The organism is Litoreibacter roseus (assembly GCF_009811795.1).
Lineage (GTDB): Bacteria > Pseudomonadota > Alphaproteobacteria > Rhodobacterales > Rhodobacteraceae > Litoreibacter > Litoreibacter roseus.
In genome coordinates, this window is the sequence record NZ_BLJE01000002.1 from 1 (window position 1) to 56,234 (window position 56,234).

General features: G+C 57.0%; 58 protein-coding genes, 1 tRNA gene and 1 riboswitch (1 of these 60 running past the window's edge). Of the genes, 22 read left to right on the forward strand and 37 right to left on the reverse strand.

All coding sequences use genetic code 11. The annotated features are described in order from the left end of the window. Positions 1-134: 134 nt before the first annotated feature. Both KIN_RS06960 and KIN_RS06965 read right to left on the reverse strand, forming a co-directional pair. Complete coding sequence (locus tag KIN_RS06960; RefSeq protein ID WP_243144848.1) at positions 135-752, reverse strand: metallophosphoesterase; 618 nt, start codon at positions 750-752, stop codon at positions 135-137. Positions 753-861: 109 nt separating this feature from the next. After that, positions 862-937: transfer RNA gene (locus KIN_RS06965), tRNA-Lys, on the reverse strand. A gap of 140 nt (positions 938-1,077) precedes the next feature. Between KIN_RS06965 and dapF the strand changes: the two genes are divergently transcribed. Genes dapF through KIN_RS06995 form a run of 6 tightly spaced genes read left to right on the forward strand, consistent with a single transcriptional unit; the run spans position 1,078 to position 5,443 of the window. Continuing rightward, entirely contained in the window at positions 1,078-1,860 is a 783-nt protein-coding gene (gene dapF, locus KIN_RS06970; RefSeq protein ID WP_243144849.1) for a diaminopimelate epimerase, read from the forward strand. 2 nt (positions 1,861-1,862) lie between these two features. Next, positions 1,863-3,122: a tRNA (N(6)-L-threonylcarbamoyladenosine(37)-C(2))-methylthiotransferase MtaB gene (gene mtaB, locus KIN_RS06975; RefSeq protein WP_159805449.1), complete on the forward strand. Its 1,260-nt coding sequence runs from the start codon at positions 1,863-1,865 to the stop codon at positions 3,120-3,122. Positions 3,123-3,177: 55 nt separating this feature from the next. Further along, positions 3,178-3,810, forward strand: a complete 633-nt coding sequence (locus KIN_RS06980) for an FMN-binding negative transcriptional regulator (protein WP_159805451.1) — start codon at positions 3,178-3,180, stop codon at positions 3,808-3,810. Next, positions 3,807-4,415, forward strand: a complete 609-nt coding sequence (locus tag KIN_RS06985) for a glutathione S-transferase (protein ID WP_159805453.1) — start codon at positions 3,807-3,809, stop codon at positions 4,413-4,415. The genes KIN_RS06980 and KIN_RS06985 overlap by 4 nt, the downstream gene beginning before the upstream one ends. Positions 4,416-4,418: 3 nt before the next feature. After that, entirely contained in the window at positions 4,419-5,012 is a 594-nt protein-coding gene (locus KIN_RS06990; protein ID WP_159805455.1) for a glutathione S-transferase N-terminal domain-containing protein, read from the forward strand. Next, positions 5,009-5,443 (forward strand): GNAT family N-acetyltransferase, encoded by a 435-nt coding sequence (locus KIN_RS06995; protein WP_243144850.1) that lies wholly within the window; start codon positions 5,009-5,011, stop codon positions 5,441-5,443. Before KIN_RS06990 ends, KIN_RS06995 begins: the two co-directional genes overlap by 4 nt. On the opposite strand, the gene KIN_RS07000 is transcribed toward KIN_RS06995, so the two are convergent. After that, complete coding sequence (locus KIN_RS07000) at positions 5,426-5,875, reverse strand: TrmH family RNA methyltransferase (RefSeq protein ID WP_243144851.1); 450 nt, start codon at positions 5,873-5,875, stop codon at positions 5,426-5,428. The two genes, KIN_RS06995 and KIN_RS07000, sit on opposite strands and share 18 nt — an antisense overlap. 133 nt (positions 5,876-6,008) lie before the next feature. Between KIN_RS07000 and petA the strand changes: the two genes are divergently transcribed. From petA to KIN_RS07015, 3 genes are read left to right on the forward strand one after another with little or no spacing between them, the layout of a single operon-like run. After that, a complete protein-coding gene (gene petA, locus KIN_RS07005) occupies positions 6,009-6,572 on the forward strand; it encodes a ubiquinol-cytochrome c reductase iron-sulfur subunit (RefSeq protein WP_159805459.1) in 564 nt (187 codons plus the stop codon). A 15-nt stretch (positions 6,573-6,587) separates the two neighbouring features. Next, the gene (petB, locus tag KIN_RS07010) at positions 6,588-7,943 is read left to right on the forward strand and encodes a cytochrome b (protein WP_159805461.1); all 1,356 of its coding nucleotides are present in this window, start codon (positions 6,588-6,590) and stop codon (positions 7,941-7,943) included. Positions 7,944-7,957: 14 nt separating this feature from the next. Continuing rightward, entirely contained in the window at positions 7,958-8,725 is a 768-nt protein-coding gene (locus KIN_RS07015; protein WP_159805463.1) for a cytochrome c1, read from the forward strand. A gap of 52 nt (positions 8,726-8,777) precedes the next feature. Here KIN_RS07015 and thiQ read toward each other — a convergent pair whose 3' ends face one another. The 3 genes from thiQ to KIN_RS07030 are packed head-to-tail and all read right to left on the reverse strand — an operon-like array spanning position 8,778 to position 11,972. Next, entirely contained in the window at positions 8,778-9,470 is a 693-nt protein-coding gene (thiQ, locus tag KIN_RS07020; protein WP_159805465.1) for a thiamine ABC transporter ATP-binding protein, read from the reverse strand. Further along, positions 9,463-11,013: an ABC transporter permease subunit gene (locus KIN_RS07025; protein ID WP_159805467.1), complete on the reverse strand. Its 1,551-nt coding sequence runs from the start codon at positions 11,011-11,013 to the stop codon at positions 9,463-9,465. Before KIN_RS07025 ends, thiQ begins: the two co-directional genes overlap by 8 nt. Then, on the reverse strand, positions 10,989-11,972 hold the full coding sequence (locus tag KIN_RS07030; protein ID WP_159805469.1) for a thiamine ABC transporter substrate-binding protein: 984 nt from the start codon (positions 11,970-11,972) through the stop codon (positions 10,989-10,991). The genes KIN_RS07025 and KIN_RS07030 overlap by 25 nt, the downstream gene beginning before the upstream one ends. A 34-nt stretch (positions 11,973-12,006) precedes the next feature. Next, positions 12,007-12,107: riboswitch (TPP riboswitch) on the reverse strand. Positions 12,108-12,198: 91 nt separating this feature from the next. Here KIN_RS07030 and aroC point away from each other — a divergent pair. Then, positions 12,199-13,299 (forward strand): chorismate synthase, encoded by a 1,101-nt coding sequence (gene aroC, locus KIN_RS07035; protein ID WP_159805471.1) that lies wholly within the window; start codon positions 12,199-12,201, stop codon positions 13,297-13,299. On the opposite strand, the gene KIN_RS07040 is transcribed toward aroC, so the two are convergent. The 6 genes from KIN_RS07040 to KIN_RS07065 form a co-directional block, all read right to left on the reverse strand. Further along, positions 13,296-14,174: a DMT family transporter gene (locus KIN_RS07040; RefSeq protein WP_159805473.1), complete on the reverse strand. Its 879-nt coding sequence runs from the start codon at positions 14,172-14,174 to the stop codon at positions 13,296-13,298. The genes aroC and KIN_RS07040 overlap by 4 nt on opposite strands. A gap of 83 nt (positions 14,175-14,257) precedes the next feature. Next, positions 14,258-14,548 carry an HU family DNA-binding protein gene (locus KIN_RS07045; RefSeq protein ID WP_159805475.1) on the reverse strand — a complete coding sequence of 97 codons (291 nt, stop codon included), beginning with the start codon at positions 14,546-14,548 and terminating at the stop codon, positions 14,258-14,260. Positions 14,549-14,681: 133 nt separating this feature from the next. Continuing rightward, on the reverse strand, positions 14,682-16,166 hold the full coding sequence (locus tag KIN_RS07050) for an AMP nucleosidase (RefSeq protein WP_159805477.1): 1,485 nt from the start codon (positions 16,164-16,166) through the stop codon (positions 14,682-14,684). A gap of 3 nt (positions 16,167-16,169) precedes the next feature. Continuing rightward, positions 16,170-17,966, reverse strand: coding sequence for an adenine deaminase (locus KIN_RS07055; protein ID WP_159805479.1), 1,797 nt, complete (start codon positions 17,964-17,966; stop codon positions 16,170-16,172). Between the two features lie 51 nt (positions 17,967-18,017). Then, positions 18,018-18,899, reverse strand: coding sequence for a phosphoserine phosphatase SerB (gene serB / locus KIN_RS07060; protein ID WP_159805481.1), 882 nt, complete (start codon positions 18,897-18,899; stop codon positions 18,018-18,020). Between the two features lie 198 nt (positions 18,900-19,097). Further along, the gene (locus KIN_RS07065; RefSeq protein ID WP_159805483.1) at positions 19,098-20,063 is read right to left on the reverse strand and encodes a tyrosine-type recombinase/integrase; all 966 of its coding nucleotides are present in this window, start codon (positions 20,061-20,063) and stop codon (positions 19,098-19,100) included. 521 nt (positions 20,064-20,584) lie between these two features. On the opposite strand from KIN_RS07065, the gene KIN_RS07070 reads away from it, so the two are divergent. Further along, the gene (locus tag KIN_RS07070) at positions 20,585-21,433 is read left to right on the forward strand and encodes a helix-turn-helix domain-containing protein (RefSeq protein ID WP_159805485.1); all 849 of its coding nucleotides are present in this window, start codon (positions 20,585-20,587) and stop codon (positions 21,431-21,433) included. A gap of 82 nt (positions 21,434-21,515) precedes the next feature. Here KIN_RS07070 and KIN_RS07075 read toward each other — a convergent pair whose 3' ends face one another. Further along, positions 21,516-21,776: a hypothetical protein gene (locus KIN_RS07075; protein WP_159805487.1), complete on the reverse strand. Its 261-nt coding sequence runs from the start codon at positions 21,774-21,776 to the stop codon at positions 21,516-21,518. Positions 21,777-22,241: 465 nt separating this feature from the next. Between KIN_RS07075 and KIN_RS07080 the strand changes: the two genes are divergently transcribed. Beyond that, the gene (locus KIN_RS07080) at positions 22,242-23,396 is read left to right on the forward strand and encodes a hypothetical protein (protein ID WP_159805489.1); all 1,155 of its coding nucleotides are present in this window, start codon (positions 22,242-22,244) and stop codon (positions 23,394-23,396) included. After that, positions 23,368-24,381 (forward strand): hypothetical protein, encoded by a 1,014-nt coding sequence (locus tag KIN_RS07085; protein ID WP_159805491.1) that lies wholly within the window; start codon positions 23,368-23,370, stop codon positions 24,379-24,381. The genes KIN_RS07080 and KIN_RS07085 overlap by 29 nt, the downstream gene beginning before the upstream one ends. Here the strand turns inward: KIN_RS07085 and KIN_RS07090 are convergent. Next, a complete protein-coding gene (locus KIN_RS07090; protein WP_207710121.1) occupies positions 24,357-25,265 on the reverse strand; it encodes a DNA adenine methylase in 909 nt (302 codons plus the stop codon). The two genes, KIN_RS07085 and KIN_RS07090, sit on opposite strands and share 25 nt — an antisense overlap. 232 nt (positions 25,266-25,497) lie before the next feature. On the opposite strand from KIN_RS07090, the gene KIN_RS07095 reads away from it, so the two are divergent. Both KIN_RS07095 and KIN_RS07100 read left to right on the forward strand, forming a co-directional pair. Continuing rightward, entirely contained in the window at positions 25,498-26,505 is a 1,008-nt protein-coding gene (locus tag KIN_RS07095) for a restriction endonuclease (RefSeq protein ID WP_159805493.1), read from the forward strand. A gap of 42 nt (positions 26,506-26,547) precedes the next feature. Continuing rightward, complete coding sequence (locus tag KIN_RS07100) at positions 26,548-27,084, forward strand: hypothetical protein (protein WP_159805495.1); 537 nt, start codon at positions 26,548-26,550, stop codon at positions 27,082-27,084. 34 nt (positions 27,085-27,118) lie between these two features. Here the strand turns inward: KIN_RS07100 and KIN_RS07105 are convergent, their stop codons facing one another. The 7 genes from KIN_RS07105 to KIN_RS22400 all read right to left on the reverse strand — a co-directional run bounded on the left by KIN_RS07105 (position 27,119) and on the right by KIN_RS22400 (position 33,926). Further along, positions 27,119-27,577 (reverse strand): hypothetical protein, encoded by a 459-nt coding sequence (locus KIN_RS07105; protein ID WP_159805497.1) that lies wholly within the window; start codon positions 27,575-27,577, stop codon positions 27,119-27,121. 131 nt (positions 27,578-27,708) lie between these two features. Beyond that, positions 27,709-28,596 (reverse strand): plasmid recombination protein, encoded by an 888-nt coding sequence (locus KIN_RS07110; protein ID WP_159805499.1) that lies wholly within the window; start codon positions 28,594-28,596, stop codon positions 27,709-27,711. Positions 28,597-28,926: 330 nt separating this feature from the next. Continuing rightward, positions 28,927-29,484, reverse strand: coding sequence for a metallophosphoesterase (locus tag KIN_RS07115; RefSeq protein ID WP_243144852.1), 558 nt, complete (start codon positions 29,482-29,484; stop codon positions 28,927-28,929). Between the two features lie 172 nt (positions 29,485-29,656). Further along, positions 29,657-30,130 carry a hypothetical protein gene (locus tag KIN_RS07120; protein WP_159805501.1) on the reverse strand — a complete coding sequence of 158 codons (474 nt, stop codon included), beginning with the start codon at positions 30,128-30,130 and terminating at the stop codon, positions 29,657-29,659. A gap of 59 nt (positions 30,131-30,189) precedes the next feature. Further along, a complete protein-coding gene (locus KIN_RS07125) occupies positions 30,190-32,547 on the reverse strand; it encodes a DotA/TraY family protein (protein ID WP_159805503.1) in 2,358 nt (785 codons plus the stop codon). 3 nt (positions 32,548-32,550) lie between these two features. After that, complete coding sequence (locus KIN_RS07130) at positions 32,551-32,790, reverse strand: hypothetical protein (RefSeq protein WP_159805505.1); 240 nt, start codon at positions 32,788-32,790, stop codon at positions 32,551-32,553. Positions 32,791-33,053: 263 nt separating this feature from the next. After that, positions 33,054-33,926, reverse strand: coding sequence for a helix-turn-helix domain-containing protein (locus KIN_RS22400; RefSeq protein WP_243144853.1), 873 nt, complete (start codon positions 33,924-33,926; stop codon positions 33,054-33,056). Positions 33,927-34,292: 366 nt separating this feature from the next. On the opposite strand from KIN_RS22400, the gene KIN_RS07145 reads away from it, so the two are divergent. The 3 genes from KIN_RS07145 (at position 34,293) to KIN_RS07155 (ending at position 37,906) form a co-directional block, all read left to right on the forward strand. Beyond that, positions 34,293-35,447, forward strand: coding sequence for a phosphoserine transaminase (locus KIN_RS07145; RefSeq protein WP_159805507.1), 1,155 nt, complete (start codon positions 34,293-34,295; stop codon positions 35,445-35,447). A 72-nt stretch (positions 35,448-35,519) separates the two neighbouring features. Next, positions 35,520-37,115: a phosphoglycerate dehydrogenase gene (gene serA, locus KIN_RS07150; protein ID WP_159805509.1), complete on the forward strand. Its 1,596-nt coding sequence runs from the start codon at positions 35,520-35,522 to the stop codon at positions 37,113-37,115. Beyond that, positions 37,115-37,906, forward strand: a complete 792-nt coding sequence (locus tag KIN_RS07155; RefSeq protein WP_159805511.1) for a metallophosphoesterase — start codon at positions 37,115-37,117, stop codon at positions 37,904-37,906. Before serA ends, KIN_RS07155 begins: the two co-directional genes overlap by 1 nt. On the opposite strand, the gene KIN_RS07160 is transcribed toward KIN_RS07155, so the two are convergent. The 5 genes from KIN_RS07160 to KIN_RS07180 are packed head-to-tail and all read right to left on the reverse strand — an operon-like array spanning position 37,890 to position 42,347. Further along, positions 37,890-39,464, reverse strand: coding sequence for a hypothetical protein (locus KIN_RS07160; protein ID WP_159805513.1), 1,575 nt, complete (start codon positions 39,462-39,464; stop codon positions 37,890-37,892). The two genes, KIN_RS07155 and KIN_RS07160, sit on opposite strands and share 17 nt — an antisense overlap. A gap of 18 nt (positions 39,465-39,482) precedes the next feature. Next, on the reverse strand, positions 39,483-39,671 hold the full coding sequence (locus KIN_RS07165) for a DUF2783 domain-containing protein (RefSeq protein WP_159805515.1): 189 nt from the start codon (positions 39,669-39,671) through the stop codon (positions 39,483-39,485). Then, positions 39,668-41,200: an FAD-dependent oxidoreductase gene (locus KIN_RS07170; protein WP_159805517.1), complete on the reverse strand. Its 1,533-nt coding sequence runs from the start codon at positions 41,198-41,200 to the stop codon at positions 39,668-39,670. The genes KIN_RS07165 and KIN_RS07170 overlap by 4 nt, the downstream gene beginning before the upstream one ends. 2 nt (positions 41,201-41,202) lie before the next feature. Continuing rightward, the gene (locus KIN_RS07175; RefSeq protein ID WP_159805519.1) at positions 41,203-41,400 is read right to left on the reverse strand and encodes a hypothetical protein; all 198 of its coding nucleotides are present in this window, start codon (positions 41,398-41,400) and stop codon (positions 41,203-41,205) included. Beyond that, the gene (locus KIN_RS07180) at positions 41,397-42,347 is read right to left on the reverse strand and encodes an MBL fold metallo-hydrolase (RefSeq protein ID WP_159805521.1); all 951 of its coding nucleotides are present in this window, start codon (positions 42,345-42,347) and stop codon (positions 41,397-41,399) included. Before KIN_RS07180 ends, KIN_RS07175 begins: the two co-directional genes overlap by 4 nt. Positions 42,348-42,404: 57 nt before the next feature. On the opposite strand from KIN_RS07180, the gene KIN_RS07185 reads away from it, so the two are divergent. Further along, complete coding sequence (locus KIN_RS07185) at positions 42,405-42,965, forward strand: DUF2585 domain-containing protein (protein ID WP_159805523.1); 561 nt, start codon at positions 42,405-42,407, stop codon at positions 42,963-42,965. A gap of 2 nt (positions 42,966-42,967) precedes the next feature. Here KIN_RS07185 and KIN_RS07190 read toward each other — a convergent pair whose 3' ends face one another. The 6 genes from KIN_RS07190 to KIN_RS07215 all read right to left on the reverse strand — a co-directional run bounded on the left by KIN_RS07190 (position 42,968) and on the right by KIN_RS07215 (position 50,235). Then, on the reverse strand, positions 42,968-43,924 hold the full coding sequence (locus tag KIN_RS07190; protein WP_159805525.1) for a fumarylacetoacetate hydrolase family protein: 957 nt from the start codon (positions 43,922-43,924) through the stop codon (positions 42,968-42,970). Between the two features lie 30 nt (positions 43,925-43,954). Next, on the reverse strand, positions 43,955-45,313 hold the full coding sequence (hmgA, locus tag KIN_RS07195; protein WP_159805527.1) for a homogentisate 1,2-dioxygenase: 1,359 nt from the start codon (positions 45,311-45,313) through the stop codon (positions 43,955-43,957). 25 nt (positions 45,314-45,338) lie between these two features. Further along, positions 45,339-47,033: an AMP-binding protein gene (locus tag KIN_RS07200; RefSeq protein WP_159805529.1), complete on the reverse strand. Its 1,695-nt coding sequence runs from the start codon at positions 47,031-47,033 to the stop codon at positions 45,339-45,341. A 69-nt stretch (positions 47,034-47,102) separates the two neighbouring features. Continuing rightward, positions 47,103-47,795: an ATP-binding cassette domain-containing protein gene (locus KIN_RS07205; RefSeq protein ID WP_159805531.1), complete on the reverse strand. Its 693-nt coding sequence runs from the start codon at positions 47,793-47,795 to the stop codon at positions 47,103-47,105. Further along, positions 47,795-48,967, reverse strand: a complete 1,173-nt coding sequence (gene devC, locus KIN_RS07210; RefSeq protein ID WP_159805533.1) for an ABC transporter permease DevC — start codon at positions 48,965-48,967, stop codon at positions 47,795-47,797. Before devC ends, KIN_RS07205 begins: the two co-directional genes overlap by 1 nt. Continuing rightward, positions 48,964-50,235 (reverse strand): HlyD family efflux transporter periplasmic adaptor subunit, encoded by a 1,272-nt coding sequence (locus KIN_RS07215; protein ID WP_159805535.1) that lies wholly within the window; start codon positions 50,233-50,235, stop codon positions 48,964-48,966. The genes devC and KIN_RS07215 overlap by 4 nt, the downstream gene beginning before the upstream one ends. 39 nt (positions 50,236-50,274) lie before the next feature. Between KIN_RS07215 and KIN_RS07220 the strand changes: the two genes are divergently transcribed. The 3 genes from KIN_RS07220 to KIN_RS07230 all read left to right on the forward strand — a co-directional run bounded on the left by KIN_RS07220 (position 50,275) and on the right by KIN_RS07230 (position 53,100). Next, positions 50,275-50,919, forward strand: coding sequence for a TetR/AcrR family transcriptional regulator (locus KIN_RS07220; RefSeq protein ID WP_159805537.1), 645 nt, complete (start codon positions 50,275-50,277; stop codon positions 50,917-50,919). Positions 50,920-50,997: 78 nt separating this feature from the next. Then, complete coding sequence (locus KIN_RS07225) at positions 50,998-52,221, forward strand: NAD(P)/FAD-dependent oxidoreductase (RefSeq protein WP_159805539.1); 1,224 nt, start codon at positions 50,998-51,000, stop codon at positions 52,219-52,221. Between the two features lie 42 nt (positions 52,222-52,263). Beyond that, positions 52,264-53,100, forward strand: a complete 837-nt coding sequence (locus tag KIN_RS07230; protein WP_159805541.1) for an NAD-dependent epimerase/dehydratase family protein — start codon at positions 52,264-52,266, stop codon at positions 53,098-53,100. Between the two features lie 20 nt (positions 53,101-53,120). Here KIN_RS07230 and KIN_RS07235 read toward each other — a convergent pair whose 3' ends face one another. The 5 genes in view from KIN_RS07235 to fliF are tightly spaced (at most 6 nt apart) and all read right to left on the reverse strand, a layout consistent with a single transcriptional unit that may run on beyond the window. Then, positions 53,121-53,693, reverse strand: coding sequence for a hypothetical protein (locus KIN_RS07235; protein WP_159805543.1), 573 nt, complete (start codon positions 53,691-53,693; stop codon positions 53,121-53,123). Further along, a complete protein-coding gene (gene fliP, locus KIN_RS07240) occupies positions 53,693-54,427 on the reverse strand; it encodes a flagellar type III secretion system pore protein FliP (RefSeq protein ID WP_159807871.1) in 735 nt (244 codons plus the stop codon). Before fliP ends, KIN_RS07235 begins: the two co-directional genes overlap by 1 nt. A gap of 6 nt (positions 54,428-54,433) precedes the next feature. Continuing rightward, complete coding sequence (locus KIN_RS07245) at positions 54,434-54,700, reverse strand: FliM/FliN family flagellar motor switch protein (RefSeq protein ID WP_159805545.1); 267 nt, start codon at positions 54,698-54,700, stop codon at positions 54,434-54,436. Next, positions 54,693-55,292, reverse strand: coding sequence for a FliH/SctL family protein (locus KIN_RS07250; protein WP_159805547.1), 600 nt, complete (start codon positions 55,290-55,292; stop codon positions 54,693-54,695). Before KIN_RS07250 ends, KIN_RS07245 begins: the two co-directional genes overlap by 8 nt. After that, positions 55,289-56,234: the 3' portion of a flagellar basal-body MS-ring/collar protein FliF gene (fliF, locus tag KIN_RS07255; RefSeq protein ID WP_159805549.1), read on the reverse strand. Its footprint extends 674 nt past the window's final position; only the last 946 of its 1,620 coding nucleotides appear in the window; the start codon falls outside the window, past its right edge; the stop codon is at positions 55,289-55,291. Before fliF ends, KIN_RS07250 begins: the two co-directional genes overlap by 4 nt.

Below are 56,234 nucleotides of genomic sequence, written 5' to 3' on the forward strand. Positions count from 1 at the left end.
GCCTCCTGTCATCAGATTGAGAAACCTCAATCGTCAGACAGGGCAGACAGATCGCAAAATACGCACCGTCAGGATCGCCTTATAACGTCAGACACACGCGCCATTGCCGCGCAAGCGGCTTCGTCCTCCCACGTTCACCGTGGCTCAACGTCTTTCCAGTGCAAGTTCTCAGGCAACTCCAAGGCTCTAGCAGCAACGTCATCGAATTGCACAGGCGAAAAATCCCAAACATCGACCCCGAGGTTCACAGAATTTCTCGAGCCAAGCCAGTTGTTGTGAACATGACCGAACATTTGAATAGCGCTACGTCGGGCATGGTTCCATGTAATCATTGGATAGTGGCAAAGCGTGTTGGACTGCTTGAGTGGGCCGTCACGTAGCTCGACAAGTGGAGACACAGTATCCCACGGCAGTGTCAAAGTCGGTTCGCGATCGTGGTTCCCAATGATCAAGTGCTTTCGAGCGCCCGGCAGCTGATCGAAAATCTCTTTAAGATAGCCAGCATCCTTTGACCTTGGGCCAAAAGCGAAGTCACCAATGATCCAGAGATCATCTTCCTCGTGAACCCTCTCGCACATGTTCGCGATCAAGACGGCGTCCATCTCCTCCACCGAAGAAAAGGGGCGATCACAGAACTTCATAACGTTCTCATGACCGAAATGCGTATCAGCAGTATACCAGTGAGCCATGGTTGCTATCCGAGTTTCCCTGATTTTTTGGTAGGATAGCTGGCCATACGCAGGCTGCAACATCGGCCAATCCGGTCACAACGCCATCTTCAGCGATAGTGGCCGAAGCGCCAAATCTGCACACTTATGTGTAAATCTGCACTCTTATGAGTAAATGACACTTTGATTTCATTGGTGAGCCCTACAGGATTCGAACCTGTGACCCACTGATTAAAAGTCAGTTGCTCTACCAACTGAGCTAAGGGCCCACTGAAGCGCCTATCTAGAAAGCTCACCCTATCGGGTCAACCCCCAAAACCACATGCGCGCAGATGTCTTTCAAAGCTCACAGACTCAGTCTATATCGCGCTGCATGCGGGATCAGATTTCTGACAACGGGCTGCCCTTCATGAAAATGCACGGGCTGGGCAATGACTTCGTCGTCGTTGACCAGCGCGCCCATTCGGCTGAAATAACGGCAGATCTTGCCCGTGCCATAGGCGACAGGCATCGGGGCGTCGGGTTTGACCAATTGGCGGTCATTCAGGACGCGATTCACGCGGACATGGCACTGACCTTTTACAACGCCGATGGCTCCACCGCGGCGGCCTGCGGAAACGCGACCCGCTGCATTGCACGCTACGAGATGGACCGCAGCGGCGCGCGCGCCCTGAAAATCCGGACCGAGCGTGGCGATCTTGAAGCGCGCGATCTGGGCCAGGGGCTGACAGCGGTTAACATGGGTGAACCCTTCACCGACTGGGCGGACATTCCGCTGGCTCGCGAGATGCCAACGCTGGAACTGCCCATCGACGGTGCGCCGACGGCCACGGGCATGGGCAATCCCCACATGACGTTTTTTGTGGATGATCTGGAAGCGATCGACCTGCCCAGCTTCGGCGCGGCCCATGAGCACCATCCGCTGTTCCCCGAGCGCACCAATGTGCAGGTCGTCACGGTCACGGGCGAGAACCACTTGCGCATGCGCGTATGGGAACGGGGCGTGGGCATTACACTGGCCTCCGGCTCCTCTTCCTGCGCGGTCGCTGTTGCCGCCGCACGACGCGGTTTGACCGGGCGCACGGTCCGGATCGATCTGGACGGCGGGCGGCTTGATGTCGACTGGCGCGACGATGGCGTCTGGATGAGCGGCCCGACCTCCTACGTGTTCGACGGCGTGTGGCGGGGCTAGGTATGGACCGCAAAGCACCGATATTCGCGACGATGGGTTGCCGCCTCAATGCTTACGAGACCGAGGCAATGCGCACACTCGCCAACGACGCGGGCGTTGATGACATGGTCGTCGTGAACACATGCGCCGTCACCGCTGAGGCCGTTCGGAAAGCCCGGCAGGAAATTCGCAAACTGCGGCGCGATAACCCGAACGCCAGGCTGGTCGTGACCGGTTGCGCGGCGCAGACCGAACCAGAAACCTTCGCCCGGATGGACGAGGTCGATCAGGTCATCGGCAACTCCGAGAAGATGAAATCCGCCACGTGGACAGAGCTTGGCACCGGCTTCATTGGCGAGACCGAAAAGGTACTGGTCGACGACATCATGTCCGTCACCGAAACGGCCAGCCACCTGATTGACGGGTTTGGCACCCGCAGCCGTGCCTATGTCCAAGTGCAAAACGGCTGCGATCACCGCTGCACCTTCTGCATCATTCCCTTCGGTCGCGGCAATTCGCGGTCCGTTCCGGCGGGTGTTGTTGTGGATCAGATCAAGCGGCTGGTGGATCGCGGTTTCAACGAGGTCGTGCTGACCGGCGTCGACATGACAAGCTGGGGCGCGGATCTGCCGGGCACGCCCCGCTTGGGCGATCTTGTCCGGCGCATCCTGAAGCTGGTGCCCGACCTGCCCCGGCTCCGCATCAGCTCCATCGACTCGATTGAGGTGGACGACGCTTTGATGGAGGCAATTGCGACCGAGCCCCGGCTCATGCCGCATCTGCATCTGTCGCTTCAGGCCGGCGATGACATGATCCTGAAACGTATGAAGCGGCGCCATTTGCGGGATGACGCAATCCGGTTTTGCGAGGACGCGCAACGCCTGCGACCAGACATGACCTTCGGCGCTGATATCATCGCAGGCTTTCCGACCGAAACCGAAGCGATGTTCGAAAACTCCTTGAGGCTGGTTGATGAGTGCGACCTGACATGGCTGCACGTCTTTCCCTACTCCCCCCGGCAAGGCACACCAGCCGCGCGGATGCCACAGGTCAATGGCGCCCGGATTAAGGATCGCGCGGCCCGTCTGCGGCAACGGGGCCGCGAACGTGTGGCCGCCCATCTGCAACAGCAAATCGGCACCCCCCACCGCATCCTGATGGAAAACCCGACGATGGGGCGCACCGCCCAATTCGCCGAGGTCCGCTTTGACACACCACAGGTCGAAGGCGCAATTGTAGAGGCCCAGATCCGGGCCGCAGACGGAAGCTCGCTTTACGTCTGACCCCCTTGGATAATTCTGCCGCGGGGTCTACCACTTGTCGCCGGAGGATACGTCCATGCACCCGAACCCCGCCTTTCGAACCGAACCTGAAGACCGCAACATCGGCTTCGCGCGCGAACGCGCGTTCGGAACGCTCGCGGTCAACGGGCCGGACGCGCCGCTGACCGCTCATGTCCCGTTTCTGCTGTCAGAGAACGGCGCGCAGGCGGAGCTGCATCTGGTCCGCTCCAATCCAATCGTCCGGGTCGCGAAATCCGGCAGCCCCGCCGCGCTTACGATCCTTGGGCCGGATGGCTATATTTCACCCGACTGGTACGGCGTGCCGGATCAGGTGCCGACGTGGAACTATGTCGCGGTGCGCATAACAGGGCAGCTTGAGTTGGCACCACAGGAAACCTTGCACGGCACCCTTGATCGTCTGTCCGCCCATTTCGAGGACCAGCTTCTGCCAAAACCGCCCTGGCTCACCACCAAGATGAGCGATGGCGTCATGGAACGGATGATGCGCATGATCGTCCCGCTGACCATCAAGGTCACGCAGATTGATGCCACGTGGAAGCTGGGCCAGAACAAGCCGGACGCTGCGCGTGTCTCCGCCGCTGAACACATGGCGGCGTTTGGGCTTGGGACAGACACGAAAATGCTCGCCGCGCTCATGCAGGGCGCATCATCGGAGAATGCAAAATGAGACTCTATTCCAGCCCGACATCGCCCTACGTGCGCAAGGTTCATGTGGTCCTGCGCGAAACAGAACAATGGGACGATGTCGAGATGGCACCAAGCGGCGGCACGCCTCTGGACTCCGGCACCAATCCCGTCGCGCTCAATCCTCTGGGCAAGATCCCAACACTGGAAAGGGACAACGGCGCCACGATCTATGACAGCCGAGTCATCTGCCGCTTTCTGGACGACCGCGTCCAGGCGGGGCTTTATGCAACCGGCGCCCGCCAGTGGGAGCTTTTGACACTGGAGGCCACCGCAGACGGCATTTTAGACGCCGTGATCCTTATGGTTTACGAGCGCCGTCTCAGACCTGAAGACAAACAGTTCCAACCATGGATCGACGGCCAGTGGCGCAAGGTCGAAACCGCGCTCGATACTTTGGAACGCCGCTGGATGAGCCACCTTTCAGGCAAGCTCAACATCGGGCAGATCGCCATCGGGTGCGCGCTTGGCTATCTCGACCTACGGTTCGAGGACCGCAATTGGCGCAAGGGACGAGATGACTTGGCCAAGTTCTACGACACCTTCTCGCAGCGCGACAGCATGATCGCCACAGTTCCGCAGGGATAGACTATGATTTTGCACGACAACCCCGCCTCGCCGTTCTGCCGCAAGGTACAGGTTTTGGCCCGTGAAACCGGCCAGATGGACCAGATCGAACTGGCGTATGCCGTAGGTTCCCCCACCGCGCCGGATAAGATGCCCACGGCACAAAACCCGTTGGGCAAGATCCCCGCGCTGATTTTGGACGACGGCACCGCGCTCTATGACAGCCGCGTCATCACCCGCTATTTGGCGGATCATGGCAGCCCTGCGATGGTACCCGCCGACACGCCCTATCCCGTTCTCGCGCGGGAGGCGCTGGCCGACGGGATCATGGATGCCGCCGTCCTGATGGTCTACGAGGTGCGCTGCCGCCCGGAGCATGAACGCTCCGCCGATTGGGTCGAAGGGCAATGGACCAAGGTCATACGCGGGCTGGACAGCATCGAAGGTAGCGTACCCGCCGGGTTTGATCTGGGACACATCGCGCTGGCCTGCGCGTTGGGTTATCTTGATTTCCGCCATGATGACCGCAACTGGCGCGGCGGACGCCCGAACCTGGCGGCATGGTTCGAAGAGGTCTCGAAACGCGACAGCCTGAAGGCGACAGAGCCCCACGTATGACCTTCAGCCGTGTCGAGACCGCCGAGGACCTGGCCCACTGCCATCACATTCGCCGTGTGGTGTTCATTGAGGAACAAAACGTCAGCGAGGCGGAAGAGATGGATGACCGCGACGGTGACTGCAGTCACTACCTGATGTGGGACGGCGAGACGCCCATCGCCACGGCCCGCGTCCTGCCCATGGGCAACACCGCAAAGATCCAGCGCGTCGCAGTGATGAAAAGCCACCGCGGCGGCGGCACGGGCGCACAGCTTATGCGCTATGTCATGGAGCAGTGCAGAAAAGACGGGTTCAACACCGCCGTTCTTGGCGCGCAGACCTACGCCATCGGCTTCTACGAACGGTTGGGGTTTGAAGCCTACGGCCCCGAATATGACGACGCGGGCATCGCGCACCGGGACATGACGGCAGAGCTAACGGAGCTGGCGTAGCGCCTCGGCGACGGCGATCCCACCGGCTACGGCGACATTCAGACTGCGCGCCCCACCCGGCATCGGGATCTTTACATGGGCGTCGGCCGCCTGATGTACACTGTCCGGCACCCCCGCACTCTCGCGACCGAGAACAAGGCAATCACCGGGCTGAAAACTGAAATCCCACAAATCTGCCGCGCCCTTTGTCGTCATCAGAACGCGGCGTCCCATCGGCGCGGCTTCGAACGCCGCCCAATCATCGTGATGGTGTAAATCCACATCGTCCGTGTAATCCAACCCGCGTTTTCGGAGCAATTTCAATGAGAACGGGAATCCACACGGCTCAATCACATGCAAGGGAACCCCGAAGCAGACCCCGATGCGCGCAAGCGCCCCAAGATTGGCCGCAAAGTCCGGTTCATAGGCTGCAAGATGCAAAAGGTGCGACAATTGGCATGTCCTTCACATGTTTACTGACTTTACGACCGGGCCGTCTCAGCTATATCTACGCCGATCAGGCCTGTGTTTGTGCAGGCCCCCCACGACTATCGGTCGCGATGGCGGCCAGACAAGGGAGAGTTCCGTGTCCCACGCAGACGACCACAGTGGCAACACCCGCCGCGACTTTCTTTACTATGCGACAGCTGGTGCCGGTGCCGTTACCGCAGGCGCGGCCATCTGGCCGCTCGTAAACCAAATGAACCCGTCGGCAGATGTGCAGGCGCTTGCTTCGATCACCGTGGACGTGTCTGGCGTGTCGCCCGGCACACAGATCACCGCGCTGTGGCTAGGCAAGCCCGTGTTTATCCGCCGCCGGACCGAGGCCGAGATCGAAGAGGCCCGCGCCGTCGAGATGTCGGACCTTCCCGATCCGGTCGCACGTAACGTCAACCTCGAAGGCGAGCCTGACGCGACCGACGAAAACCGTGCGCTGGACGAAACCGGTGAGTGGTTGGTGATGATGGGTGTTTGTACGCATCTGGGCTGTGTGCCTCTGGGCGACGCTGGCGATTTCGGTGGCTGGTTCTGCCCGTGCCACGGGTCTCACTACGATACCGCAGGGCGTATTCGCAGAGGTCCTGCACCGACCAACCTGCCTGTTCCACAGGCTGAATTCATCGACGATTCAACAATCCGTCTAGGTTAAGGGAGAGACTATATTATGGCTGGTATCCCACACGACCATTACGAACCAAAAAGCTCAGGCGAGAAATGGCTGCACAAGCGCCTTCCGATCGTGGGCTTGCTCTATGACACATTGATGATCCCGACGCCCAAGAACCTCAACTGGATGTGGATCTGGGGCATCGTACTGACCTTCTGCCTTGCATTGCAGATCGTCACGGGCATCGTTCTGGCGATGCACTACACGCCGCATGTCAACGAAGCGTTCGCATCCGTTGAGCACATCATGCGCAACGTGAATGGCGGCTACATGCTGCGGTATCTGCATTCGAACGGCGCGTCGCTGTTCTTCCTTGCGGTCTATCTGCACATCTTCCGCGGCCTGTACTACGGCTCCTACAAGGCGCCGCGCGAGGTCACGTGGATCATCGGCATGATCATCTATCTGGCCATGATGGGCACAGCTTTCATGGGCTACGTTCTGCCTTGGGGTCAGATGTCCTTCTGGGGCGCGACCGTGATCACCGGCCTCTTTGGCGCGATCCCGGGCATTGGTGAATCCATCCAGACATGGCTTTTGGGCGGACCATCGGTGGACAACGCTACCCTGACGCGCTTCTTCTCGCTGCACTACCTGCTGCCATTTGTGATCGCGGGTCTTGTGATCCTTCACATCTGGGCCTTCCACACAACCGGCAACAACAACCCCACCGGGGTCGAGGTCCGCCGGACATCCAAGGAAGAAGCCGAGAAAGACACACTGTCCTTCTGGCCCTACTTTGTGATCAAAGACCTGTTCGCACTGGCGCTCATTATGGTCGTGTTCTTCGCGGTCGTGGGCTTCATGCCGAACTATCTGGGACACCCGGACAACTACATCGAAGCCAATGCGCTGGCGACACCCGCGCACATCGTGCCCGAATGGTACTTCCTGCCATTCTACGCGATCCTGCGGGCCTTCGATAACACGGTCTGGATCGTGCAACTGACAACCTTCATCACCGGCGGCATCATCGACGCCAAGTTCTTCGGTGTGTTAGCAATGTTCGGTGCGATCGCAGTGATGGCGCTGGCGCCCTGGCTCGACACATCCACCGTTCGGTCCGGTCGGTATCGTCCAATGTTCAAGTGGTGGTTCGCCCTGTTGGTTGTCGACTTCATCGTTCTGATGTGGGTAGGCGCGATGCCGGCGGAAGGCATCTACCCGGTGATTGCTCTGATCGCCTCGACCTATTGGTTCGCTTACTTCCTCGTGATCCTGCCGCTTTTGGGCGTCTTGGAAAAACCGACGGAGCGGCCGGAAACAATCGAAGCCGACTTCGCCGCGAGCCACCCGCCAAAAAGTGGCACCGCCGGTACAGTACCCGGCGCCGCCGCGAACCCTGCTGAGTAAGAGGACACCGATCAATGCTTAAGAAACTCTCACTCGCAGTCGCGATGACTACAGGTCTCGTCACCGGCGCACATGCCGCCGGTGGTGCGGGAGAGGTCACCAACTATGACTTCTCCTTCGAAGGTCCGTTTGGCACCTTTGACGAAGCCCAGCTTCAGCGTGGTCTTCAGGTCTACACCGAGGTTTGCTCTGCCTGCCACGGGTTGCGCTATGTCCCCTTCCGGACACTGACCGACTTGGGTTACTCGGAAGAACAGGTCCGGGCCTACGCTGCCCAGTTCGAAGTCTACGATGAGATCGAAGAAGACTTCCGCGAAGCAGCGCCAACGGATCATTTCCCGATGAGCCAGTTGGAAAACGCACCTGACCTGTCCCTGATGGCCAAGGCGCGCGCAGGCTTCCACGGCCCTTATGGCACAGGCTTGAATCAACTCTTCAAAGGTATGGGCGGCGCGGAATACATCGCATCCCTCAACACTGGCTACACCGGCGGAGAGAAAGAGGAAGCAGGCGTATTCCTGTACGAGAATACGGCCTATGGCGGTTATCTGGCGATGGCGCAGCAGCTATACGACGATGGGATCGAGTATGCCGACGGCACGCCCGCAACCATCGAGCAACAAGCCAAGGACGTCGCAGCCTTCCTGATGTGGACAGCGGAACCAAAACTTGTGGATCGCAAGCAAGTGGGTTTCCTCGCCGTCTTTTTCCTCTCGGTGCTGTCGGTTCTGCTCTATCTGACGAACAAACGCATTTGGGCGAATGTGAAAAACAAGGACTAGGCCACCCGCCAGTTCAGACAATCAAAGCGCGCCCGCCTGCGGCGCGCTTTTTTTATCCAAGATACTGTTTCAACGCGGGCGGCGGATCGGCCAGCAGGGCGGCGGTCCCTTGGGGCAGGTGCGCCACGCCATCTGACACGACAACCATCTGCGGCGCGATCTCAGCCGCATCCTTGGGGTCATGTGTCACCATCAAAACGGTCAGATCCTGATCCGACGCAATATCGCGCACCAGTTCCAGCATCTCGACCCGCAGGGCAGGTCCCAGCGCCGCAAAGGGCTCGTCCAGCAGCAGGATCGGACGCCGCTGCAGCAACACGCGCGCCAGGGCCACCCGGCTTTGCTGCCCCCCGGACAACGCGGCGGGCTTGCGGTCCTGTAACCCGCCCAGTCCGACGCGGTCCAGCGCATCTGCGACGGCCAATCTGTCGACCTGCGTCAGTTTCAGGCCGGGATGGCGTCCCAGCCCCACGTTCTGCGCAGCAGTCAGATGAGGAAACAGGTTCTGATCCTGAAAGATCATCGACACCGGACGCGGGCCGGGCGGTGCATTCGTCACATCAACACCATTGAGAACCAAACGCCCCTGCGCGATCGGCAGGAACCCCGCAACCGCATTCAACAAAGTCGATTTGCCCGAGCCGGACGGCCCCATGACGGCCGTGACAGTTCCCCTCGAAAGCGCGAAAGCGGCGGCCAGCGAGAATGCGCCCTGCCGGATCAGCACATCGTTCAGGTCAATCACCCACACGCCCCCCTTGGTCAAATGCCCAGAACAGCGCAAGGCTCATCGTCAACAGCAGCAAAGCCGCCGCGTAGGCGTCGTCCATCCGGTAAGCTGCCATCAGCCGGTACATCTCCAGCGGCAGGGTTGTGGTTTCCGGGTCCGAGAACAAGGCGATGACGCCCAGATCCCCCATCGACAGCGCCGCAGCCAGCCCCATGGCAAACCCGATGGGCCGACGCAGACGCGGCAGGATCAACAGCCTGATCCGCGCCCACCCGGTCATGCCCAGCGTGTCCGCAAGCCGACCGTAGGTGGTCTCGACCTGCCCCAGTGCAGGGGACAGCGCACGCACCGCAAAGGGCAAACTCATCGCGGCGTTGACCAGCATCGTAATGGGCAACGCCAACGCCACTGGATCAGCCCAGCGGTAGACCAGGATGAACAACCCTGTTCCGATTACCAAGGGTGACGCCGCGATGCTCAGATAGCCCGCACTCTCGAGTGCAGGACCATATCGCGCGCTACGTTGCGCCGCGATCACCAAGGGCAGCGCAAGCACAAGCGTCAGAACGGCAGAGCCAACGGCCACCCAAAGCGATCTGCCCGCAGCAAACCAGACATTGGCACCCATCGTCGTGACCTTCGGCAGTCCCAGCCCGACGATCAGACCAAGGGGCACCAGCAGAAAAAGAGCCGCCGCAATGATCCAAAGCGCGTCCAGACCGGCCATCCCATCCCAACGCGGCACATCGCGGTCCAGCCCACCGCCCAGACCCGATGGCGCGCTGATCCACAGAGCAAACAGGCCCGCCCCCGCACAGATTGCAAACTGGATCAGCCCCAGCAAAGCCGCCTTCGACAGATCGAAATCGAACCGAAACGCCTGATAGATTGCCAGTTCAATCGTCGTCGCACCCGGCCCGCCCCCCAAGGCCAGCGCCACGGCAAAACTGGTGGTACAAATGAGGAAGATCACCATCAACGCCCCAGGCACAACGTTCAGAAGAACCCGCAGCTCGATATGGCGAAAGATTTGCCCCGATCCCATGCCCAGCGACGCGGCCAAGCGCCACCGTTCCGCCGGGACCTCCTGCAAGGCCTGCAAGATCAATCGAACGGCCAGTGGCAAGTTGAAGAATACGTGGGCCAGCAAAACGCCTTGCATCCCGTAGATCGACACAGGCCCCAACCCGAGCCAACCCAATGCGGTGTTCAGGATGCCCGCGCGCCCAAACACCGCCAACAGGCCAAGCACCGCAACGATCACCGGCAGGATGAATGGCGCGCCCAAAAGTGTGATCAGCACCCGCCGTCCCCGGAACCGCCGCCGGGCCAATGCGCGGGCCACGGGAATGGCGAAGACGACGCTCAGCACAGCCGACAGGACCGCCTGCAACAGCGTAAACCGGACCGCCGCCCAGTCCCGTGCGCCGAGGGCCGAGATATCCTCGGCCCGCCACGCCACAGCCCCGATGGTGCCCAGCGTCAGAAAGAGCAGCCCCGCGCCGACCAGCCAGCCCATCAAGGCGAAGGGATTTACTTGCTGAATGCGCGCAGCCATGCGTCCAGCGTATCGTCCCGCAAGGCCGCGGCCTCATCTTCGTTGTAGAACAGCACCGTATCCGGCAGGGCCAGTTCCTTGAACCCGTCGGGCAGCTTGTCCCGCTCCAACTTGGCCGGGAAGGACCAGTTCGCCGTGGCGATCATGCCTTGAAAGGTCTCGGACAAAACGAAATCCATGAACTGCGCTGCAAGCTCCGGCTGGTCAGAGCTGCCGACGCGGCCCACCAGTTCCGTCATGAAATAGTGGCCTTCTTCGAAGATGGCCGCAGATTTGGTCCGGTCGTCCTCAGCAATGATGTGGTAAGCGGGCGACGTGGTGTAACTCAGCACCATATCCGCCTCGCCGCTTGTGAACATGCCGTAGCTCTCGGACCAGCCACCGGTGACCGTCAGAACCTTGGGCGCCAGCTTTTCGAACGCCTGTTCCACCTCGTCGCCATAGACCGCGCGCATCCACAACATAAGGGCAAGTCCGGAGATGGACGAGCGCGGATCCTGAAGGACCACCTTCACATCATCAGACCCGTTCAGGAACGCATCGAAACTGGCCGGCACATCAGTCAACCGGGTGTTGTCATAAACAAACGCTGTGTGTCCCCAGTTGAAGGGAAGGAACACCTCATCCTCCCACGCAATCGGCAGGGTCAGCGCGCTGGTGTCCTGACCGTGCGGCACGAACAACCCCGTTTCGCGCGCCTTCTTGGTCACATCCGTGTTCAGACCGATCACAATATCAGCCTTCGTCCGCTCACCCTCTAGCAGAAGACGCGGCAACAGATCGCCCGCCAGATATTTCACATCGCAATCGCATTGGGCCTCGAACGCCGCTTCGATCTTGGGACCGGGGCCCCATTCGGACGTAAAGTAATCGGGGGCATAGATCGTCAGTTCAGGCGTCTCGGCATAAGCCGCACCCGCCAGTGTGATCAGTCCCACGCTCAGAAAAGCAGTCTTCATCTTCATCTCCAAACGCCGGACGGAGTTGTGGGATGAGATCATCTCAAACCTTCCCTCCGCCGGTCTTAACCGGTTCAGGTTCAACGGGTTCGCAGATCGCATCTCAGCCCTTGAAGGACACCCCGAGGTGATCCTGAGATTAGGTTCCCCGCGACATATTCACAACCCGAAAGCACTTGAGACACCCTTGGCGCGTCGCTAGACCAGCGTGAAAGGGGACGTGTGTATGTCGATCAACAGTTTTGGCCATCTTTTCCGTGTGACAACCTGGGGGGAAAGCCACGGACCGGCCCTTGGGGCGACGGTTGACGGCTGCCCGCCCGGCGTCCCCGTGGACGAGGAGATGCTGCAGCACTGGCTCGACAAGCGCAAACCCGGTCAGAACAAATACACTACCCAGCGGCGCGAGGCTGACGCGGTCCGCATCCTGTCCGGCGTGTTCGAAGGGCAGACCACCGGAACGCCGATCCAGTTGATGATCGAGAACACCGATCAACGCTCCAAGGATTATGGCGACATCGCCGAGAAATTCCGCCCCGGCCACGCCGACATCACCTATTGGCAGAAATACGGGATCCGCGACCACCGCGGCGGCGGCAGATCATCTGCACGCGAAACAGCCGCGCGCGTCGCGGCCGGTGGGATCGCCCGCGCCGCTCTGGCCGCGCTGATCCCCGATCTGACGATCACGGGCTACATGGTCCAAATGGGCGAACATAAGATCGACCGGGCAGCACTTGATCTGGCGCAGGTCAGCGAGAACCCGTTCTGGGTCCCCGATGCCAAGGCCGCGGAGACATGGGCCACCTATCTGGACGGCCTGCGCAAATCTGGCAGTTCCGTGGGTGCCATGATCGAGGTTATCGCCCAAGGCGCTCCGGCGGGCCTAGGCGCACCGGTCTATGGCAAGCTCGACACAGATCTGGCCGCCGCAATGATGTCCATCAATGCCGTGAAGGGCGTCGAGATCGGCGCCGGCATGGAGGCAGCAATGCTGACGGGCGAGGCCAATGCCGACGAGATTTCCATGGGTCCAGACGGCCCCATCTACAGCTCAAACCATTCCGGCGGCGTGTTGGGCGGGATTTCGACCGGGCAGGACATCGTGGTGAGGTTCGCCGTCAAACCCACGTCTTCCATCCTGACGCCCCGCAAGACGATCACAAAATCCGGCGAGGACACCGAGATCATCACCAAGGGCCGCCATGACCCTTGCGTGGGCATCCGCGCTGTCCCGGTGGGGGAAGCCATGATGGCCTGCGTCCTTCTGGATCACGTGCTGCTCCACCGTGGCCAGGTGGGCGAGAACCGCGGCACCATCGGCTAGCCGGCGGGTACCTTCTGACGCGCCAACTGCACCGCCAGAATACCGCCCGCGATCACCGCAACGCCCAGAATATCGAACGCGCCCAACCGTTCGCCCAGCAAAACTGCGGCGATAGCCACCCCCAAAAACGGGTTGAGGAAGTGAAAGGTGGAGGCCCGCACCGCACCGATCCGGCCCACCAAAACGAACCAGACCCAAGTCGCGGCCAATCCGGGGATCAGGGTCGTATAGGCAAAGGCCAGCAGCATCGGCGTGGACCATGTCACGGACGCGCCGCGCTCAGTCAAAAGCGCAGCACAGGTCAGCACCGCGCTCCCCACCAGCATTTGCAAGCCCACCACCATCAGGACATTTCCGCCCGAGGACGCGCCGCGCACCGATAGTGTGGCGAAGGTTAGGGCTAGAACGCCGATGCCGCACAGGATCACGCCTGTCACATCGACGCCAGACCCCAGCCGTGTGCCCATGATCATCGCCACCCCGGCGATCCCAGCGAACAACCCAATGATGCCCAGCACCGGCAGACGTTCCCTGAAGAGAAGCCAGCCCGCCAGCGCCATAAGCAGCGGCATGGTCGACGCGATGATGGCCGCCAATGAGGCCTCAATGCTTTGCATGGCCACGAAGTTCAGACCGAGGTACAGCGCATTCTGACACAGCCCGAACACAAGCGTCGCGCGCCATTGGGCGGGCGTCAGGTTCCAGCTTTGGCCCATCATTCGCGCAACCACGACGCCGATCAGCCCCGAAATCGCAAAGCGCAGGGCCAACGCAGTCAGGGGCGGTGCGTCGGCCACGATGATCCGGGCCGAGGTAAACGCGCTCGACCACATGAACGCGAACGCCACGCCCATCGCCAGTGCCTTCAGGTCCATTATTCGCCCCCGGTCACGAAAAAGGGCCACCCGAAGGCGACCCTTAAAGTTGCTGCAGGTCCCGAGACGGGACGCCGTGCAGATCAGCCGTTGACGCTATCTTTGAGCGCCTTGGCAATGGTCATTTTCACGACCTTGTCCGCATCTTTCTGAATTTGTTCGCCAGTGGCCGGGTTACGCACCGTACGTGCGGGCCGCTCGCGGCAGTAGATTTTGCCAACGCCGGGCAAAGTAACAGCACCGCCGCCGGACACTTCCCGCGTGATAATGCTGATCAGACCTTCCAGCGCGGCACCTGCGGCTTTTTTGTCCATGTCGCCTTCTTCGGCGAGTGCTGCAACCAGTTGTGTCTTGGTCATTGGTTTAGATGCCATGAGCTCAATCTCCCTCGTGTGCCCCCTCAATTGGGGTGTTATTGCGCGAATCTACCTGAATATAGAGGGGCCACACAACAATTAGTGTGCAAAAACCCCTATTTTTCTGCTTTTTTTCCGACTTTACGTGGGGTCAGAGGAACGCTGTCTCGTCAAAACTACGCAATTTCCGCGAATGTAGACGCTCAAGCGGCATCTCCCGCAGGCGTTCCATGGCCCTAATACCGATCAAAAGATGGCGTGAGACCTGTGTTTTATAGAAATCGGACGCCATTCCCGGCAATTTCAGCTCCCCGTGAAGCGGCTTGTCTGACACACACAGCAGTGTTCCATACGGCACGCGGAAGCGAAATCCATTGGCCGCAATCGTGGCGCTTTCCATATCGAGGGCAATCGCCCGGCTTTGGCTCAACCGATGCACAGGGCCGGAATGATCGCGCAACTCCCAGTTGCGATTGTCGATCGTGGCAACCGTTCCGGTCCGCATGATCCGCTTCAGGTCGTAGCCTTCCAACTCGGTCACCTCTGCCACGCCCTGTTCCAGCGCGATCTGCACCTCGGCCAGTGCCGGAATTGGCACCCAGACCGGCAGATCGTCATCCAGAACGTGATCTTCACGCAAATAGGCGTGGGCCAGAACGAAATCGCCCAGACTTTGAGAGTTTCGCAGCCCAGCGCAGTGCCCCACCATCAACCAGGCATGGGGGCGCAGCACTGCAATGTGGTCCGTAGCCGTTTTCGCATTGGACGGACCGACCCCAATATTGACCAGAGTAATCCCGTCGCCATCTTCCCGCGTCAGATGGTAGGTCGGCATCTGGGGCATCTTGCCCACGGCAGGCACGACGCCCTCCGGATCGGTCAGCACGTAATTGCCCGGTGTTACGAAGCTGGTATAGCCACTGTCCGGATCGCCCAGCGCCTTGCGGGCGTAGGCTTCGAACTCCTCAACATAGAACTGGTAGTTCGTGAACAGGACGAGGTTCTGGAAAAACTCGGGCCGTGTCGCAGTGTAATGCGCCAGCCGCGCGAGGGAATAATCAATGCGCTGCGCGGTAAAGGGCGCCAAATGCTCCGACCCATCCGCATTCACCCCGGCAGCGCCGTTGACGATGTCGTCATTCGTTGTGCTCAGGTCCGGCACATCGAACACGTCGCGCAAACTAAAGGACAGCGCACCGTCCTGCGGCACCGTCACATCATCATCGCCCGCCACCGCAAAATGCACAGGCATCGGCGTGTCAGAGGCGCCGATCCAAACGCCCGTGTCATGGTTGTCCAACAGCAGCGCGATTTGCTGTTTTAGGTAGTTCCGAAACAGATCCGGCCGCGTGATGGTCGCGGTGTAAGTCCCGGGCCCCGCAACGTGGCCGAAGCTCAGACGGCTGTCCACCTGTGCGAAGGTCGTCGTGGTGATCCGGATCTCAGGATAGAACGCACGATACCTGACGCTTGGCACATCCAGATCGATTGAGCGCGAGAACTTCTCGGACAGAAACGCGGTCGCGGTCTGGTAGATCTCAATCAGCCGCGCGACAGCCTTGGCCGGGTCGTGGAATAGCTCCGCCTCGGGGTGATCCGGTGTTTCAATCGGCAGGTTTGCGTCAGATGGAAACATGTCTCAGCCCTCAATCAACTCGGTCAGTTCAAACTTGGTCACGTCCACCAGCCCCAGATCGGAAATACGCAGTTCAGGTATCACAACCAGCCCCAACAGCGAATGCTGCATATAGGCGTTGTTCATCGTGCACCCACATTGAGCCATTGCCTCAACCATCTGATCCGCCGCCGCGGCGACCTCATGGGCGGGCGCGTCGGACATCAGACCGGCGATGGGCAGATGCACCAACGCGATCTCCTGACCATCTTTCCAGACGGTCACCCCGCCCCCGATCTTGCCCAAACGGTTGGCAGCCGCGGCCATCATTTCGCGATCCGTGCCCACCACGATCATATGGTGGCTGTCATGGGCCACGGTGGAGGCCATGGCCATCTTGCCCTGATATCCGAACCCTTCGACCAATGCGTTCACCACGCGACCGGTTTTTCTGTGCCGCTCCACCAACGCGATCTGACAGACCGCGCCTTCGGGTTCCAACAGACCCTGTTTCACCCCGATCCGCCGTTTCAGCGCCTGCGTCGGTGCCTGATTTTCGACCACACCGATCACCTTGGCCTCTACGGCATTGGCACCATCCGGGGCCTTGATCTCGAAATTCCTGGCCTCTAGCACTTTGCCCAGACGAACCGTCTGCGTCACCGCGTCCGGCCAATAAAGATGCGGGCATTTGCAGGTCAGCCTGCCAGCCTCTGCGACCACGATACCACGCGCCAAAACCAGCTCCACCGGCAGCTCTTTCAAATCAGATGTGAGGATCACGTCCCCACGCCGGCCCGGCGTGATCGAACCTAACTCACGCTCCAGACCGAAATGGGTCGCGGTGTTTATCGTGGCCATCTGCAACGCCACCACGGGATCACACCCGCAGGCAATCGCATGGCGCACCACCCGGTTCATGTGCCCGTCATTGACCAGCGTCCCTGAGTGGCAATCATCCGTACACAGAATAAAGTTGCGCGGATCCAGACCCTTCTCCGTGATCGCCGTGATCTGACGTTCCACGTCGTACCACGCGCTGCCCAGCCGCATCATCGAGCGCATACCCTGCCGCACCCGCGCAATCGCATCCGCCTCGCACGTGCCTTCGTGATCATCGGCCGGACCGCCCGCCGCATAGGCGTGAAAAGCAGGTCCCAGATCAGGCGAGGCATAGTGACCGCCCACGGTCTTGCCCGCCCGCTGGGTCGCTGCGATCTCAGCCAGCATCTTGGCATCGCCCCCGATCACGCCGGGAAAGTTCATCATCTCGCCCAGACCGATGATTCCGGGCCACGACATGGCCTTCGTGACGTCCGCGGGCGTGATCTCGAAGCCGGTTGTCTCCAGCCCAGGCGCCGACGGCGCGCAGCTTGGCATCTGCGTAAAGATGGAAATAGGCTGGATCAGAGCCTCATCATGCATCAACCGCACCCCTTCGAGACCCAGCACATTGGCGATCTCGTGGGGGTCCGTGAACATGGTCGTCGTGCCATGGGGAATGACGGCAGCGGCAAATTCCGCAGGCGTCAGCATCCCGCTTTCGATATGCATATGTGCGTCGCACAGACCGGGGATCACAAACCTGCCCTTGGCCTCGATCACCTGCGTTTCGGGGCCCACACAGTGGCTGGCATCGGGACCCACATAGGCGAAGCGACCTTCGGCGATGGCGACGTCCCATCCCTCAAGGATTTCACGCGTATGGACATTCACGACCTGTCCGCCACGGATCACGGTGTCGGCAGGCAGACGTCCGGCAGCCACATCAATCAGCGTGGCGGCAACATCGGACCAGGGCTTCAAAGGGGGGTGCTCCATGGCGTAACTGTCACGCCTGCGCGGCCAAGTGCAAGCCGCAATATTTCTGACCTATGTAGGACGCGCAAACTCGGTCACGCTGTAACCCTGCAGGAACAAAAGCGCCGTGAGATCCCCGTGATTGACCCGGATATCCGCCTGCGCCTGCACCGATGGCTTGGCATGCAGCGCAACGCCCGTACCGGCACGCGTCAGCATGCCGAGGTCATTTGCCCCGTCGCCCACAGCCAGGACATCTGCCGCCGTCAGGCCGCGCTGCTCGGTGATCTCATCCAGCGCCTGAACCTTCGCCTCCCGCCCCAGGATTGGGGGAACGACAGCGCCCGTCAGCTTGCCCTCTGCGACTTCAAGTGTGTTCGCACGGTTTTCATCAAATCCTAGCTTTGCGGCAACGGCCTGTGTGAACGCAGTAAACCCGCCCGAGACCAGCGCGGCGTAGCCCCCCTGTGCCCGCATGGTGGCGACGAGAACATCACCCCCCGGCATAAGACTGATCCGCGTGGCCAAAACAGAGTCTATTACACCGCAATCCAGCCCTTTCAACGTCGCCACTCGTTCGCGCAAGGCGGCGTCAAACTCCAGCTCGCCGTTCATCGCGCGGGCCGTGATTTGGGCGACATGCTCACCCACACCCGCCTCGGCAGCAAGCTCGTCAATGCATTCCTGCTGGATCATCGTGCTGTCCATATCAGCCAGCAGAACCGCCTTTTTGCGGCCAGCCACGGGCTGGATCACCAGATCAACGCGGCTGTCCTGAAGCTGCGTCCAGACCTCGTCCAGATTGTCCGGCCGAACGGCGATCTCGAACTCGGCTGCAACGTCAGGCATCAGCCAATGGACATCGCCACCGCCCCACGCATTGCGCAACGCCTCGGCCAAGGCAGGCTCCAGAACGGGTGTTTGGGGGCTGGTCAGAAGCGTCACAGCAAACATCGGCAGTTTCCTATCATGCACACACGCGTCGCAAATGGACGCCCGAGCGGCGCTATAGCGACGTTTTTGCTGTTGTGAAACCTCTCGCTGCTCCGTAAGAGCGTCAGTGGGACACCCTTCCCCAACGAAGGGCCCAAGTCATTGATATATTTCCTTTTATTTACAGTTACTTGATCGGTTTACGTTTTTGCCTTGTGTCTATTTTGTGCCAAAGAGGACATCTGTGACAGTTGGATCGTCCATTGCATGAGCATAGTATTTCATAACCGTTGCAACGTCTTTCCACCCCCCTCGGTCGGCGACTGTCTTAGGGTCTATCCCAGCTTGTAACATCGTCGTAGCGAAACCATGGCGGCAACAATGCGGTGACAGCTTTGCAAGGCCAGCCCGTTCGATAACGTTGTTCCAAACCTGCCCTACACTTTCGCCAGAGGCATACTGAAAGACCAGATCATCAGGGTTTCGGTTTGATGGAATGTTTGCCAGCGCCGCTATGACTGGCGGAGAAAGGTGCGCGACACGCTCGCTGTCCACCTTCGTCTGGTTGATAATTGCAGTCTTTTGGAACAGTTCAACTGCACCCCATTTCAAGGAACAGGCCTCGCCTCGACGAGCGCCTGTTCCAAACATGAATAGGCACAGTGCAGCAAGGTGAAACAGATTATCGTCTACTGCTTGCGCGGCGAAAGCGTTTACCCAGTCCCTAGTGACTGGAGTTTTTCTCTTAGCTTTGACCTTGAACCGCCGCACTTTGATCGGTGCACACCATTCGAGTGCCGCCGCATAGTTGATAATCGCTTGCGCTGGCACGATTCCTTGACGGTTCAGGGTTGCGTTTGATGCTTTTGGATAGAGCTTTCGTGCCATTTGACGGATCGCTTCACCAGTGATCTTCGGAACGAGGGTGTCTTTCCAGTAATCCTCAATAGGCACCAAAAATCTCTCGTCTCGTTCGTCTTGCCGATAGGCTATCGCAGCCTGAGCAAACGTCAGCGCTGCACCCGGTCCATCGAGATGACTTCGCCACGCCTTGTCTTGGATATCGGACGCGATCCTTTCAGCGATTTCTTTGTCCGTTGCTTCCGTAGAGCCTCGTAGTCGCCTGCCGGAGACGGTGCCACGGTAGTGCCAGATTTTGTTGCGCTTGTAGATCTTGAGCGGCATTCCATCGCCTCCATAAACGCGACCACGTGATGGTCTAGCATAATGACTTTCTGCCCAATTTTGCAAAAGCATCCGAGCGACCGAACGGTATCGGAAACAAATCGAGGCGATGCGCCAAGCTCTTGCGCCAGCGCTTTGGGTGTCGTGTGCTTTGGTACTACCTGCATCATCTAACTTAACCTCGCAGTATCTGGCTCTCTCGTGAACGAGCGCTATCGGCCGGGCACTCAATCAAGCTAACGATCTGCTTTCGCGTTAACAGCATGAGCCGACCGAGCTTGTAAAATTGACCGGTTTTATGTGCTTTGGAACGTATCAGCCGGGGCGACACATAGACCCCAAAGCCTTGCAGTTCCTCGCTCCATGCTTCGGGGGTCTGTCCATCTGATAGTAAGTCAGGCATTGGCACCTCGGCTAAGTCGTAATCTCTTGCCAATAAACCCGCACTTCGAGTAGCGTGTCTATATGTTTCCGAAAAATGTTGCATAATCGGAACATTCGTTCCAAATCCGAGGTTCCATATGTCAAATTACAAATTCATGAAGCGATCTAAGTCAGACCTAGCCGCCGCCGAGGCAGAGTTGGAAGCGGATCGAGAGCAAGAAGCTGAGCAGATGCGTTTCGGCCCGGCTGGGTCGGTTCATGCAAATCTGAAACAGTTTCGAATTCGCAACGGATACAAGAAACAAGATTTGGCGCAAATCATGGAGATCACTCCGCGCACTTACTACGCCTATGAAGAAGGCAAACGTGCAATCCCTTCAACAGCCCTTGTGAAACTTGCTGCGCTGACCCGATGCGACCTCAATGAAATATTGCTTGGTCGCCCCGCACCATCGAACCAGCAATCAATCCGAAAATCAGTTGATGATCTGAATGCGACTATTGAATTCCTTCATGCAGCTTATCCGAAGATGGATCTAGCGACCCGACTGGAGGTTGCGTGCTTTGTGGTCAAAAGTGATTGGCAAAATACGGTGCGGATGCACCCGGAAAACATCCGAGAGGCCGTCAAAGTCATAACCCGATATCGCTTCCACCCCGAAGAACTGCATGCCCCACCATGCCGGGAGGATTTTGACGAGCGGCAAGATCTGTACGAAGAAGCAATGGCAGAGTGGGAAGGCATAGTCGAAGAAGACATTGGGAAAAAGGTTTCAACCGATATGCGCTGGCCAAAATTTGACGGATGGGATGAGATGGCGTCGGCGATTGAAACGTTGGCTCAGGCGTGTGGCGCTCAAGTATACTGCTCGCAGAAGTACCAATACCTGAATGTCGAAGTTCAGAAGCGCGCTAACTCTCCAGAGAAAACTAAGGCTCTTCATATTATCGCCGACATCGTCGAAAAACTAACGGATCGCGGCTAGTCGAGGCTTCGAATACGGTTAGCGGAGCGCAGGAACACGTGAACGAGCCGAACTCAGTTAACTGGCGTCAGTTCAGCCGAGCCTACCAAAAGTAATGGTGCGGCTTCCGGCTCACAGGCCATGCCAGGTTGTCCGGGTCAATGCCTTTCAGCAGTTCACGTTCCCTCTTTCTTTCCGCACGTCGTGAAGGGCGTATATGGTGAAGCTTGTCGTGCCAACGGGGGTAATTTTGAAGCCAGCGCAAATCTTCAGCTTTGACCTTGAGGCGGCGCTCAAGCCCTTTGGCTGAATAGCCCTTGTTTCGGCCCTTAAGGCGCGACCGTTTTCGTTTGTAGTGGGCCATGATTTGGCCTTTCATACAGGTTCGTGACTACATGGCGTTCTCCAGTTTTGTTGTTTTCGATCTGCACTGCTGTGCCGAGGACCGGACAGCCGCACTGCTTATGGGGCTGTGCAAAATTGCGCAAGAGATAACGGCGCAGCATAGCTTACCAGTCGACTGCTCCATAACGTCGAACCGACAGCATATCTTCTTTCTTAGATGTGCCTCCTGCCAGAAAGATTGACTATGACATGATAGGCCGGTTGCTACTCGCAGGATGCTCTCAGGTGCTGAACGTCCCATCGCTTGTCTCGGCCGTTCGGCACAAGTGACTTCAAAATTTCTGCGTGTGAGGTGCAATCTTCATAAAATGAACATTCAAAGGGTGTTGAGTGGTGGTTTGGAAAAAATCTGATAGAAGCATGCCTACTGGGTATTGATCAAGGAAAACGATGATCCTCCCATGTCGGTGAAAGGTCTAAGAGAATGAACTGGGATAGTGTAGTTGGGGTAGCTGATTCAACGCTGGTGAAGGCAGACTTGCTTTGCTTCGATACCAGCAATCCCCGGTTCACACCGGACAAGCGCCCTGAGGATGGAACAAATCTTGCAATAGTTCGGAAATTGGCAAGCTCAGCCGATTTGGCCGAGCTGGTGCAATCCATTGCGACCAGTGGATACATAAACATTGAACCTTTGATCGTCGTGGCAAGTTCAGACTGTCTTCGAGTTCTTGAGGGCAACCGTAGACTGGCTGCGATCATGTGTTTGAGAGATCCAGAGTTTGCCAGATCTGCTGGTGTCAGTCTCCCGGAGTTTGAAAAAGCGAAAGTGCTGGCATCCACCGATATGATTTTGGTGTACCGTGTAGAGCGCGAGGAGGACGCGCGAGATCTAATCGGTTTCAAACACATAAATGGCCCTCAGTCTTGGGACGCCTATGCTAAAGCAAAATTTGCGACCAAATGGCTGGATGATGAAAAGCAACTATCGGCCGATGGAAAAGAGTCTCTAAGCCTCAACGACATAGCGAATAGGATGGGGGACAAGCATGCAACAATCTTTCGCATGGTCACTGCCTACTATGTGCTCGATCAGGCAGAAACTGAAGAAGTATTCAGCGTAGATGACCGCGCCAAGAAAGCATTCAGTTTTTCGCATCTCTACACTGGATTGTCATACGTAGAGTTTACTGATTACCTAGGAATGCCTCGTCCACAAAGGGCAGAAGACCCCTCCACCAATCCAGTTCCTCACAGCCACATTGATAACCTTAAAAACTTGCTACACTGGCTCTACGGCTCTCAAAAAGAGGAGCTGCAACCGTTAATCAAGAGCCAAAATCCAGATTTGGGCTTATTGAGAGAGGTCTTAAAATCAAAAGCCGCCACGCGTGAACTAGAAGAGCGTGTCAGTCTTGCGGACGCACTAGTCACGGCAACACCCAAAGACGTTCGTTTTTCACGGCATATTTTGGCCGCAAACAATGAACTGCTGAAAGCCCTCAATACCCTAGATGGGTTTGATCCGGAAAGTCAGTCTGAACTTGAAGAGATTGTAGAATCTGCCGCTAAGCGAGCAATTAGCATTCGAAGCTCAGTCCGAGCCGCAATTGAAGACATTAACGGCGTGGTTGAATAAAAAGATGCCACTAGAACCATTGTTGACGCCTTCACTCGCGACTTCGTCGTCCGAAAAGCTTGACTGGCTGGAATTCACGGCCTTCTTATCATCCAGCGGTGTTGCCCGATTGGATGTTCTGGTCTCGGCGCTGGACCAACAGGAAGAGGAGCAAACAGAGGATTTCGGCGAAGAGGATCGTCAAAAAGAGGCTATAGTGGCCGAGCTTGAGAATGAGTTTGACTATAGATCCCAAGCACTTGGAGAAGAATATCCTTTTCTCCTCTCCGACGACGCGGAAGAGCTTCATCTAGTCAGAAGCTGGGAAGACCAAAGAGCAGTATTTTATTTCGTATGTCTGTTGTCATCTCATCTGGTGAACTCACCGTTTGTAACATTTGACATTAGTACAGGCATGATAACGAGGCTTCGGAACGAAGTTTTCCAAATTGTTTCGACGTTAGCAATGGCAGGGGTATCGCTGGGTCCTTCCGTTAGCATTGGATGGCCACGCAACAGCGATGAAACGATACTTGAAGTCCTTCGCCGTGCATCAGCAGGGCACGCTGGATTCAACGCTAGAGCTGCGGCGCATCCAGAAGTGGCGAACCCTCATGACAAAGATGGTGGAATGGACGTCATTTCTTGGCGTTCAGCCTATCGTCCACCACCATTGAATTTGTATTTTGGACAAGTTGCAAGCGGTGCCGACTGGAAGGGTAAGTCTGCAGCGAACAAAGCAAAATCGTTCAAAGCAAAATTCATAGAATTGGGTCCGCTTGGCAATGAAGACTACACAACACTGACCCCACTTAGAATTGCAGACGAGCCCCTGTGGAAGCGCGAACATGCAGACCACGGATCAATTGTTGATCGAACCATGCTGCCAACTCTCGCGTACAGTGGGATGCAGTTGGCAGCTGATGGTGTGATGGTTGACGAAGCGGAAAACCTCCCGACAGTATTGCAATGGGTAGCTGATTATCGGACCGAAGCGCTTTCATAGCGGGAAGACGAGGGCGTGATTAGAATTTCCGCTTCTTTTCGCTTCTTTTGAAGGCTGTAGTTAACAGCAATAGACCGCATATTCTGATCTGAATAGACTTGACGGATAAGAGGATGATCATCGTAGCTGAGCACCCATTTTGTCATCCTACCTGACGTAAGCATATCACTAAGTGCTACATGCTTGTCTTCTCCCATGGCGTTGAGATAGAGGCGATCACCAGCTTTGACGTACGGGGGGTCAATGAAGTAAAACGATGAATTTGGGTCCAGCGTTCGTCTCGACCTGTCGAGAAAAGGCAAAACATCAAGATTCGAAATTTTGATACGGTCGCTGTTTTCGCCAATCCACCTGACTCGCTGACTAAGACCTTCTCTATTAAAGCGAGCGTCGATTTTCCATTTCCCCGTCTGATCATAGCCGCCGATAGGTCCAGCCTTTGAAACAATGCCTGAACGGGTCGTCCGATTTAGATAAAAGGAGGCAAACCCCAGATCAAAGTCGTAGTTCGAGCTGGTCTTGTCGGTCGAGATCCTACTCTGTACGTGCCATTCATCCATAGTCAAAGGTACAGACTGTATTCTCTCGATGAACCGCTCGTTTTCGGATAGCATTGCGCGCCAAGCGGAGTAAATACGGACATCGGCATCGTTAAGATGAAGACAGTCAACGTAACCGTCTGCAAGGAGGTTTACTGCAGCGCCTGCTCCACCGCAAAACGGCTCGAGAAAAGTTATGCGACTGTCGTCGAAACACTTCGCAAGGTGATCGGCAAGGAAGCCACTTAGAAAGCCTTTGCCACCGGGATACCGAAACGGTGACACAGCATTCTGAGTGTGCCTGTGAGGGAAATCCCGGATGTTGATCGCTTTTAGGTCTTGCAATTTGGGCCGCCGGTCATTGTCTGGTTGCTACCAGTACCCAGTTTAGGCGTGTCCGGCAATATAGCTGTCAAGCAAATTCGCTGCGGCACGCACACGTGTTGGTCGACGTCATGAGCGTTGGCAGCATCAAACACCTGCTAAGGGTTGGCTATTGGGACGCTTTGCGCCTCTTTCCTCGCGCGCGTAGGGATGACAAGGTGCATATATACCGACGGTACTCAGGAGCAAATTATTGGGCGGAATTTCAGGTCATAGACAGTATTTTGTCGATAGTTTCATTGAAATCGTTGGCTACAAGACAGGAATTTTGCTTAGTCAGTCGCAGCTTTTTAGGCTGCTTGATGAGATTGGCGATTTTCGTGCTCGCTTGGAGCCTGATGGAGATAAGGGAGCGCGCCTACATTCGACTGAGGTCGAAGAGGTGACAGCGTTCCTGCTCCACCGCGTAGGGAACACGGCGACGCCCAGCACTATGAACTCGCATATCGCTCTGCACCACAAATACAAAGGTGACGAGGTAGCTTTCGCCTGCTTCATGTCGGTATCAGAATTATTTGTCGAATTCCTAAATAGCGCGACAACCCAAGCGCGAAAATCACCACCGAAGTCAGGTAAATTAGACCCATCAGACTTCATCAAGCGGGCGTTCGACAAGCACGGTTCTACCGGCGGGGAAATGGCGTTGGAAATGATTTATGGTGTAAATAGCGATATGCATCGCTCACCATGGGGGCAAATCCGAAATGTAGATTGGGTCGATACGGTCGAGCTGAAATCGTTGTTCCAAAGTGAGGCACTGGAAGCCAGCTATGGAAGCTTCTTCGATCAAAGGTTTATCGACTATCTGCATCAGAATTTTGGTGAAATAGGAGACATCCACTGGCGCAAATTTGAAGGTCTGACGGGCGAGTACTTTGAAAGAGAAGGCTTTCAAGTGGACGTTGGACCAGGTCGCAATGATGATGGTATCGACTTGAGAATTTATCGCGACGAGCCAACCAAGAACGATCCTGCACTCATCATCGTTCAATGCAAAAGACAGAAAGCCAAGATAGATAAAGCGCTGGTAAAATCAGTGTATGCGGATGTACTGCACGAAAAAGCTGAGTCTGGTTTGATTGTTACCACTTCCAGTTTGTCGCCGGGTGCTGCACTAATGCGCAATGCGCGTGGTTACCCTGTTGCCGACGCAGATCGCGAAACGCTGAGAGAGTGGATTCACAAAATGCGAACTCAATAACCGACCCTTCAACAACACATCCAACACATCGATGGCGAATAAATGAACACGGTATTCTCTACATTTCCGCGAACAGAAGCCCCTCCCAGCTTCGTCTCCGATGTATACAATGCCTTTCACGCCCACGACGGTCATATCGCAACTGAAAATCTCGACAAGGGGCTGACCAGCGACCAAGTTCTTGAGATCGTGCGGCCTGATCTGGTTTCACTGGGTTTTCTGGTCGAGTCCGGCAAGACAAGGCCGCAAAAGCTTCAACGGCCGGTCTTCTTTGGCGAGAATGCTGTTCCCTCCTTGCAATATGAGGTGGACGCTTGGCATCCACAGTGGCGTGTGGGACTAGAAGTAGAAGCAGGGCGCGCCAAAATGGGGAATGCCATTTACCGCGATTTGATCCAAGCGTTGGTGATGGTTGAGCTCGAATACTTGTTCCTCGCCGTACCGTTGGCATACAAGTACAAATCAGGCGGAAAAACTGTCCGCAGCAAAGATTATGAGCATACAGTGTCGGTCGCTGAAGCTCTGTATGGGCACTCAAGAATAGTGATGCCCTTTTCATTGTGCGTGATCGGCTACTAAAACGCGACGCACCCGGCAAGTCGTAGGTTCGCTGCTAAGGTTGAAACTTGCTCAAAGGAACTGCTGGGACATTCATATTTGAGGCTTTTTTCTTTGGTTCATTTTGCGCGTACGTATCAGATTTCACCACTACATCGTTCGCGGTGCGCATAGATTTCTCGTTGGCTACCCGTTCACGTTTCAAAAAGCGCGCTAGCTTTTCGACGGCGGTTACCACCGCTTGTCCAACTGAACTTTCAAGAATAGCCTCCTTGGAGGTTGCCCACCCTCGTCGCGCTACGTCCCGGAGCTCTTGGAGGGCATACTTCGTCTCTTGGTGTGCCTCCTGCGCGTCAGAGTGACTAAACCCGCCGCTGAGCTTCATCGACAGCCCATCAGTTTCGCGTACCAGTTGCTCAACCTCGCGGAAATCGTCCGACGGGTCTCTGCCGCTTTGTTCTCGTATGATCCGGCGGGACCAACTTGCGAAATCCAAGCCTTCGTAATCTTCCATGAAAACCTTGATGGCAGCAGCGCGAATGTCGAGGTGAGAGTCTTCCAGCTCGACGCCTGCACGGACGATCTCGGCCGCACGTATAAAGTCCGCTTCTGATGGCTCGTAGTCAGCCGCTTTGATGGTCCGTTCTAAGTCGGCAATCTCGACCTCAAGTTGTTTCGCTTGTCGATCAAGCGCTGCACAGTCGTTTTTTTTTGAGCCAGTTCGTTGGCCAACTGAGAAATCTGCATGTTGAGGTTCCCGAGTTCCGCTTTCTGTTGTGCCAGCTCTTCCTGATCTGACGCAACCTGTCCCTTTTCCTTCCGAACCTCCGCAAACTGCTCCTTCACCCATTCACGGGTGCTCTGGCCCGCAGGTGCATTCACGGAACGGTCTTCACCGTAGTCGATGCCCAAATGATGGACGGCAAGTGCCATGCGCTCGCGAAGCCGTTGAAAGCTGCCCTTCTTCGACAGGCTATCATGCGAGGCACGTCCAACGGTTCGAACGCCATTCGCGGCGATAGCTTTGGCTTTACGAGCTTCGAATTCCTCCTCCGTTTCATTACGTTTCTTGCGGCCCGGCTTGCGTGCTTTCTTGGAATAGGTGGGGGCGACAACAGCGTGAATGTGGGGCGTGTCTTCATCAAGATGTAGCTCGGCAAACACTAGATCAGAGCCAAACTCAGCAAGTAAGTGGTCTATCGTCGTCTTCCGCCATTCGGTCAACCGGTCGTCGTCCCAAGTACCAATAGCCTTTGGGTCATCGGGCCGGAAAAACTCTGGGGAAGCGCTGACTACGATCCGCAGATACGGCTTCTCAGCTTGCTTAGCGGGCCGCTGCACCCCGCTAGCATATAGGTTTTTCAAAGACTGGAGCAGGCCGCGATCATCGCCAACTAGAACCTCATTTAGGTAAGAACGAGCAACTACAATATTGGACGAACCATCAGGCACACGATTCAAGCAATGACGATCCAACGACGCAATCATACTCGGCGATGCAGGTTCAATGTTGTAGACAAGTTTAGATCTCATCTGGCACCCCTCGCCCCGGGGCCAAGCAGACTGAAAGTCTCCTTGCTCATAAGGAGACTTTGGGACCCCGCTGCTGCGCACCACCCCAAAATCACCTTCCTCGCCTTGCCAGGGGCTACTTCGGCCATCGGCCTGCGCGGCTTGCAACCCTGCGGGCCGCGCCTTGCAAAGCCACCGTTGGTGGCTGCAAACCTTCCTTCTCCGCCAGCCATATGGTGGCGCTGCGAAGGATGGTTTGCTGCAACCCAGACCGACCGGAGACCTCCAATATCGGAGGTCGGTCTGGGTTGTTCAATTGCGGTTGCCAAACCGCAACTGCGTGAGCGACCATCAGATCTGGGCATTGCGTTCAACATCTGACCAGTCTGCGTTAGTCGGCAACGTTGCTGCGCGTTGCTGAGCTTCTCGCAGTGCGACCGGCTCATAGCCCCAGACGTCCACTCCCACGTTGACCGCATTTCGCCTGCCCATCCATTGCTCGTGAACATGGCCGCACAGATGCGGTTCGCCCTTTCTGGCACGATGCCATGTATTCATCGGATAGTGGCACAGCACCGAATTGAGGCCGGAGCTATCGGCCACTTCCGCAAGATCTGTTACTGAAGCCCACGGTAGCCGTTGTGTTGCTTCGCCATCATGATTGCCGATGACCACATGCCTCTCTGTGCCGGGGAACCGACCGAACAATTTGTTCAGCCAATCGCGGTCCTTTGCCTTCGGACCGAACACGAAGTCGCCGACGATCCAAAGAGCATCTTCGAGACCGAGCCTTGAGCTGAGGTTTTCGATCAGCACAGCGTCCATTTGCATCACTGTTTTGAATGGCCGAGCGCTGTGCTTGATACTGCTTTCGTGACCGAAATGAGTGTCGGCTGTGTACCAGTTCATAATTGCTCTGCCTCCTTCTGGTTCGCACGGAAAGCGTTTTTGCAAGCTGCTTCGCAATCCTTCACGCAAGCCTTTCGGAAAGCTTTTTCGCAAGCCTGTTGGCTTTCAAAACAGCTTGCTGCATGGATTCTTGGCCAAAAAAGTGCGCCATAGTGTCTGGTCTTGGGCACGATCATGATTTTCTGTACGCTAATGGGTCACCGAAATGCGGCGGTTTGCGACCGTAGATCCAGCGGGATTTCACGCCGATCCACTCTTCGTTGCCATATTGATCTGTGTCGTGTCGGGTCATCTCAAACAAGATTAGGCCGTTTGGATCACGCGAAAGATCGAAAAACGGCGGCAGCTCTAACCGGCCGAAGACGGACTGGTGGATGCGGCCTTGTAATTTTGCCCACACCTTCTCCATTCCTGCACGGACCAAGAAGACTGGTCTCTCAGGGAAACCTGCCTTGTTCCAATGTCTTTGGAGGTATTGGGCTATTCTCGCGCGTTCGTGTTCGATCAGCTCGACCGTAGGCCAAGGTGTTTTCCAGTCCGCAGAATTGAGCGATTTCTGCGTAAGTCTAGGCTCGTAACCCTCTACGATGCGATCCAGATCAAGGTTCTTTAGCGCCGTATCGAACTGTTGTTGCTGCTCCTTCATCCGCTCCGCGCGTCGATGCATCGCGCGGCCGGGTGCCATCAGAGCATTCCATAGACCGCTCATTGCGTCGGCCTCGGTAGATTGCGACTACTGCTATCCTGTCCTTGCCTGCGCAGCTTACCCAGTTGACTGTGAGAGCTGCCAACACGCGCCCCAACGCCTCTGGCACCCATGTAGCCAAGGCCGCCTGCCATTACTGTTTTGTCCGCGATGGCTCCGGGCTGTGTGAAGCGCCCCAGACCGGCACCAATCATGTTCATGGCGGTCTCTCCGAATTCGCTAATGATCTGGGAGCCGTAAAGCACCGTCAGGAAGGCAAGCAGAACGTAGACGATCAGCAACAACACCATCACCACGATACCGATGGTGCTGTTCACGGCTGTCGCCGCGAACCCGGCCAGATCAGGCACTGTATCTGCGCCAGAAATCCCGTCAAAGAACATCAGCCGCCCAAAGAAGGTGTGGAGGATGTAGAGCATGACCGAGATCATCATCATCGAGATCACCAGTCCGACCACGATGAAGAATGGACGCAGGAAGAGGCCCAAAGTAGCCAGCAGCGCCTTCGATAAATCTGATCCGAATAGGTTCGCTTCCCGCGAGGGCGTAAACATCCGCAGCAGCATGAGCGGCCACGCGAACATCATTTCGAGGATCTGAAGCAGCCAGCTCATGATAGCGGTAAAGAAATAGACCATTGGAACCAACGGCAGGACGATCATCATCACCAACCCGACAACGAGTAGCGTGATGCCAATGCCTGTCAGGCCGGATGACGCCATGCCCACAACCTCGCCACTCCCGAATATGAAGTCGGCACCGCGCCCGAGGATGCTCTGGTTTGCGACCTCAAGGCCGACACCCGCCGTCAGCGCCGTTCCCCCTGCCCCGGCAAGGATTGTGCCCTGGCGTTGTACTTGCAGCATGGGATCAACGAATCCGAAATTACCTTCGGCCGTGTTCGTCGCAACCGGGCTGAAGACGTTCAGGATGCCGCGATAGAGGCCGTTGATGGCTCTTTGGTCGATGGCACTCTGGGGCACCTCGCCCATGGCCGCATTCATCGGGGTTTCCACATCGGGGAGCGGTAGGTTCACCACGTTCGAGGCGATCTCATCCCATGTGTCTTGGTCCGCATCCGCCTTCGCGACCATTTCTCGAACGACGCTGTTGTTGCGCTCGCCCCGGCTGTAGCCTTCGCCGCGCAAGAAATCCGAAATTTGATTGTTGCGGGCTGCTTGCATGGCCAGCGTGTCACCGGGAAACTCGATGGAGGTGACGGTCGAGGCCACACCTCGCTGCCAGACCGGTGCCACCATCCAGCCTTCGGTAGTGACCATATTGAGCAGCCCGTCATGTACGTCCTCGACCACATCAGACGAGATCGACGTGGAGATCGCAGGTCCGCTAAGGTATGATGCAACCGCTGCATAGACGGCGGCGCGAGATGGTGCCAGCAGGGCTTCACTATCGCGCTCGCCGTTATAGACCGCGAAGGCTAATGCCTGAGCTGCATCAGACAGCTCTGGCAACACTTCTTCGGCCAGATGCGCGAACTGTTGTTGCGCCCGACCCGCCATCAGGCCGACTTCGAGACCGCCCCCGTCCTCGATAGCTGAATAGCTGTCGGTCGCACCAACGGACCCGCAATAATTGCTGCGACCGCTGAACGCTGCGCCGCCGGCCTCTTCGGCGAAGAACATCTGGTAGCTCATGCCGACGACCTGACGACCACCGACACCATCCCAGAACCCGGATGTGTCTTCCAGTACCAGCGGCGACTGGCGGAGCCGGATCGCGCCTGTGGTGCCGGTCGCGCTGACCTCATCAAGGGTGACATCCCCATCACCGTTGATGACCCTCTCGATGCGGTTGGCGTTGATCGCGCAGATATGCCCCGTAACCAGCGCATCGAAAGCGCCGCCAAACTGCTGCACCAGCCGGTCGGAGTCAGGCGGTATCCGTGCGAAAGAGCCGGACGTCAGAGGTGTTCCGCTGAGCATGTCGTCCGCGACGTTGCGCCATGTCACGTCAGCGAAAGCGCTGCCTTGCAGCACCAGCCACAAAAGAGCAACTTGGATCAGGGAGAAGCCTCCGACGATGGGGACGAAGCCAGCCACCCCGAAGACAGTGCGTAAAACAGTGTACTTCGTATCGGCGGATTGGCCGAAAGTCTTCCCGTCCGCCGCCGTGTCAAAAATCATTGAGTAGATGGTAAACGTCAGCACCGCCAGCATCGCGAGAAGGCAGAACGCGTTGAAGACGGTGAAGATGGTTTCAAGCCAGTTGGCGACGACGATGGTGTCGTCGCCGTCGCCATGTAGGCGGGGAATGATGCCGCCGAAGAGGCGTGTGAGAATGTCGGCTGAGAAATCATTGCCGATATCTGGAGGAACAAAAAGCTCATCGAATTCCATCGCTTAGGCTCTCCGAAAATCGTGTTTCAGCAGCACACGGCCGTTGGTAGCAATCGCTGGCAGAATGATCTCGCCAGAACTCAGCTCAAAGGCTGTTCCGGCTGCTTCTGCGCGACCATCGCGCTCCACAAAAACAGTCCAGAACATCGCTGTTCCGTTCTCACGCTGGTAATGCTCTGCACGCTCGAACGGGGTTTGGGGTTGGCGGATCAGATTGAAATCGTCATGTCTTGTTTCAGCCATTGAAAGCTCCTTTCAGCTTTTGTGGTCAGCGGCGGCAGTGCGGGGCTACGCGCTGTCGTCGCGATAATCTTGCCACAAGAAGGCACGTGTGGCGAGAATAGAATCCGATATTACCTATATATTTCATATAGTTGGTCCAATCCCACAGCTAGATTTTGCCGTTGGAGATCGAGATTGACCCAGCTCGCAAGATTCCGACTTAAAAGTCATAGACCTAGAGCTGGGTTGTTTTGTCGGTTGCTTTTTATTGCAGTCGATTGTGCTCATGATCTGAGACCCGCCGCCTGAATTTCCGCTTTCGTCACTATCTCAGAGGCAAGCAATGCCGTGACCTGAGATGCCGTAATGTGTATACACATTGGGCTGCGGTCCTTGATCCAACAGGCCAACCGCACATGATGATCGGCCTCTAACGCCCGCGCCTTCTTGCGGTCTTCCACCGCCTTCTCGACATAGGCCTGCCAGCGTCGCATCCGAAACCAGTTGTCCGAAAAGCAAACCTTGGAACGGGTGAACTCTGCGCTTTCGTTGGCATAGGCTTGCACAGCTTGCAGCAAGTCCTCCGGCTTGATCCCTTTCGTCATGGCTTCTTCGATCTGAGCAAGGCAGGCCGCTTTGCCACGAATACGATCCGGAGGATATGCCACCAAGATCTTCTCAGTCTCCACCGCCTCGCGCCTGCGCGAAGGAGGTTCTTTCATAGGTTCAATGGTAAGGTTCGTGTCTCGATTTGAGACTACCCCCGTCTCATCCTTGAGACGCTTCCTACGCCTTTTTGAGACCTTTCCCCCCGTCTCATTTTGAGACGAAACCGCATTCTGATCGCTGCCTCCACCCTTTGGGCGTGCGCTTGGCCCCAAGGTAATATCGAGATGCAGCTCATACTGATTGGACCCGCGCCCGCCATCACCGTCACCGCGAGCATGGCGAGTGACGAGGCCGCAGTCCTCCAAAGTGGTCAGGTGCCGAAACAAAGTTGCTCGGCCCATCTCGCATTCGTCCGCCAACCTCTGGGCGCTCGGATTGCATTGGCCAGTTTCCTTGTTGTGAAAATCTGCAAGTTGGATCAGCACAATCTTCGCGGCTGGCTTCAAGCCTTTAACGTTCGCGGCCCAGATCAATGCCATGCCACTCATGATGCCACCTGCCTTGCCAGAAATGAGCGGCATGAGTATATTGAACGAGAAGAAGACTTTTCGAATTGGCCGTTGAGGTGAGTGCCAGCTCTCTCAACGGCTTTTCTTTGTCCGATGTCCCTACATCGCCGTTTCCGACAAAGTGAATGAGCTGATTCCCGGATCAGCCATGGCAGAACAAAGCGCGATCCGCTTGTGTCAGATTTGTGCCAATAGGAAACATGCGTTCCTGCATCGTTCTGCAAAAGTCTACATTTACCTGCATGGCAAGTACCTTTGCCTGTTGCTGTTTTTACTGGGGTTCCGTATGTCCGGCGGTGGGACACCCTTCCCCAACGAAGGGCATATATCTGTAAGGATACTAAAATGGTTGAGACCACTCCGGCGACGCGGCCGGCAAATCCGCGTTTTTCTTCGGGCCCTTGCGCCAAACCCCCCACATTTTCGCTCGACAAGCTGGCGGACGCCGCCTTGGGCCGCTCTCACCGGGCGGCAATCGGCAAATCCAAGCTGAAGAATGCGATCGAGCGCACCCGTGAGATCCTGGGCGTGCCTGCGGATTACAAGATCGGCATCGTTCCCGCCTCCGATACCGGGGCCTATGAGATGGCCATGTGGTCGCTGCTTGGCGAGCGGCCAGTCGAGATGCTGGCATGGGAAAGCTTCGGATCCGGCTGGGTCACTGACGCGATGAAGCAACTGAAGCTGGACGCGAAGGTCACAACTGCCGAGTACGGCCAGATCGTTGATTTTGCCAACGTGAATTTTGACCACGATGTCTGCTTCACATGGAACGGCACGACCTCGGGCGTTCGGGTGCCGTCAAAAGACTCTATTCCGGCGGAACGGGCGGGTTTGACGCTGTGTGATGCGACATCCGCGGCCTTTGCAATGGACCTGCCGTGGGACCGTCTGGATGCCACGACCTTCAGCTGGCAAAAAGTGCTCGGCGGCGAGGCGGCGCACGGCGTTTTGATCCTCAGCCCCCGCGCTGTGGCCCGGCTGGAAAGCTACACGCCCGCGTGGCCCCTGCCCAAGATTTTCCGCCTGACCAAAGGCGGCAAACTGATCGACGGCATTTTCGAGGGCGCCACGATCAACACCCCCTCCATGCTGTGTGTCGAGGATTACCTCTTCGCGCTTGATTGGGCCGAAAGTGTCGGCGGTCTGAAAGGACTAATCGCGCGTGCGGACGCAAATGCGGACGCCATAACCGCGTTCGTCGACGCGACCCCGTGGCTCGACTTTCTGGCTGAAGATCCGGCAACCCGTTCCAACACATCCGTCTGCCTGAAATTCAATGACAGCCGGATCACCGACGGCGCGACCTTTGCAAAGGCCGTCGCCAAGCGGCTTGAGACGGAAGGCGTGGCCTATGACATCGGCGCGTATCGCGATGCCCCCCCCGGTCTGCGGGTCTGGTGCGGTGCCACGGTCGAGACCGCTGACATTGAGGCGCTGTTGCCATGGATTACTTGGGCCTTTGAGGCAGAGATCGCCGCACAGTCCCAGGCCGCCTGAGGTCCGATAAAAGTCCGACGGAAGTCCGATAGATTTCCGAACCCAAATTCTCATGAAAAAAGGAGCCCTGAGATGGCCCCAAAAGTTCTCGTCTCCGACAAGCTGTCCGAAACCGCCGTCCAGATTTTCCGCGACCGGGGGATCGATGTCGACTTCCAACCCGATCTCGGAAAGGACAAGGAAAGACTGCTGGAAATCATCGGGCAGTATGATGGTTTGGCCATCCGCTCGGCCACCAAAGCGACCGAAAAACTGATCGCCGCAGCGGATAATCTTAAGGTCATCGGTCGCGCCGGGATTGGTGTCGACAACGTCGACATTCCTGCCGCTTCAAAGAAGGGGATCATCGTGATGAACACCCCCTTCGGCAACATGATCACCACCGCCGAACACGCCATCGCAATGATGTTCGCCGTAGCCCGTCAGATCCCGGAGGCAAGCACCTCAACCCACGCTGGAAAATGGGAAAAATCCCGTTTCATGGGTGTCGAATTGACCGGCAAGACGCTGGGCGTGATCGGTGCAGGCAACATCGGTGGCATCGTATGTGAACGCGGCGTTGGCCTGAAAATGAAAGTGATCGCCTATGATCCGTTCCTCAGCGAAGAGCGCGCAGCCAAACTGGGTGTGACGAAGGTGGAACTGGACGAGCTGCTGACACGCTCTGACTTCATTACGCTGCACGTCCCCGCAACCGACAAAACGCGCGGCATGATCTCCGTCGAAGCCATCGCCAAGATGAAGAAGGGCGTGCGTATCGTGAACTGTGCCCGCGGCGGTCTGGTGGATGAAAGCGCGCTAGCCGAGGCATTGAAGTCGGGCCACGTCGCTGGCGCCGCCTTTGACGTATTCGAAGTGGAACCTGCAACCGAGAGCCCCCTCTTCAACCTGCCCAATGTCGTGGTCACCCCGCATCTTGGCGCGGCGACGACAGAGGCGCAGGAAAACGTGGCCCTGCAGGTAGCGGAACAGATGTCAGACTACCTTTTGACAGGCGCCGTCAGCAATGCGCTCAACATGCCATCGGTGACCGCCGAAGAGGCTGCCGTGATGGGCCCATGGGTCAAGCTGGCCGAGCATCTGGGTGCATTTATCGGGCAAATGACGGACGAGACGATCAAGGAAATTCAGGTGACCTACAACGGCTCCGTTTCCAAGATGAACCTCGAAGCGCTCAATTGTGCAGGTGTCGCGGGCATCATGAAGGCCACGAACCCGGACGTAAACATGGTGTCAGCCCCCGTGATCGCAAAAGAGCGTGGCGTGAAAATCAGCACAACGACCCAAGACAAGTCCGGCGTGTTCGAAGGCTACATCAAGATCAACGTCATCACGACAGACCGCGAGCGGTCCATCGCAGGCACGGTCTTTTCCGACGGGAAACCGCGCTTCATCCAGATCAAAGGCATCAACATCGACGCAGAGATCGGGGCGCATATGGTCTACACCACCAACAAGGACGTGCCCGGTATCATCGGGACGTTGGGCCAAACCATGGGCGAGAACGGCGTAAACATCGCGAACTTTACCCTCGGCCGGTCCGGTGCGGGGCAAGAGGCCATCGCGCTGCTGTATGTCGATGATAGAGTGCCAGAGCCGGTTCTGAAGAAGCTGGGCGACACCGGCATGTTCCAACAGATCCGCACGCTTCAGTTCGACGTCGCCTGATGATCTACGCCATCGGCGACATCCACGGTCAGGCGGCGCAGCTCGACAACGCGCTTGGCCTGATCGAAGCCGATGGCGGCCCCGATGCCCCCATCGTATTTCTCGGCGACTACACGGATCGCGGACCTGACAGCAACGGCGTCCTCGAGAGGCTTATCGATGGTCAGGCCGAAGGTCGTCCGTGGACTTTTATAAAGGGCAATCATGACCGCATGTTCGTCCGATTTCTGACCCAGGGCTGGGAAAATGATGACCGTATCTCTTCAGGTCTAAGCTGGCTCAATCCGCGCATGGGTGGCCTGATGACCCTTGCGTCCTATGGGGTCGGGGACGGGACAGGCGCTGCGTTTCTGAAGGACAGGCAGAAGGTTGAGAAGCTGTCGTCTGTCACAATCGACGGCACCCCGCACTCGATGCAGGAGCTGGTCTCAAAAGCGCGGAACAGCGTACCGGAAAGCCATATCCAGTTCCTCGACACGCGCCCGCTTGTACACCAGCACGGCGATCTCACATTCGTTCATGCTGGTATCAGACCAGGGATCCCCTTGACGGATCAGGATGAGGATGACCTTGTCTGGATCCGCAAGGAATTTATTGAGGACGACCGCGATCATGGCACCCTGATCATCCACGGCCATACGGCACTGGATCATCCGGTCAACTACGGTAACCGGGTCAATCTGGACGGCGGGGCGGGATATGGGCGACCGCTCATCCCGGCTGTGTTCGAAGGACGGGACTGCTGGCTTCTGACGGAACCGGGCCGCCTTGCCCTCAATCCTTGCGGATAACTCCTGTAATCGCGGCGGCGCCCAAAGCCGTGACGATCCAACCAATCGCCATGGCAACCCATCTCAGCCACCATCCAATCTGCCCTAACGGCGAGCGGGACGTGGAGGGGGACCATGCATTCTCCTGCCCTAATGAAACCAGTGGAATCACTAGATCAGCCGCATAGGCAAAACTGTTGAATGTCTCCCAATCCTGACCGGCCTGTCCCGGCGACGCCCAATAGGCACCGGGATTCTGAGGGTAGGTCTCTGTTGCCTCAATCCAGCCTTGCGAAACAAGGATCGGGGCTGAGTTAGGGGCCATGTCACCCGCGTTCCACGTCTTTTGGAAGAACAGGCCCAGGGCGACAATCAGAGCGATTGCAACGACCAGCGACCGCCCTGGCCTGTAGCCATACCCGATGGTCCAGCGCAGTAATGCATCGACCAGCCAAGCAATCCCACGCCAAAGGGGTGAGACACCGCGCACCGCCAGCATCCGTCGACTTTCCGCCTGCAAAAGCGTTTCCTTGGTCATCAGCACCATGCGGGCATCGTCGCGGTGCCCCAATGTGATCAGCACATTCGCCAATTGCTCATAGGGCTGTGCCACGAAAGGCATATCCGCAGGACGCCGCGCAAGCCAATCCAGCCGAGATCGAATATTGGTGTCCGCATGTCGAGAAAAGTCGCCATACTTGAACCCGTCTAAACGAATTGGATAGGCGGCACCCGGTCCCTCAGGCTCATCCTTCAGCCGCGCGACTTCGGCACCCGCCAGGTTTACGATGCCCTTCGTGATCTGGTTGTCCTGCAAATAGAGGATGCCACCGATCCGTGCGCGGGCAAGGCTAAGCGCCATATCGCGGCCATGCTCTTCGGTGGCGCCGAAGATCGGTGTGCCGATCACCTCATCCGGCAGGGTGATAGCGGTGTTGGAGACGAAGAAGTCATGATCAATCCGAGCAGACGAAAAGAACAAAAGCCCCTGCGCTGTTAAAGTGGTGACAGTGTCCGAATACGGGTAGTTGCCTAAGAAAACCGAGCCCTCGACCCGCAATGACGGTGCAAAAATGGCGTCCTGCCCCGAACTGACGAGCGTGGCATCGCAAATTTGCAGGTCACCGGACACTCGCGCACCCGCGAGGCTAATCTCGCCCGCTACATAGCTGCCGGATCGAATGAAAACCGATCCCGCAAAAGAGGTGTTGTCCGCCGAGATGTCCGTGGCCGTGCAACCCGAAAGATAGAGGCCGCGCACCTTTGCGTTCACTAGATTCAGCGGTCCGGCCAGCTTACAGTTGGAAAACGAGATATCGCGGCTGCAATCGCACCCCTGCAGATCGAGAGAGCCGGAAATCCACGCACCCCGCAGGCGGATGCCCTTATCATGAAGCCGAATATCGTTGCAGTGATCCAGCAGAATGAAACGGATAAGATCAGCTCGGACAATGCGGTCATCTTGCGCACTCTGAGGCAGATCACCGTCGCCAATACTGGTACGGTTTTCCCCCTCCGCCTCATCGATCAATCGCTGTTCGGCGACGGAAAATGGCTCGAAATCGCTAAGACCACTCATGCCTAAGGCGTGGCACGCTCAAGATTTTCGCGCAAGCTCCAAGGCCTTTTTCAGAACAGCAAGGTCACCAATGTGGTTCGCAAGTATCAGGATCAAACGTGCGTTGAGTGCATGGCTTTCCGCCTCGCTCAATCCTTTGTGCACCGAAAGAAGGTCAGCATAGAACCCGTCGTGATCCTGTAAATTTGGCTCGGTCACCAACGTCATAGCTGACCCCGCATCAGCGCGTCTTTGGCGGCGGCGATCGTTTGGCTGTCCGCCGACACCCAGCGGGCCGCAATGACCTGATCCGGCCGGACCAGATAGATACAGCTATCCGCTTCACCCAAGTAGCGCCGCTGCATATGTTCATTCAATTCAGGTACAAATGCCCCCTCCGGCGCGCAGCCTATGGCCATCACCGTGACATCCCGAAAATGATCCATGAGCCAGCCATCCCCTTGGGGGGCGTCCGGCGCGACCAGACCGGGGTGCGAGATTTCGGGCAAACGTCCGTCATCGGGCGCAACATTCGGGTACGCGCACGGCCGTGACAAGCGGCCGGAATTGACCCAGCCGCGTGCAAAACCCGCCGTTTTCGCCAATGTCAGTGTCTGATCACGAAACAAGCGCTCTATTCCGTCATCGGGGGTCATGAACTTCGTCGCGCGGGTCGAGTTCGCAATATTCTCATCGGTCGCGATTTGACGCTCGCTGTCATAGGTCTCAAGCAACCCGGTGTCGCCGCCCCGCACGACCGCGGCCAGCTTCCAGCCCAAGTTGTCGACGTCCTGCATCCCGCCATTGCCGCCCCGCGCACCGAAGGGTGAAACAACATGAGCACTGTCACCCACGAAAATCACGCGATCGTGCACGAAACGCTCCAGCCTACGGCACTGGAATGTGTAGACGCTGACCCAATCCAGCCGGAAATCGCTGTGGCCGACAACCCTTTCGATGCGAGGGATCACGACCTCCGGTTTCTTTTCGTGGTCGGGATCCGCGTCCCACCCAAGCTGCAGGTCGATCCGGTAGATGTTGTCGGGTTGTCGGTGCAGCAGCGCGGACTGCCCTTCGTGGAACTCCGGCTCGAACCAGAACCGGCGCTCTGACGGGAAATCTGCCTCCATCTCGATATCGGCAATCAGGAAGCGGTCTTCGAACAGTTCCCCGTCGAACTCCAATCCCATCATCTTCCGAATGGGGGAGCCCGCACCGTCGCAGGCCAAAAGGTAGTCCGCCGCAAGTGTATAGGCACCGTCTGGCGTTTCGATCTCGACCTGTGCGCTATCTGCCGTCTGGGAGAGATCCGTCACCTTATTCTTGAACCGCAGATCGATCAGTGGGCTCTGTTGCGCAGCTTCGACAAGGTACTGCTCGACATAGTACTGCTGCAGATTGATGAAGGCCGGCATCTTGTGGCCGTCTTCCGGCAACAGGTCAAAGTTGAATACTTCCTCGGCCCCATGATAGGTGCGCCCGACTTTCCATGTCACACCTTTCGCCAACATCCGCTCTGCGATGCCAAGGCGATCAAAGATTTCGAGTGACCGTTTGGACCAGCAAATGGCCCGTGATCCGATCGACACAACGTTGTTATCGTCCACCACAACGCTCGGGACATCGTGGCGCGCCAGTTCGAGCGCCGCCGCAAGGCCGATGGGACCTGCGCCGACGATAACAACCTTATGACGTGGCTCATTTGCCGTTAGACCCGGAGGCGGTGTAAATTCGAAAGGTTGATAGTCATAAGCCATCGCTACTTCATCCTTCTCAATTGCCAGATGCTCCAGATCGCCGTGCCGCCAAAGAAAGCACCGGCGATGCCTACGATCTCTACGGCCGCGATGCCGCCAATGCCTCGGTACAGCACCGCGAAGATCATGAGGCCCAGGCCGATCAGACTGAAGCAGAGTCTGAAGATGATCTCCCCGCGTGGCGGTCCAAACTGATTCATCCCTGCAATGCGTCCCACATTTCCTTGTCTCGCGCGGCGGTCCAGATGCGGGGCGTATCGATACCCCGCGCTTCATCATATGCCCGCGCGACGTTGAACGGCAGGCAATGCTCATAAATCGCGTAGTCCGAGAACTTCGGGTCGCATTCCGCCCGGACAGCATCCCACGCATCTTTCAAACTTCCGCCGCGCGCTGCAACTTTCGCGGCGGGGCGGTATGTGCTCTCGAGAAAATCTCTGGTCGACGAAATCGCAGCGGCGACCATCTCTTCACCCACCAGTGCATCGCCGCGACCGGGCGCAATCGACTTGGGCTCAAACGACGCGACGGCGTCAAGCGTGTGCTGCCAGTCGCTGAAATGCCCGTCACCACAATAGCAAGCGGAGTGGTATTCGACGATATCACCCGTAAACATCACCTCCTGATCGGGCACCCAGATCACGGCATCCCCGGCTGTGTGCGCGCGGCCCAGATGCATGATATCGACGCGACGATTGCCCAGATAGACCGTCATCGCATCCGAGAACGTCGTCGTAGGCCAAGTCAGACCCGGAATGCTTTCATGCCCCTCAAAGAGGCGCGGGAACCGTTCAAATTCGCTGTCCCAATCCTCTTGCCCACGCTCGACGACCATGGCCCGCGCGGTGTCGGACATGATGATCTGATCGGCGTTGTAGGCGGAGGCGCCCAAGACACGCACGGCGTGGTAATGCGTCAGCGCAAGGTGAGAGATCGGCTTGTCCGTGACGCCCCGCACACATTCGATTACCTTGTTGGCCAAACGCGGCGTCGCCTGCGCCTCGACGATCATTACGCTGTCATCACCGATGATCACGCCGGAATTCGGGTCGCCTTCGGCAGTAAACGCGTAAAGCCCGTCTCCCACCTCGGTGAAACTCGTGGTTTTTTCCGCCATGTCGCCCGCGCTTGCGAAAGCCTTGGACATATTCTTGACCCCTTTTCGGTTTTACAAAACTGCCACTTATGTGTTTGAGACGCCAGCATGACTAGAAAAGCCCTGCCCTATTGGATCACCTTCGGTGTGATCGTCGCCACCGCCGCCATCTTGTTGTGGATGGGACGTATTCCGATGTGCAAATGCGGCTACATCAAGTTGCTGCATCTGGAAACAATGAGTTCCGAGAATTCCCAGCACATTGCCGACTGGTACACCCCCAGCCATCTGCTGCACGGCTTCATATTCTACGCGATCCTGTGGGCCGTCGCGCAACGCATCACTGTAGGCTGGCGTCTGGTCATCGCGACACTGGTCGAAGCCGCATGGGAGATTGCTGAAAATACGGATGCCGTTATCAATCGATACCGCGAAGTGACCATCGCGCTGGATTACTACGGCGACAGCGTCCTGAATTCTGTTTTCGACATTCTGGCGATGCTTCTGGGGTTCTGGCTTGCCCTTCGATTGCCGGTCTGGGCCAGCGTCGCCATCGTCATCATCGCAGAAGTCGTGGTGATGTACTTTATTCGCGATGGCTTGGCGCTGAACGTGATCATGCTTCTTTATCCGCTGGATATCATCCGGGAATGGCAGGCAGCAGGATAAGCTCACAGCGCGCGCGCCGATTGGTCAATTGTTCCAAAGATCGAGCGGCCGGAGGCGTCTTCCATCCAGATTTTTACGTTGTCCCCAGGCTGCATGAATTCGGTGACGGCTGCACCTGTCTCAAAGGTCTCGATCATCCGTTGCTCGGCGATACAGGAATACCCCGCGCCGCCTTCACTCACAGGTTTTCCGGGACCGCCGTCCAGCTTGTTTGACACTGTTCCAGACCCAATGATTGTACCGGCCGCCAGATGTCGCGTTTTGGCCGCGTGGGCGATCAGTCTGGGAAAATCGAATGTCATGTCGATGCCCGCATCGGTCCGGCCAAACGGCTTTCCGTTGAAGTCGACATATACTGTCCCTGACATCCTTCCATTACCCCACCCCGGCAATTCGTCGGGCGAAACAGCAACAGGCGAGAAAGCACAGGCGGGTTTAGATTGAACGAAGCCAAAGCCTTTCCCCAGTTCGCCCGGGATGAGGTTCCGCAGCGAAACATCGTTGCAAAGCATCACGAACCGGATTGCACTCGCGGCCTCTTCCAGCGATGCGCCCATCGGGACCGGGCCGGTGATCACGGCGATCTCAGCCTCGAAATCGATCCCCCAAGCTGGGTCACCCACTATGTCGTCGCCTGGCGCAAGGAACCCGTCCGAGCCGCCTTGGTACATGAGAGGGTCGGACCAAAAGCTCTCGGGCATCGCAGCCCCACGCGCTTTTCGCACCAGTTCGACGTGGTTCACATAGGCCGATCCGTCGAGGAACTGATACGCCCGCGGCAAAGGTGACACACAATCGGATGCATCAAAGTTGTGCCAGTCCGCATCTGCACCAAAATTCCCTGTATCCAACGCGGCCTGAAACGTTCCCGCCTTCAGCGGACGACAGGTGCTCAGATCGTCGCTCACCTCGACCAACCCGCCGTCCGGGTTGGCAGATTTCAGGGTCGCCAGCCTCATATGCCAGCCCGCCTCTTGTCGCCCATTGCCCTACTTTTCCCCCGGGGTTCCGTCGAACTTCTTCTCAAGACCGTCCCAGCACTCGACATAGTCATCCTGCAACGGCGCTTCCTTCGCGGCGAATTCCGTCAGATGCTGCGGGAAGCGCGTTTCGAACATAAAACTCATGGTGTTCTCAAGTTTCTGCGGCTGAAGATCGACGTTTGATGCACCCTCAAAAGCTGGCTGATCCGGGCCATGGGGCAGCATCATGTTGTGCAGACTCATCCCGCCGGGAACGAAGCCCTTGGGCTTGGCATCATAGATCCCGTGAATGTTGCCCATCAACTCGGACATAATGTTCTTATGGTACCAAGGCGGTCTGAAGGTGTTTTCCGCCACGTTCCAACGATCGCGAAACAGCACAAAATCGATATTGGCTGTTCCTTCTACGCCCGATGGCGCGGTCAGCACGGTAAAGATCGACGGGTCCGGATGGTCGAACAGGATCGCGCCCACGGGCGAGAACGTCTTCAGATCGTATTTGCACGGCGCGTAGTTTCCGTGCCATGCCACCACGTCCAACGGTGAATGACCAATCTGTGTTGCATGAAACTGCCCACACCATTTGATTGTTACGGTCGAGGGGCGTTCGACGTCCTCGAATGCGGCGACCGGTGTCTTGAAATCACGCGGATTGGCCAGACAATTGGCACCGATTGGGCCGCGGGACGGCAGATCGAATTTCGCCCCGTAGTTCTCACAGACAAAGCCACGCGCGGGGCCGTCCAGCACTTCGACCCGGAAGACCATTCCCCGCGGAAGCACCGCGATCTCCTGCGGTTCCAGATCGATGATGCCCAGTTCCGTCGCAAAGCGCAGGCGCCCTTCCTGCGGCACGACCAAAAGCTCGCTGTCGGCACTATAGAAATACTCATCTACCATTGAGGCTGTGATCAGATAGACATGGGACGCCATCCCGACCTGTGTGTTCACATCGCCCGCCGTGGTCACCGTCCGCATTCCTGTCAGGAACGTAGGATCCTCTTCAGTGTGCGGCACCGGATCCCACCTGTATTGACCAAGCGATATGACGTCAGGATCGACATGTGGCGCTGATTTCCAGTAGGGAACCTCAATTTTTTCAAACCGAGAGACATGCTTGACCGAAGGCCGGATGCGGTAGCACCACGTGCGCTCGTTCTGACCCCGTGGCGCCGTAAAGGGCGTGCCGGACAACTGTTCGGCATAGAGACCGTAGTTGCATTTCTGGGGGGAGTTTTGGCCCTGCGGTAAGGCATCCGGCAAAGCTTCGGTCTCGAAGTCATTACCAAACCCCGGCATGTAGCGATCCGTCCCGGCGCGGGCGCTCACGGCACTCAGTTTTGCGGGATCGTTTTGCTTGTTCATATCAACATCTCCTCCCTGCGGGCGCTCAAGCGGTCACAAGTTCTTTCAGACCAAGATCTTCCATCATCGTGTCACGCATCACAAACTTCTGGGGTTTGCCGGTTACTGTCATGGGTATTTCATCCACGAACCTAACATGTGCAGGCACTTTATAGTATGCGATATGCTCTTTGCAAAAGGCCCTGATCTCGGCCTCGTCCACCGTCGCACCGGGCTTTTTCAGGATCCAAGCGCAGGAGATCTCCCCGAATTTCTGGTCCGGCACCCCGAAAACCTGCACCTGTGACACGGCCGGGTGCGTATAAAGGAACTCCTCGACCTCCCGTGGATAGATGTTTTCTCCACCCCGGACGATCATGTCTTTCACACGCCCCGTGATGTTGACGTAACCCTCTTCGTCCATGCGGGCCAGATCACCGGTGTGCATCCACCCTTCCGCGTCAAGCGCATCGGCTGTTTTCTCGTCATCGGCCCAATATCCTTTCATGACGCTATAACCTTTCGTCCAAAGTTCGCCTTGGCTGCCAACCGGAACAGGAACGCCATTCTCGTCGACGATCTTGACCTCAACATGAGGATGAATCCGCCCGACGGAGGTGACGCGTTTTTCGGTTGGATCGTCCACATTACTTTGAAAAGACACAGGGCTGGTTTCTGTCATGCCATAGGCAATCGTGACCTCGGTCATGTTCATCTTGGTTTGCACCGCGCGCATCACTTCGATTGGGCACGGTGCACCCGCCATGATTCCGGTGCGGAGTGTAGACAAATCGAAGGACGCAAAGTTCGGATGCTCCAACATGTTCACGAACATCGTTGGCACGCCATAGAGTGCAGTGCATTTCTCGTCAGACACCGTTTTCAGAGTCGCGGCTGCTTCGAACCCCTCACCGGGAACGATCATCGCGGTCCCTCGCAGTACGGACCCGAGGGTGCCCATGACCATACCAAAACAATGATAGAACGGCACCGGGATGCAGAGCCTATCCTGCTCGGACAGCACCAATGCGTCCCCAACGAACCACGCGTTGTTGACAATATTGCGGTGTGTCAGCGTCGCGCCTTTCGGCTGACCCGTTGTGCCCGACGTAAACTGTATGTTGATCGGATCATTGCGGTCCAGCGCGTCCAGCGGCGGCAATGCTGCAGGATCACCCGTAACTGAGGCAAAAGGGATCATACCTGCCGGTGTATCATCACCTAAACAGATAACCGTGCTGAGATGCGGAAACCTCTGGGATTTCAATTCTCCCGGCTCTGATGTCTTGAGCTCAGGCGCGAGGTCCACCAGCATTCCTGCATAGTCTGACGTCTTGAATGCGGGCGCCGTGATCAGGCCGGTGCAGCCGACTTTGTTTAGTGCATATTCAAGCTCATGAGTGCGGTAGGCCGGATTGATGTTCACAAGGATCACCCCGATCCGCGCCGTTGCAAACTGCGTCAGAAGCCATTCATAGCGATTGGGCGACCATATCCCGATCCGGTCGTTTTTTTGGAACCCGAGCGTGATCAGACCCGCAGCGAGTCGATCGACATCGTCAGAAAACTCCTGATACGTCCGCCGAATACCCTGCATCGAAAACACTGCAGCATCCCGGTTTGGAAACCGCTTCGCCGTGTCGTAGAGAACCTGCGGAATTGTTTTTTCAACAAGTGGCTGGTCCACTTCGCCAATGACGTGGGAGACATCACCAATAGGCATTCTGCTTGAAACGTCCATTTCTCATCCTCCCTGCAACGTGCTCTATGATAGTGCATGGCTTCTAAGAACTGTCGAGGGGGAGGCGCCCTATTTCCGCGTATCGGACACGATCCGCCCTTCCTCCAGCACGATAATCCGGTCCGCCATGTCGAGAATCCGATTGTCATGAGTGACCATCACCGTGGTCGTCCCGCGCGTCTTGCCGAGTGCCTTGAGCATCTGAACGACAGTCATCCCGGACTCCTTATCAAGCGCTGCCGTCGGTTCATCGGCAAACACGACCTCAGGATTGGAGACCAGCGCCCGCGCCACCGCCACGCGCTGTTTTTGCCCCCCGGACAGGTTCGCAGGAAGATAATTCATCCGGTCGCCCAAACCGACAAGCCCCAAAACATGACGACTGGCCTCAAGCTGCTTATGCGCGTCGCCTTTCCCGTGGACCTGCAAGCCCATCAGCACGTTTTGCTCGGCGCTCAGGCTTTCGTGCAGGTTGTGAGCTTGAAAGATAAACCCAAGCCGTCGTCGAGTGGCGACCAACAGCGGTTCTGGCGCACCATTCAATTCCGTGTCGAGAAGCTCAACACTGCCTTCCTGAACATCCCGCAGACAGCCAAGCAGCGTAAGAACAGTTGTCTTTCCTGACCCGGACGGACCCATCAGAATTGTCAGGCTGCCGCGCTCGATTTCTAGATTTACGTCAAACACCGCCTGTTTGCGCGCCTCACCCGTTCCAAACCAGTGATTGAGACCCTCAGCGGTGATTGCCGGAACATTGCGCATCAGAACAGGTCCGCTGGGTCCGCACCGGCCAAGCGGCGGGTGGCGATTGCACCGGACAGGCTGCAGGCCGCCAATGTACCAAAAAACACCGAGATAGCCTGCGCCACACTCATCTCTACGGGTAGTCCAGTTGCGGCACTGAGACCAAGATAGATCGCAATTGAACACAAAAGCCCCGGTATGAAGCCAAACACGGCAAGCACGATGGCCTCTTCAAACACGATGCCAAGAAAGAACGGCTGATCATATCCCATTGCCTTGAATGTCGCATATTCCTTCAAGTGATCAGCGACATCCGTCGCGAGCACCTGGTAAACGATGACCACGCCGACGAGCACGCCAATCAGAACCCCAAACCCGAAAATGATACCTGTCGGACGTTCCGTAGTCTGATATCGCCTGTCCGCGCTGGCTGCGTCTTCGAACGTGTTAACCTTCACGACATCGTTGGGAAAAACAGCACGCAGACGATCAACGACGACGTCTGGTGAAACCCCGTCCTCCACTTTGACCAGAATATGATTGGGGGCACCAAGCGAGCGTGCGCCAAAGAGCCTTAGGAACGTCTGATCGGACACAAATAAGGTGCCGTCCTCGGAAAACCCGGCGCCGACGGCCAATGTCCCGGTGACGTTGACCGTTCTCCCATTGGCTTCAATCGAAAGAGGGGTGTCGCGGGTTATGCCTTCAAACACCTCTGGCGGAACACCGCGCGTAAGTCTGTCGATGAGGCCGGTGTCCGCCAATTGCAGGATGCTCAGCTCACTTCGAAGTGTAGGCGCGACAAATCTCTGCGCGTTCGGATCGACCCCAAAGGTCTGAAGTGATGACGAACTTTTGTCATCCTCCCAATCCAGCGCGCCGATCATCAATGGCGTCGCGCTTGCAACGCCTGCAATTCCGAGCGCTTGAAACATCCGTTGCCGCGCGACATTGCTGCCGTCGGTCAACGTATTCGCATCGACGGACGAGATCATGATATCTGCATCAAACAGAGCGTACGGCGCGACCGTCGAAGAGTTGAGGGCGCCCAGAATACCCAGTTGGACAAAAACCAGAATATTGGCGAAGGCTACACCTGCCAGCGCAGCAAACAGTCGCGCGCGACTGTGGGACAGTTGAAGCCACCCAATCGGCATGCGACCAAACAGCCGCGTCAGCAGTCGCGTCATTCTATGCGACCAGCGTCGATACGGGCGACAACTTCGAGGTTCGTGAAACGCGAGGCGATATCGGAAGACGCTTTATCAAGCGTAACGATCACATCGACAACACGGGCGTCGGTGTTGGCGGCCGGATCATCGGATGTCACGGTCTGTCGCCCGATCTCAAGTCCGATGGCACTGACGCTGCCCAACAGGTCGGATGCCAGCGCATCGGCGAATATGGTGACCGGATCGCCCAATGCGACACGACCGATCAGGGTCTGGTACACCTCGACCTCGACCGTCATTTCGTTGGTGTTGCCCAAATTTAGAACGCCATCGCTACCGGGTTTTTCACCGGGTCGCACATGGATATCCAGAACGGTTCCATCGGAGGGTGCGCGCACATAGGCTTTGCTCAGATCCAATTGACTGCGGGCCAGACTGGCACGCGCTGCCTCTAGATTTGCCTCGGCAACAGCGATGTCGGCCTGCAAAACCCCTTCGGATGCTTGATAGCGGGACAGGGTCGCACGCGATTTCTCTACGTCACGTATAGCCTCGGTGGCACGCGCCTGAGCATCATCGAACACCGCCCGCGTAGTGACGCCCCGCTCCAATAGAGACGTTGTCCGATCAAGCTCGGTCTGGGTGACGGCTGCGGTGGCTTCGGCCCGTTGCAGAGCGGCCCGCGCTTCTTCCAGACTGGCGCGAGTGTTCAGCTTGGTCTGCTGCAACGTTGCGTCGCGCACCTGAACATCAGCCTGCGCGGTCGCCACGTCGCTTTCAAGCTGCGCAAGATTGTCCAAAACTGCGAGCGTATCACCACGCGCGACTTTATCCCCGACAGCCACGCATATCTCAGAGATCCGCGCATCGCTTGCGCCAAATGGCGGGGCCACTGTCACGATATCACCCCGTGGGATTAGACGACCAAGGGCGACCACGTCCCCCTCACTGACAACGGAGACCTCTTCTTGCGTCGTGACTTGTTGAACAGCGACCGCAATGGGCGTGTCCGTTCCACCACCCGGCTGCAAACCTGTCAAACCAAAGAAAGCCTGAACGCCGGGCGGTTGAAAATAGAGCCCGATGACAGCGCCCACAAATATGAAGACCATAACCAGCGGTATTCGATACAGCTTGAACCATCCCGATTTCTTTGACGTTGTCTGTTCCTTCGATGTGCCAAGGCCGGGATCGCTCAACGGAAGGTCTGGCGTGGTCTTGTCATCCATGGTGATATTCTCGTTCTGGGCGTCGGCTTCGTCTGCTGCTGACTTTTGAGTCAGCAATTAGATATCCTCACAGGTATTGCAAGCCAAAGGATGAGAATGAGCGACAAAAAAACCTATGCCCGCCGAAAGGCGCAACGTCCCGCCGAGATTACTGCGGCTGGCTTGGCAGAGTTCGCGGAAAATGGGTTCGCCGCGACGCGCTTGACCGACGTTGCTGCACGCGCCGGCGTCTCAAAAGCCACGATTTATTTGTATTTCGAGAATAAAACCGCGCTTTTCGAGGCCGCTGTTTTGACAACCATCGTGCCGGTCTTGACCGAAATTGAGGAGATGACATCAACCTTCGATGGCCCGACGGAGGAACTGCTGAAGTATCTGGTAACGTCAACCTATGCGCGCCTTGTCGGCACAGACGCAATGACCATTATGCGTATCCTCATTGGGGAAGGGCGGCGGTTCCCCGACCTGGTGAAGCTCTATAAGTCTCGCGCTCTTGATCAAGGATTACGCATTCTTGACAAGATCGTAGCCCGCGGTGTCGCACGTGGGGACTTGCGGCCCGAGATTGCGGATGGGGACCCGCGTGTACTGATCGGGCCGACCTTTATGGCCGCCGTCTGGGAAATGGTATTCGCAGATATCGATGCGCTGGACATCGCCACTTTTCGGGATACGCACATCGACATCTTGTTCAACGGTGCTCTGACCCGCCGCACCACGGGCGACAGCGATACGCCTTGACGCCGCCGACCATGTTGGTCGACAGATTAAACAACCGAAAGCTCTGGCTGTCGGCTTCTGGTTCTAAAAGGCGTTCTGATGAAGACTGTAGGTCTTGCTACCAAGCCGAAGCACAACACCTACGATGTTGTCATCGTGGGCGGCGCGATGTTTGGCGCCTCGACCGCTTGGTTCCTGTCAGACAATGCCGATTTTAACGGATCTGTCTTGGTGGTGGAGCGCGACCCAAGCTATCGCACCGCCTCAACGTCTCATACAAATTCCTGCATGCGGCAGCAGTTCAGCAACGCACTGAATGTGAAGATCTCGCAATTCGCCGCAGAATTCGTCAAAACCTTTCGCCAACGGATGGGCGGCGATGAGAGATATCCAGAACTGTCGATCCAGAATTACGGATATATGTATCTCGCCGACAGCGAGGGGTTCGCAGACGTCCTCCGAAACAGTCATGCTGTTCAGGTGGCCGAGGGCGCCGGCACGAAACTGATGACACCCGAAGAAATCGAACGCGATTATCCGTTCTACAATTTGGACGACATCGTTCTGGGCAGTCACAACCGTAGGGACGAAGGCTACTGGGACTGCGTCGCGGTTTTCGACGGGTGGCGCAGGTCGGCCCGCGAACGGGGTGTTGAGTACATCGCCAACGAAGTGATCGCGATGACCAAGAGGCCTGCGGGGAACCGGATCGACAGCATTACTTTGACGTCAGGTGAGACAATCTCGTGCGGGCAAATCGTCAACGCGTCGGGCCCTCGCGCGGTTCTGACTTCGCGGATGGCTGGCATCGAAATACCGGTCGAGCCACGCAAGCGTTACACATACGTTTTTTCCGCTGAACAGCCGCTGGATCGGGAACTTCCGCTGACGATTGATCCTTCCGGCGTTCATTTGAGGCAAGACGGTCGATACACCTACATGGCCGGCGGTCACTCAGATCCCGACCCCGCTGTGGATTACGACGATTTCGTAATGGATCATGATCTGTGGCAGGATCATATCTGGCCCGCCATAGCAACGCGCATTCCCCAGTTTGAGGCGATAAAGGTGATCAGCGAATGGGCCGGTCACTATGCGTACAACACTTTTGATCACAACGCGATCATGGGGCCGCACACTCAAGTGGAAAACTTCATTTTTCTCAATGGCTTTTCAGGGCATGGGCTTCAACAATCCCCTGCCATGGGACGTGGGACCGCCGAGTTTTTGACATATGGCGCCTATCGTACACTTGATCTTTCGCCCTTCCACTTTGACCGGATTGCCGAGAACCGACCCTTCGTCGAAAAGGCAGTGATTTGATCGAGCACACCGCCACCAGATGGTATTTTGGGGAGATCTGAGATGAAGAAGCTGGTTCTTACCGGGGCCGCAGGCCGCCTTGGGTCATATCTGCGAGAGCCTCTGTCACGAATGTCGGATGAGCTTGTTTCATCCGATATCGCCGAGGACCTGGGCCAGCTTTACCCGGGCGAGCGTTATCAAAAGGCGGATATCGCGCAGTATGATCAAATGTTCGATCTTCTGGATGGCGCGGACGTAGTGGTACATTTTGGCGCTCTGGTCGATGAGGTTCCGTTTGAAGAGATGCTGGGCCCCAATTTCCTGGGCGCCTACAACGTTTGGGAAGCTGCCTATCAAAGGGGTCTGAAACGGGTTGTCTACGCCAGCTCAATTCACGCGGTTGGCATGTATCTCAGGAGCGATTTTATCGGAACTGATGCGCCCCATAGACCCGATACCTTCTATGGCCTTGCGAAGTGTTTCGCCGAGGATTTGGGCCGGATGTACTGGGAAAAGCGACAACTTGAGGCCGTCTGCCTGCGCATTCTGTCCTGCGCACGGGTCACGAATACGCGGGCGCTCGGGACATGGTTGAGCTATGACGATTTGATTCAACTGGTCACCCGAGCTGTCGATACCCCCACCACCGGTTTCAGCATTGTCTACGGCGTCTCGAACAACGATCGCGCGCCGGTGGACAACAGCAAAGCGAGTTTCTTGGGCTATAGACCCAAAGACAACGCCGAGCAGTTCGCGGAACGCATCCTGAAGCAGGCGCAGCCTGCCGATATCAAGGGTCTTTCGGACACCCGTCATGGTGGACCGTTCGCGGCAGTTGATCTTGGCGAAAGCTGTATGATCCAAATGAACATTGTAGACGATAAAAAAGAAAACTGAGCCAAACGTCGGCGAAATCATCAACCAGCTGATGCAGATTTCACCTGGGCACGCGTGCTCAGATCCGAAGTTGAGGCAACGCCATCGCGTTTTTCCATTTCCTTTGCATAAAGGATCACAAGGCGCGCACGAGGACCTGACAGTTTGCTGAGGATCTTGGTTCGCCCTGCATGATCGCGTTCAACGATTTGCCGCGCGATGATTGCAGGATGCTCACGTTCAAACTCGTTCAATGGGCGCTTTCGTATCTTCCGCTTGACCGCATCGCTTTTGGGTTTTGCGGAAGTACCCTTGGGTCGGATCGCTTTGGCTGGAATTTTGTGTTCAAGCGGTACGCGAGTGTCAGGCGCGGCCTTCGCCATATCACTGACAAGCGCCTTTGCCAAAGACCTGAGGGAAGCGCTCGCTTCGGGCGTGCTTACAGTGCTTGCGGCGGGCTGCACCGGATCCGTTTCTGCAAACAAACCTTTGCCCGACTTAGAAAAGTTTGAACCGACCATAGAAACAAGCAACGCCGAGTTTCGCGCCGAAGAAAACTCCGCCGGGACTGACTTGCGCCGTGTCGTTGAAAACGCAGAGACCTGCTTTTCCATTAGAAGTAACTCCTTACAAGGGCACCCGCGATCAGGTTCCAGCCATCGGCCACAACAAAGAACGCCAGCTTAAATGGCAAAGATACGATGGCCGGTGGCACCATCATCATGCCCATGGACATCAAGATTGCCGCAACAACCAAATCGATGATGAGAAACGGAAGAAAGATCAGAAAGCCTATCTGAAAAGCCCGTGCAACTTCGCTCAGCATGAAAGATGGGATCAGAATGGAAAGAGAGGCGTCGGCTGGCGCTGCCGGCGTCTCATTTGGCCGCAAGTCCAGCAACGTCTGGAACGTATCGAGATCAAGGCGCAGCGCCATGAACTCACGAAACGGGGCAATTACACGGGGGAATGCTTCCTCGACCGTCAAGCTTCCTTGGGACAGCGGTTGCGCGCCTTGACGCCAAGCCTCTTGGAATACCGGGTCCATAACGAAATAGGTCAGGAAAAGCGCGAGGCTCACGATCAGCATATTGGGCGGGGATTGCTGTAGGCCGATCGCTTGCCGCAAGATCGACAGCACTGTCACGATGAACGGAAAACAGGTGATCATGATCGCGAGCCCAGGCGCAAGACTGAGTACGGTGATCAAGGCGATCAGCTGAAGCGCGCGGCTGCTCAGACTTTGATCTGTTCCCAGGTCAAGCGACAGGTCTTGAGCTGCGCCAGACACGGTGAACGTGGCACACAGCACGAGCGCCAGGACTATGACATTGAGATGTCTCAACAGAGTTGCTCAGACGGGATCGCCAAGCGCAGTTATGCGAACCGCAAGCCGCCCTTCGACATCACCCTCTGCTTCCTCAAGGTGCCCGCGACCGATCAATCTGTCTCCGATAAACAATTCAACCGGATCTTCGAGTGTCTTGTCGAGCGGCAATACCGCATCAGCCTGCAATGACAACAAATCTTTCACAGTTGGTCGTGCGGTCCCGACACTAACCTTCAGTTCAACGTTAACGCCTTGAAGAACGTCATCTTTACCGGTTGCTTGATCAGGCATGGAGCCGGTCCTCCTCATCCGCTGCAACGAAGAACTCGGACAGAGATGCAGACACCTGAGCAAGCAATGCATCAGTATCAACAACCGTTTCGCCGCCATCGTATTTGACGATGACCTGTGACGCATCCAGCGTTTCCTCAGCGATAAGCTCAACCGGGAAGGAGACACTTTTTTCGATAGCTGATCTCAACTCATCCTCCGCATCGGGTGCGCAAAGCAGTTTGAGAGGAGCTTCAATCTTGCCCGCAATTGCTATGATCTCTTCGACGACGCGGTTCGCCACGTGGGGTTTGGCGATTTCCGGTAGGACCATTCCGACCATCACCTCAAGCAGCGGGCGCATGGATTTCAAGACATGCTGGCGCGCCTCGAAATAGGTGAAGCTCGTTTCTTGCAGCGCGGTGGAGATGTCGGAGCGAAGCTTATCTTGCTCACTTTGCGTCGACTGCGCGCCGTCTTGGTAGCCAATTCGATAACCGTTATCGTGGGCGTCCCTCAGAGCTTCTGGGTCGGGGGCCGCCGATTGCGATGTCGGTGAAAACTCTGACGTTGCCGGGTTAGCAAAGTCCTCGAAAAACGCGATCTTACTCATTCTGCCGGCTCCTGTGGTGTTTCAATCCAGTTCTTCAAGACCTCAACGGTCTCGTCTTGCTTTTCGTCGATGAGCGCCTTCAGACGTTCCACCGGGTCGTCTTCAAATGACGAAGGTGATCCCAGTTCCGGAAGGTCTGGCAATCCGGGTAGATCAGCCGGCGCCTGCGATCCTGTGCCGGAGGCATTGGTCACTTCGCCGGTCAGTGCCGGTGTCGGAAGCGCACCCCCGGATCCGCCAATCAGGTTCGGTTCGGCTGGCGCTTGAAGTTGTTTTGCTGAGCTGAGAATGGGACGCAGCACAAAAATACCAAGCGCCAGAACAACAAGGGCTGTTGTGCCAAGCCGCGCAATACTCATGACATCAAGGGGCTGACTGCTTACCCAACCGGGCCCCTCCTCGGTTACCAGAACGGGCGGGTCTTCCAACTGCATGGACCGGATGGTCACTTCATCGCCCCGCTCTGCATCGAAACCAACAACCGACTTCACAAGATCCTCCAGAACCTTGAGTTCTTCGGCGGACCGCGGTTCGAAAACTTGCGCGCCGTCTTCTTGTTCGACCGCATTTCCGTCTACAAGCACCGCAACAGTCACACGCTTGATCCCACCGGCAATGCGACGCGTCTCGCGCGTTGTTTCAGAGACTTCGTAGTTCACAATCTCACGCGTGTCGTTTTGCTCACTGGAGGATTGATCGCTGCCACCGCCCGCACCGTCAGGAAGGTTGCTGGCCACAGTGACGTCACCGCCTTCCTGATTGTTCGATCTTGATGAACTTTCGGTCGTGTCAGAGCTGATTGCGACACGATCGTCCGGATTGATAATGCGCTCACGCAGGGTCTCATCCTCAGTCAATGTATCGACATTCACCTCGACGACGGCGCGGCCTGCGCCGACACGTGCAGAAATCAGCCGCTCTACATTTTGCTTGAGTTGTTCC

What these genes read in the sequence shown, in the direction of transcription:
- KIN_RS06960 (WP_243144848.1), bottom strand. Translation starts at nt 752, where the DNA reads ATGTTGCAGCCTGCGTATGGCCAGCTATCCTACCAAAAAATCAGGGAA.
- dapF (WP_243144849.1), top strand. Translation starts at nt 1,078, where the DNA reads ATGAAAATGCACGGGCTGGGCAATGACTTCGTCGTCGTTGACCAGCGC.
- mtaB (WP_159805449.1), top strand. Translation starts at nt 1,863, where the DNA reads ATGGACCGCAAAGCACCGATATTCGCGACGATGGGTTGCCGCCTCAAT.
- KIN_RS06980 (WP_159805451.1), top strand. Translation starts at nt 3,178, where the DNA reads ATGCACCCGAACCCCGCCTTTCGAACCGAACCTGAAGACCGCAACATC.
- KIN_RS06985 (WP_159805453.1), top strand. Translation starts at nt 3,807, where the DNA reads ATGAGACTCTATTCCAGCCCGACATCGCCCTACGTGCGCAAGGTTCAT.
- KIN_RS06990 (WP_159805455.1), top strand. Translation starts at nt 4,419, where the DNA reads ATGATTTTGCACGACAACCCCGCCTCGCCGTTCTGCCGCAAGGTACAG.
- KIN_RS06995 (WP_243144850.1), top strand. Translation starts at nt 5,009, where the DNA reads ATGACCTTCAGCCGTGTCGAGACCGCCGAGGACCTGGCCCACTGCCAT.
- petB (WP_159805461.1), top strand. Translation starts at nt 6,588, where the DNA reads ATGGCTGGTATCCCACACGACCATTACGAACCAAAAAGCTCAGGCGAG.
- KIN_RS07015 (WP_159805463.1), top strand. Translation starts at nt 7,958, where the DNA reads ATGCTTAAGAAACTCTCACTCGCAGTCGCGATGACTACAGGTCTCGTC.
- KIN_RS07025 (WP_159805467.1), bottom strand. Translation starts at nt 11,013, where the DNA reads ATGGCTGCGCGCATTCAGCAAGTAAATCCCTTCGCCTTGATGGGCTGG.
- KIN_RS07030 (WP_159805469.1), bottom strand. Translation starts at nt 11,972, where the DNA reads ATGAAGACTGCTTTTCTGAGCGTGGGACTGATCACACTGGCGGGTGCG.
- aroC (WP_159805471.1), top strand. Translation starts at nt 12,199, where the DNA reads ATGTCGATCAACAGTTTTGGCCATCTTTTCCGTGTGACAACCTGGGGG.
- KIN_RS07040 (WP_159805473.1), bottom strand. Translation starts at nt 14,174, where the DNA reads ATGGACCTGAAGGCACTGGCGATGGGCGTGGCGTTCGCGTTCATGTGG.
- KIN_RS07045 (WP_159805475.1), bottom strand. Translation starts at nt 14,548, where the DNA reads ATGGCATCTAAACCAATGACCAAGACACAACTGGTTGCAGCACTCGCC.
- KIN_RS07050 (WP_159805477.1), bottom strand. Translation starts at nt 16,166, where the DNA reads ATGTTTCCATCTGACGCAAACCTGCCGATTGAAACACCGGATCACCCC.
- KIN_RS07055 (WP_159805479.1), bottom strand. Translation starts at nt 17,966, where the DNA reads ATGGAGCACCCCCCTTTGAAGCCCTGGTCCGATGTTGCCGCCACGCTG.
- serB (WP_159805481.1), bottom strand. Translation starts at nt 18,899, where the DNA reads ATGTTTGCTGTGACGCTTCTGACCAGCCCCCAAACACCCGTTCTGGAG.
- KIN_RS07065 (WP_159805483.1), bottom strand. Translation starts at nt 20,063, where the DNA reads ATGCCGCTCAAGATCTACAAGCGCAACAAAATCTGGCACTACCGTGGC.
- KIN_RS07070 (WP_159805485.1), top strand. Translation starts at nt 20,585, where the DNA reads ATGTCAAATTACAAATTCATGAAGCGATCTAAGTCAGACCTAGCCGCC.
- KIN_RS07075 (WP_159805487.1), bottom strand. Translation starts at nt 21,776, where the DNA reads ATGGCCCACTACAAACGAAAACGGTCGCGCCTTAAGGGCCGAAACAAG.
- KIN_RS07080 (WP_159805489.1), top strand. Translation starts at nt 22,242, where the DNA reads ATGAACTGGGATAGTGTAGTTGGGGTAGCTGATTCAACGCTGGTGAAG.
- KIN_RS07100 (WP_159805495.1), top strand. Translation starts at nt 26,548, where the DNA reads ATGAACACGGTATTCTCTACATTTCCGCGAACAGAAGCCCCTCCCAGC.
- KIN_RS07105 (WP_159805497.1), bottom strand. Translation starts at nt 27,577, where the DNA reads ATGGAAGATTACGAAGGCTTGGATTTCGCAAGTTGGTCCCGCCGGATC.
- KIN_RS07110 (WP_159805499.1), bottom strand. Translation starts at nt 28,596, where the DNA reads ATGAGATCTAAACTTGTCTACAACATTGAACCTGCATCGCCGAGTATG.
- KIN_RS07115 (WP_243144852.1), bottom strand. Translation starts at nt 29,484, where the DNA reads ATGAACTGGTACACAGCCGACACTCATTTCGGTCACGAAAGCAGTATC.
- KIN_RS07120 (WP_159805501.1), bottom strand. Translation starts at nt 30,130, where the DNA reads ATGAAGGAGCAGCAACAACAGTTCGATACGGCGCTAAAGAACCTTGAT.
- KIN_RS07125 (WP_159805503.1), bottom strand. Translation starts at nt 32,547, where the DNA reads ATGGAATTCGATGAGCTTTTTGTTCCTCCAGATATCGGCAATGATTTC.
- KIN_RS07130 (WP_159805505.1), bottom strand. Translation starts at nt 32,790, where the DNA reads ATGGCTGAAACAAGACATGACGATTTCAATCTGATCCGCCAACCCCAA.
- KIN_RS22400 (WP_243144853.1), bottom strand. Translation starts at nt 33,926, where the DNA reads ATGAGTGGCATGGCATTGATCTGGGCCGCGAACGTTAAAGGCTTGAAG.
- KIN_RS07145 (WP_159805507.1), top strand. Translation starts at nt 34,293, where the DNA reads ATGGTTGAGACCACTCCGGCGACGCGGCCGGCAAATCCGCGTTTTTCT.
- serA (WP_159805509.1), top strand. Translation starts at nt 35,520, where the DNA reads ATGGCCCCAAAAGTTCTCGTCTCCGACAAGCTGTCCGAAACCGCCGTC.
- KIN_RS07155 (WP_159805511.1), top strand. Translation starts at nt 37,115, where the DNA reads ATGATCTACGCCATCGGCGACATCCACGGTCAGGCGGCGCAGCTCGAC.
- KIN_RS07160 (WP_159805513.1), bottom strand. Translation starts at nt 39,464, where the DNA reads ATGAGTGGTCTTAGCGATTTCGAGCCATTTTCCGTCGCCGAACAGCGA.
- KIN_RS07165 (WP_159805515.1), bottom strand. Translation starts at nt 39,671, where the DNA reads ATGACGTTGGTGACCGAGCCAAATTTACAGGATCACGACGGGTTCTAT.
- KIN_RS07170 (WP_159805517.1), bottom strand. Translation starts at nt 41,200, where the DNA reads ATGGCTTATGACTATCAACCTTTCGAATTTACACCGCCTCCGGGTCTA.
- KIN_RS07175 (WP_159805519.1), bottom strand. Translation starts at nt 41,400, where the DNA reads ATGAATCAGTTTGGACCGCCACGCGGGGAGATCATCTTCAGACTCTGC.
- KIN_RS07180 (WP_159805521.1), bottom strand. Translation starts at nt 42,347, where the DNA reads ATGTCCAAGGCTTTCGCAAGCGCGGGCGACATGGCGGAAAAAACCACG.
- KIN_RS07185 (WP_159805523.1), top strand. Translation starts at nt 42,405, where the DNA reads ATGACTAGAAAAGCCCTGCCCTATTGGATCACCTTCGGTGTGATCGTC.
- KIN_RS07190 (WP_159805525.1), bottom strand. Translation starts at nt 43,924, where the DNA reads ATGAGGCTGGCGACCCTGAAATCTGCCAACCCGGACGGCGGGTTGGTC.
- hmgA (WP_159805527.1), bottom strand. Translation starts at nt 45,313, where the DNA reads ATGAACAAGCAAAACGATCCCGCAAAACTGAGTGCCGTGAGCGCCCGC.
- KIN_RS07200 (WP_159805529.1), bottom strand. Translation starts at nt 47,033, where the DNA reads ATGGACGTTTCAAGCAGAATGCCTATTGGTGATGTCTCCCACGTCATT.
- KIN_RS07205 (WP_159805531.1), bottom strand. Translation starts at nt 47,795, where the DNA reads ATGCGCAATGTTCCGGCAATCACCGCTGAGGGTCTCAATCACTGGTTT.
- devC (WP_159805533.1), bottom strand. Translation starts at nt 48,967, where the DNA reads ATGACGCGACTGCTGACGCGGCTGTTTGGTCGCATGCCGATTGGGTGG.
- KIN_RS07220 (WP_159805537.1), top strand. Translation starts at nt 50,275, where the DNA reads ATGAGCGACAAAAAAACCTATGCCCGCCGAAAGGCGCAACGTCCCGCC.
- KIN_RS07225 (WP_159805539.1), top strand. Translation starts at nt 50,998, where the DNA reads ATGAAGACTGTAGGTCTTGCTACCAAGCCGAAGCACAACACCTACGAT.
- KIN_RS07230 (WP_159805541.1), top strand. Translation starts at nt 52,264, where the DNA reads ATGAAGAAGCTGGTTCTTACCGGGGCCGCAGGCCGCCTTGGGTCATAT.
- KIN_RS07235 (WP_159805543.1), bottom strand. Translation starts at nt 53,693, where the DNA reads ATGGAAAAGCAGGTCTCTGCGTTTTCAACGACACGGCGCAAGTCAGTC.
- KIN_RS07245 (WP_159805545.1), bottom strand. Translation starts at nt 54,700, where the DNA reads ATGCCTGATCAAGCAACCGGTAAAGATGACGTTCTTCAAGGCGTTAAC.
- KIN_RS07250 (WP_159805547.1), bottom strand. Translation starts at nt 55,292, where the DNA reads ATGAGTAAGATCGCGTTTTTCGAGGACTTTGCTAACCCGGCAACGTCA.